This is a genomic window from Cellvibrio sp. (assembly GCF_039207905.1).
In the GTDB taxonomy this organism is placed as follows: Bacteria; Pseudomonadota; Gammaproteobacteria; order Pseudomonadales; family Cellvibrionaceae; genus Cellvibrio.
The window spans coordinates 1-42845 of the sequence record NZ_JBCECX010000041.1; the positions used below are offsets into that span (position 1 = coordinate 1).

A 42845-nucleotide genomic window follows, 5' to 3' on the forward strand; every position below is an offset into this window, starting at 1 on the left:
ATGCTAAAAAAATCACGCGTGGTCATGCGCGTATGGTAAGCCGACGGAATCTCCGTAGATTCAGGATGCTGGATAGTCGCTCCAGCCTTACGCATCACGACAACTTCGTCTGCTACATGTGCATCATAAAGCGCCTTGGCATCTTGATAAGTCACCTGAGGCGGAATGGCGTTGAGGGCGAAATATTCGCGCTCGGGATCCCACGCATTGAGTTGCACGGCAAAGATTTGATCATTTTTATGCGCCATCGGATTACTGGACACCACTGAATGCATGGTGAGAATAGTCAGATTGGCAGCGATGCCGGTTGCTATGGCAAGCACCATCAACAGCGACAAGGCTGGTGTTTTACGCAGGCTATGCAACGACAATCGAAAATAATATTTCCACATGTTTTCGCTCCGGGCTAAATAGTGTTAGCAGCCATTTTTTTTGCAATGCCATCCGAATGATTTGTGGATTCGCCATAAGATTCATAGATTTTAAAATCAGTGACTTGCCCGTCGACGATTTGTATATTGCGGTGTGCGCGCCGTGCCAAATCCGGATCGTGAGTCACCATCACAATAGTCATGCCATTTTTATTGATGTCTTCGAGCATATCCATTACCTGCTTTGCCATCAGTGAATCGAGATTACCTGTTGGCTCATCTGCCAATAAAAATTTGGGTTCGCCGGCAAGTGCACGTGCGATGGCAACACGTTGCTGTTGGCCGCCGGATAATTGTGAAGGGAGATGACGCGCACGCGCAGCCAGACCCACCATATCCAGCGCGTTGTTAATGCGCTTTTTTCTTTCTGCTCCAGAAAACCCTAGGTAACGCAGAGGAACATCAACATTGTCAAAAATATTGAGATCAGAAATCAGGTTGAATCCCTGAAAAATGAATCCAATTTTTTCGTTGCGTAATTTTGAGCGAATGTTATCGCTTAATCGGCTAACATCTTTTCCGTCCAGCCAATACTGCCCTTCTTCAAAGGTTTCCAATAATCCGGCGATGTTGAGGAAAGTGGTTTTCCCGGAACCGGATGGCCCGGTAACAGCGACAAACTCCCCCTCCTTAACCTCAAGGTTAAAATCACGCAAGGCATGGGTTTCAATCATGTCAGTTCGATATATTTTTTTTACGGATTGCATTTTCAACATGGAGTAGTCCCCTGAAACTAATCAGTTATCAAAATTTGTTCGTCAGTGGTTGACGTAGTGAGTGAAGAAATAATGATGCTGTCGCCTTCTTGTAGGCCATCCATAATTTCAATGTGTTTTAAGCTTGAGCCACCGAGTACTACAGGTACACGTAGCGCTTTATTATTTTGCAACCTATAGACATGGCCACGAAAACTATCGAAGAATGGACCGCGATTAACAATTAGCGCATTCGGTTTATTTTCTAAAAAAATCTTCGCGGTCAAGCGCTGGCTCTGGCGAAGATTTTCAGGCAGCACATCAGCGAAACGAATGCGCGCACTAACACCACCGTTGACAACCTCGGGGGATATGGCGGTGACCACGCCGGGATAACTTGAACCACCCAAGGTAATTTCTGCCTCCATGAGTGGCGCCATGTCATCCGCAAACCCTTCTGGCACTACCGCTTCCACTTCGAACGCACTCAAATCAACCACTGTAATCAACGCCTGGTTAGCAGCAACAGCCTGCTTATTTACCACCTGAACATTGCCAACCATTCCGGCAACAGGTGACCGAATCGTTAATTCATGCACGCGCCTTTGCAAAGCATCAACCAGAAGCTGCTGGCTTTTGAGTTGTAATGTCAGCGATTCAACATCAAAGCCCAAGGACTCTTTAGCGAGTTCGCCATTTTGTTTGGCTTGCGTTAACTCAAGTGCAGCGCGCTCCAGATCATCCTCGGCTTTTTCGTAATCCAGTTGCCTAATCAGTTTTTTACTGATGGCTTCATCCGCACGTAGCTTTTCTCGCACCATGGCTTTTTCGCTGACTTGTGCCATGGCGATGATTTGTTCCAGCTCTAGCTTGCGTCGCTTTGATTCAATTTTCTGCCGCCCAAGATCGGCTCCAATACGTGTGAGGTTGGCCGTTTCACGCGCTAGCAACTCATTTAAATCCGGACTAACAATAGTGGCAAGAACCTGATCACGCCCCACCGTATCACCCGCTTTAACCGCTATATCAATATATCCCTGCTCGGGGCTAAACAACGTAGGGCTATTGGCGGTAACAATTCGACCTTGGGAAATTACTTCACGTACCAGCGTGCCGCGTTCCACTGTCGCAACGCGAATTGCAGATCGCTTCATTACCAGCCCAGACATAGACACATCGGCCACGTAAATAAAAGCTGCTACAGCAACACCGACTAGCAACGCCACTGCGCCCACAATAATAATGCGCCTGTTCTTGCGACTCGTTTGACCCAGCACTAAATCCTGGGCAGAGGTATCGGCAATTTTCATATTCATACAACGAAACTCGGGGACTTTTGCTTTAACATTTCAAAGCTCGTACCAAGTGCGCAGAAAATTTTTAACCCGATGTTTTTTAAGAAATTATTAATTTGTGCAACAGTTTTACGTTATTGAAAAGTGTCCGAAAAAAGTGTCCGGTGCGGCCGCTTTGGACTGAGCGGACAGCCTGAATCTTTTTATAGTTATACCGGCAAACACATGTAGTTACGCTGCCCGCCATTCGGTGGGCAGTGCTTCAACCAAATAATCCATAAGCGCGCGCACTTTTGGTGTTAATTGATGGCGGTCGCGCACGCAAGCGTAAATATCCAGCGGTTCAATTTCCGCATCAAATCCGGTGCACTCATCGCAGGTAAATAATTCTTTCAACTCACCTCGACGCAAATAATCGTTGGCGACAAAAGCAGCCAAACGCGTAATACCGCCGCCCGCAACGGCAAGCCGCGCGAGCACATCAATATCATCGCTAACAATTGCTGCACGCACATCGGCATCAAAACGCAAACCATTTTCGACAAAACCCCAGCGCAAAAAGCGCCCGTCGGCCGCGAGGCGAAATACCAGACAATCGTGTTCGCGCAAATCCGCCGGTGTGGTTGGCCGACCAGCGCGCGCGAGGTAATCCGGTGATGCGCAAAAAATGGTGGGCACTGTGGCGATTTTGCGGGCGATCATGCCGTCGTCCAGCTGCTGCTTGATGCGGATGCTGACATCGACCGATTCCTGCACATGATCCACTCGCCGGTCAGTGGAGGTCAGTTCAATATTCAAGCGCGGGTGGCGCCGGTTAAACTCCGGGATCATCGGCGCCAATACGTGGCGACTAAATGCCGCCGTGGAAGCGATGCACAATCGCCCCTGCAATTCCTCCTGCGCATCCGTTACCGCCGAGCGCGCCAGCTCCAGCTCGTGGATCAGCAGCGCGACCTTGTCGTAATAGACTTTGCCAGCATCGGTCATCGCCAAACTGCGGGTGGTGCGGGTGAGCAGGCGCACACCCAGATAGGACTCAAGGCGGGCGATATTCTGGCTGGTCGCCGCCGCACTAATGCCCAAGCGCCGGGCAGCGGCGGCAATACTGCCGCCCTCCACCGCCCGCACAAAACTCTCTATACCGCGCAATGTATCCATTGACTTAGCTTCCGAATCAATAAACCAATTACCAAGTTTTACTTAATACAGCAAAAGCCAGCGCGTATCTACTGCGGTTCGGTCGATATCCGTAAAGTGCCTCCCATCAGCTGATGTTTATCACTGCAACTACTCAAGAGGTATCGAAAATGCAAGAAGCCAGTATTCAATCAAGCAGAAAACTGCACGCGAAATACACCCCGCTGGTATTCGCGTTTTATATGTCGGCCATCATGGCGTTTTTAATGTCGCTGATTATTGTGGCGGCCAATAGCGGCATTTCTGATCACTATCTAAATCAGGTGCTGCACGCTTACCGCATCGCTATGCCCGCTGCCTTTTTCTGCATTTTGGTGGTGCGCCCGCTGGTGATGTTGCTGGTTAAAAACACGGTAAAAAATTAACCCCAAGGGCTTCATATCGGCTACTCTCTTGCGCAATTTACCCCGTGTGCAACAGGAGATATGAAGATGAAAACAGCACTGATTACCGGCGCAAACCGCGGCATTGGCCTGGCCCTGACGAAAACCTACCTCGCCCAGGGCTGGAATGTGATTGGCCTGTGCCGCACCGCATCGCCCGAGCTGACCGAGTCTGGCGCGCGGGTGATTGCCGGGGTTGATGTAACTGACGCTAACGCACTTGCCCAATTGGCCTCCACTTTGGCAGGCAAACCTATCGATTTGCTGATCAATAATGCCGGCATATTCCTGCACGAAAATTTGGGCAACATTGATTACAACTCCATCCAGCAACAATTCCTGATCAACGCCGAAGCACCGCTGCGCGTGACCGAGGCGCTGCTCGGCAATCTAGCCAGCGGAGCCAAAATTGCGTTTATCACCAGCCGCATGGGTTCAATTGCCGATAACACCTCCGGCAGCTACTACGGGTACCGCATGTCCAAGGCTGCACTCAATGCTGCGGCTATGTCGCTCACGCGCGATTTAAAACCGCGCGGCATTGCCGTTGCGATACTGCATCCGGGCTATGTGCAAACCGCGATGGTGAACTTTGGCGGTGATATTTCTGCCGATGAATCGGCCCAGCGCCTAAGCCAACGCATCGCCGGTTTAACCCTGGAAAACAGCGGTAGTTTCTGGCATTCCAATGGCGATCAGCTACCTTGGTAAAACTGTACAAAAACCTGCAATAAAGGTCCTGCGCGGCTCACCCCACGAGCCGCGCTTGCGCTACACTGGTCCCACTATAATCAGCTCTGGTTTCGGGACATCCTATGACAAAAATTCGTTGGGGCGTGCTCAGCACCGCCAAGATCGGCCGCACTAAAGTTATTCCCGCCTTACAAACCTCCGCCCACAATGAAGTGATCGCCATCTGCTCGCGCGATACCGACAGCGCACGCAAAGCAGCCGATGAGTTGGGAATCGAGCGCGCTTACGGCAGTTACAACGAATTGCTTGCCGACCCGGACATAGATGCGATCTACAACCCACTGCCCAACCACCTGCATGTGGAGTGGTCAATCAAAGCTCTTGAAGCTGGCAAACACGTACTCTGCGAAAAACCCATCGGCCTGAGCACTGAAGATGCGCAGCGTTTACTCGCTGCCAGCCAGGCTCATCCGCAATTAAAAGTGATGGAAGCGTTTATGTATCGCTTCCATCCGCAATGGCAAAAAGCCAAAGCCTTAATCGACGCGGGCGATATCGGCCAGCTGCGCACCATCCACTCGCATTTTGCGTACAACAATCGCGAGGCGGACAATATCCGCAACAAAATTGATATGGGCGGTGGCGCCTTGATGGATATCGGCTGCTACAGCATTTCGCTGTCGCGCTGGTTATTTAATGCTGAGCCATTGCAAGTGATGGGGCATATCACTCCCTACGAAGATTCTGAAGTGGATTGTTTAACTTCCGGCATTCTGGAATTTGATTTCGGTACCGCGACTTTTACTGCATCCACCAAAATTGAATGGCAGCAGTACATGAAAGCGAGCGGCGATAAAGGCAGCATTTATATTCCGCTGCCGTTCAGCCCCGAAGGCGATAGCGCAACCGAATTTGAAGTGCGCCATGACCAGCAAAGTGAAACTATGGCACTCGCGCCCAGCAATCACTACCGCGAAATGGGCGATGCCTTTGCATTAAGCATTTTGAATAATCAACCAGCGCCAACACCGCTGGAAGATGCCATCGCCAATATGCGTGTGATTGATGCCATTTTTGAAAGTGCAGCCGAAGGCAAATGGATCGAGCTATAACGGCAGCGCGAATGCACGATAGAAATTGCAATAAATAAAACTACAGCTCAATAGCAATAAGAACTCGATAGTAAAAAAGTTCACGTCAAAAGAACTGCTATATATTTTTTTGGAGAGAGTGCGTGTCAGATTTTTTAGTGAAGAAGTTGTGCCTGCGCGCGTTGCTGGCACTAAGCCTTATGGTCAGCGGTGGGCAAGCACTCGCGGCAGATGTGCAGAAAGCCGAACGCATCGCCCCGCCACTAAAAGCCCTGGCACGTAGCATTGATAGCAACAGCACCAGTGAAGCGCAGGTGCTGTTGCGCAAAACCCAGGTGCATATCGATGATAAATTAATGAGTCACGCCACGTCTTACATCGCGGTTTATATCAACAGCGATGAAGCGGTGCGCGACTACAGCCAGATCAGCGTGACCTTCAATAGTTTTTACGAAGACATCGCGCTCGAATTTGCCAATGTACGTACACCTGACGGCAAAATGGATAGCATTAAAGCCGACGCCACCCAAATCCAAAGCCCCACCGACGAAAACTTTTATCACGATCGCAAGGAATTATTATTTTCGCTGCCGAACGTGCGCAAAGGTTCGATCATTGAATTCCAGTATCGCTACACCGATACCAAAAAAATGGTACCCAACCAATGGTTTGATAGTTTCAGTTTCCACTGGTGGGAAGACCGCGCCGCCGGGCAAGGCACCCGCGCCGACAGTATTATTACCAGCGAACTGCAAATCACTGCGCCGAAAAGCATCGCACTGGTCAGCACCGACACCAAAAAATTTAACATCAGCGAAAAACGTAGCCAGAAAGGTGATCAACAACAAATTACCTGGGTAGGAAAAAATCTGCCCAAAATCGAACTGCAAAGTGCAATGCCGCGCGAGCATGACTATGCGCCCTACTTGCGCGTAGCCACTACCGCACAGTGGAATGATGTTGCGCTCTGGGCCAACCAATTAATTACGCCGCATCTGGTCAGCGATGCAAAACTCAATCAGCTCATTGCCGATATTAAAAAAACGGCGCTCACACCCGATGAAAAAGTAAAAGCGGTCTACCGTGCAATTCAGGATCGCGTGCGCTACGTATTCGCCCACGTTGGTCGCGGTGGTTATGAACCACACGACGCAGCAGAAGTGCTGAAAAATGGTTACGGTGATTGCAAAGACCAAACGGTTTTGGCCGTTATGCTGTTGCGCCAATTAGGGATAGCGGCTGATCCGGCATTGATTGTCACGCGTGGTCGCGGCATTCCTGATATGACCGTACCCGGCGTGAGCTTCGATCACATGATCGTGCATATCCCGGCGCAAAACGGCATTGAAGAAATGTGGATGGATACCACCGGTGAAACCAGTTTGTATCCAGGATTTTCTGTTGGGATCGAAGGGCAACCGGCGCTGATCGTCAATGCCAACACCAAACAAATCAGCGTGTTGCCCACACTGGCAGCCAGCGAACATTTTGCCGACCTAGAATTGGTATTCGATAAATTTGATGGCCGCAATGCACAGGCGAGCTTTAAATTACACTTTGGCGGGCTTTACGAACAGCGCCTGCGCAGCATGTGGCAATATTCCCACGAGCGCGATAAATATTTTCGCGAGCTGATTGGGCAAATCTACAACTCCGCCGACGTTATCGAACTCACTGCGAGCAATGCTGACAACCTGTGGCAGCCCTTCACCATTAGCGGCCGATTTGCCTTTACCAATGTATGGGGCGGAGACAAAGAACCAATCAATTACGCGTTCAGCATCACCCAGCTAACCAATTTATTTGCCGATTTACGCAACCTGCACAAACCGCAGGACCGCAAACAAATTTATGCCACTGATCCGGGTTACACCTTGCGCTCACGTATTGTATTTACCAGCCCCGATGGCGATCACCAGTTGCATGTAAAAACCCAGGGCGAAAAAATCGACAACGCTTACTACTCACTCAATCAAAGTGGCAAACAAGAAAACAATCGCTATGTAGTAACGCAATCGCTCACCGTAAAAACAGCGAAAGTTGGCCTGAATGACTATGCCGATTTTTATCAAAAAACCAACGAGCTGCTAGAGTCGAGCGATTGGACACTGAGCTATGAATACAACAAAACTGCCGCCGAACTTGCTGCGCTGGAAAAAAGTGGAAAATCCGATGCGGCCAGTTTAATTACCTTGACCTTGCTGCACATTAAAAATGGCGCTTACGAAAAATCATTACAAACTGCACAGCAAGCAGTTAAAGCCGCACCTAAAAATGCAGAGGCACACTACGCATTAGGCTTGGCACAGGGTTACAACCAATTGCTGAATGAATCCGATGCATCCTTTAAAAAAGCTGAAGCATTGGGCTACAAACTCTGAGGCCGCTATGTATTTGCATCAACGTGTAGCACAGAATTTTTCCAAGCATGTACCGCGACTGGCACTAACTGCCGGGCTATCGCTAATGTTAGCGATGACCAGTGGCTGCAGCCAACAACTGCGTACTGATACATCAGCAACGCAGTTCGATGCCAGTGCAGCGACAGAAATTGCAGAGCTGGAAGCACAAAGCCAGCAAGATCCCAACAATGCCGAGTTGCTGTATAAATTAAGCCTCGCCTACATTGTCGATGCCGAAAAAACCAAATCAACGGCCAGCCGCGATGCGGGAATAAAAAATTTGCACAAAGTGCTGAAGCAGGTTCCCGGCAACACCGCAACACTGAAGCTGCTGTACAACCTGTATTATGAAGATGTTGCCGCCGGTAAAGATAAAGCCTTTACCAAAGCGGCGGATATTTTTAATCAATTACCAGCGAAGACTCGCAGCCAGGTCAACGCACCGTCGCTCGGGGTATTTTTAAATCGTTATCTCGCACAACAAAAAAGCGGTGAAAAAAATCTTCCCGAGCTTTACCAACTATTGCTGAATGCCATTAATGAACAACCTGACAGCGATAAAGCCTATATCCAACTCGCTAAAATGTACCGTGAGGAAAATTATTTTCCGCTCGCACTGGCCACACTAAAGCTGGGTGAAGAACAAATCACTTCATCCAAGGGTTTGTATGAAGCCATTGCCAATACCTACGAAGCCAGAGCACAAGCCAACGGCTGCAGTTATGAAAAATCGTCCTATCTAAGCGATGCCATTCATTACTATCAACAAGCCGTTCCGCTCGCACCTAAAGATGCCAGCATCCACTTTGCACTTTCGCGCTTGTATCTGGACCAAAATCTTTTCCAATTGGCATTGCACGAATCCAGTATCCTGATCGAGCTTGATCCATCTGCAGAAAACATTGCCTTTAACGCGCAAAATTATTCCGTCATCGGCAACGAGCAAAAAGCGCACACACTATTGGAGCAAGCAAAAGAAAAAGGGCTGCCTGGCAGTGACTCTGCCTATCACGAAATTTACATGAACTCCGGCGATTGGATGAAAGCCGCAGTGAGCTTTACCGAGTATCTGCAAGCAAAGAAAAATATCAGCGTGTATGACATCATCAAAGCAGATATCATTAGCCAACAGGCTGATATGGATTTTCTTGCATCAATCCCGGAAAAAGAATTGACATTCAACAGTGACTGGGAGATGGCGGTTTACGCCTATTGGACCGATAAGATGACACGCGCCCAATTTGAACAGCAAGTCAAAAACCGCTGTGAGCGCACTGAATACTTTTTTTATTCCGGCTATCGCGATTATCGCGCCGGCAAAATCCCTGCCGCAAAAGCCAATTTTTCTGCCGCTCTTGAACAAAACACTTATCGTTTTATCGAGCGGCCCTTAGCGCGACACTTTTTACATGGACTTGATTCCCAGTGATCGCGTTATTTGCATACCGATTTATCAACTTACCATGCAGGTATATCAATGCAAAACCCAAGTAGTAAACCCCGGATTGTTGTTGTAGGCGGTGGTGCAGGCGGACTTGAATTAGCCACCAAATTGGGAGAGAGACTAGGCCGCAAAAAACAAGCAGAAGTAACCCTGATCGACCGCAACACCACACATTTATGGAAACCGCTATTGCATGAAATTGCCGTAGGCACTATGGATGAAGATGTGGATGCAGTGAGTTATCGCGGCCACGCCAATGCGCACCACTTTTTCTTTCGCGTCGGCACCATGATCGATATCGACCGGGAGAGCTGTGAAGTTGTACTCGCCCCCATGCACGACGATGAAGGCGTTGAATTCCTACCCTCCACCCGCATTCCTTACGACTATCTGGTTATCGCATTGGGCTCAATCTCCAATGACTTTAACACCACCGGCGTAAAAGATAATTGCCTTTTCCTCGATAGCCCAACGCAAGCGCATAAATTCCACAACAAATTATTAAACAAATTTCTGCGCATCCAGCGTGTGCCTGGTGCAGAAGATCGCGTGCGCATTGCAATTGTCGGTGCAGGTGCAACCGGCGTAGAACTCTCTGCTGAATTGCATCACGCAGTGCAGGAAATTAATAACTACGGATTTAATGCAGTATCCAAAGAGCACTTACAAGTAACGCTAATTGAAGCTGGCCCGCGTATTTTACCCGCATTGCCCGAGCGTATTTCCGGTGCTGCACATGGCGAGTTGGTGAAAATCGGGGTTGATGTAAAACTCAACACCATGATTACCTCGGCCACCAAAGAAGGCCTGCACACCAAAGATGAGCAATTAATTGAAGCAGATTTGATGGTGTGGGCAGCGGGAATTAAAGTGCCGGAATTTATGGCCAATATTGCCGGGCTGGAAACCAATCGCATCAACCAATTGCACGTGAATGAATTTTTGCAAACCACACGCGATGCAAATATTTTTGCTATAGGCGACTGCGCACAATTCACCAACCCCGATGGCTCAAGAGTTCCACCGCGCGCGCAATCGGCACACCAAATGGCAAGCACTTGCTACAAAAATCTCATCGCATTACTGAACAACAAACCACTGCACGCCTACAAATACACCGACCACGGCTCGCTCATTTCCTTGGCAAGCTATTCAACCGTCGGCAACCTAATGGGCAACCTCAGCAAAGGTAGCATGTTTATCGAAGGACGCCTTGCGCGCATTGTTTATGTATCCCTCTACCGCATGCACCAATTAGCCATCCACGGATTAATCCGCACTGGTTTGATTATGCTGGGTGGTAAATTAAATAAATGGCTGCGTCCGCGCTTGAAGTTGCATTGATTTAAATCCCCCCAGCCCCTTTGAAAAAGGGGCTGGGGGGATTAGCTTTTACTCAACATAACCTTTATTCCCAAGCTCCACTGGGAAATTCATTCATAGGGAAATTCTAATGTCCTACCCCGACCTAAGCGATCTAATTAATCATCTTTTCGGTACCAACATTCAACTTCCGATTGCGATGTTCGGTACTTTTGTTGCGCTAGCAATTGTTGTGGCCGCATGGATTGGTAAAAAAGAGGTTATGCGCTTTGAACAATTGGGTAAACTCCCATCCACAGCAAGCTCGGGCAACAAGAATATAGCTCCCCATTTGCTGATCTCTGATCTTGCGATGATATGCGCAATATTTGGCGTAATAGGTGCGCGCCTTTTTCATTTACTCGAATATCCACACGAATTTGTTCAAGACCCAATTGCGAAGATTTTTTCGCGCGATGGTTTCTCTATCTATGGCGGGCTTATTGTAGGCGCTATTGCCGGAGCAGTTTTTTTAAGAAAGCGTGCGGTGCCGCTAATTCCAATGCTGGATGCCTTAGCACCGTCAATCATTTTAGGCTACGGAATTGGTCGGATAGGTTGCCAAGTCTCTGGTGATGGTGACTGGGGCACAGCTGCAAATGTAGCAGCTAAACCCAATTGGCTTCCCGACTGGCTGTGGGCGCAAACCTACGAGAATAATGTTGTCGGTGTGGTTATTCCCGCACCAGGCGTTTACCCAACACCACTTTATGAAGCTGCTGCAGCATTTCTTATTTTTGCGTTTCTATGGAGCATCCGTAAAACTAACTATAGAACCGGCTTTCTTTTCTCAGCTTATCTTTTGCTAAGCGGTTTCGAACGCTTACTGATAGAGAAAATTCGCATCAATAGCGACTATCATTTGTGGGGAATGAGCTTTACACAGGCGGAGTTTATTTCTACCGCATTCATTACTGCTGGAGTTGTAGGTATCATAAAAACAACAAACTCCAACCAATTAACGAAAATCGTTTTCTCGATCGCGATTGCGGGAGCCTTATCAGCCTGCACGCAATTGTAGGCAGCGCAACAACGGAGCCCAGCATGGGCTCCGTTCTCATATCACAATATTACCCGCATCACATTAACCTGCCGCCCACCCAACCGGGTGCGACGCACAATTTCCCAGCCGCGTTTTTGGTAGTAGTCGGTGTAGTCAGTGGCGGACAGCCAAAGTTCTTCCAAGCCTAGATCCTGTGCGTAATTTTTTGCGGCATCGATTAGTGAATTGCCGAAACCTTGATTACGAAATTCTTCCAGCACAAATAAATTCGTCAGCCATACCGGACTGGGGCTGGCGACTTTGGGCATGCGTTCGCTGCTGCGATAGGTGTAGTTGACGAGGCTCGCGCAGCCGACTAATTGTTTACCGCGCAGTGCGATCAGTGTTTTGGGAATAGGATTTTCTTGTACGTGCAAAACCAACCGCTGTTGGCGCAGCGCGATGGAGGATTTTAATCCTTGGCGCTCGCATTCCTGATGATGCCATTGCGCGACCTGCGCAAAAAATTCCGGTTTTTTTTCCAAGACAAAAATATCAGGGGCAAGCATGAGTGTGGAGCTGGGTAGATTCACAATAATTAAACGCAACAAAGAGGTGAATTAACTATAGCCGCAATTTTATAAGTTGCAGAATGGCGCGCCAGTTAAATAAGTGACATCAGCAGAGACAAAAAACTCCCGACTAGCGGGAGTTTTTGCGACGCAGTACAGAAAACGTTTAGGCTTTTTTCGTTTCACCAAACCATTTAACGTCTTCGCCATGCGCTTGTTTATCGGCGTGATAAGACGAGCGGACCAATGGACCACAGGCGGCGTGTTTGAAACCCAGTTCTTCGGCGAGTCTGGTGTACTCGGCAAATTCATCGGGATGCACGTAACGCGCAACGGGAATGTGATCTTTGGATGGCTGCAAATATTGGCCGATGGTGAGCATATCGATGTCGTGATCGCGCATGTGCTGCATCACTTCGATAATTTCTTCTTTGGTTTCACCAAGGCCAACCATCAATCCGGATTTGGTCAACACATCCGGGCGGCGCGCTTTGTATTGCTTGAGCAATTCCAGCGACCAATTGTAGTTAGCACCCGGGCGCGCCTGGCGATACAAACGCGAAACGGTTTCCATATTGTGGTTGAACACATCGGGCGCTTCTTTTTCAAGAATATCCAATGCGATATCCATACGACCGCGGAAATCCGGCACCAATACTTCCACTTGCAATTTCGGACTCAGCTCACGCGCTTCGCGGATACAGTCAGCAAAATGCTGAGCGCCGCCATCGCGCAGGTCATCGCGATCTACTGAAGTAATTACCACGTATTTCAAACGCATCTCGGCGATGGCTTCGGCGAGTTTGCGCGGTTCGTGTTCATCGAGTGGATTGGGTTTGCCGTGGCCTACATCGCAGAAGGGGCAGCGACGGGTACAGATATCGCCCATGATCATAAAGGTGGCGGTGCCGCCGCTGAAGCACTCGCCCAGGTTCGGGCAGTTGGCTTCTTCGCACACGGACGATAATTTGTTTTTGCGCAGGATGGTTTTAATGCGCTCAACTTCCGGCGAGGCGGGGATGCGCACACGAATCCAATCCGGCTTGCGCGGCATGTCGTCGCGGTCACTGGCAATCACTTTTACCGGAATACGTTCGACTTTGTCGGCATCGCGCAGCTTCTCGCCCTGCTTGTGACGTTCGGTACGCTTGACCGGTTGCAGTTCGGGAACAAAAGTAGAGACGGGAGGAAAGTCAGACATAAGAATCTCGTGACGTTAATCTATGGCGCGCATTGTACAGGTTTCATAACCCAATTTCCGCGCGAATTCCGTAACAAGTTGGTCTTGAACCTGCGCTAATGCGGGAGGTTCAGGAATAAGGTCGCGCATTTGGGCCATGGCGAGGCCTTGGTAGCCACAGGGATTGATGCGCAAAAAGGGCCCGAGATCCATATCCACGTTGAGCGCCAGCCCATGGAAACTGCAGCCGCGCCGAACGCGTAGACCGAGCGAGGCAATCTTGTCACCATTGACATAAACCCCCGGCGCATCTGGTTTGGCGGCCGATTCGATGCCGTAATGGGCAAGGGTCGCGACTATGGTTTGCTCAATCGAAGTGACCAACTCCCGCACTCCGATCTTCAAACGGCGCAGGTCGAGCAGCGGATAAGCCACCAGCTGGCCGGGGCCGTGATAAGTCACCTGCCCGCCGCGATCACTTTGCACCACCGGAATATCACCGGGGAACAACAGATGTTCCGCTTTGCCCGCCTGCCCTTGGGTAAATACGGGCGGATGCTCAACCAGCCACAGCTGATCGATAGTATCCGGCGTGCGCTGGTTGGTGAAGTCGGTCATCGCCTGCCAACAGCTTTGGTAATCCTGCCGACCGAGGTTGATGACCTCTAAAACGCGGGATGACGACAACTTACATCACCATTTTGATATTGCGATTAACACGTAAATCTTCGTGGATCGCGGTCAACTGCTCGACGCCAGTGGCAGTGATCCACACAGTTACCGAGTGATAGCGGCCTTTGCTGCTCTCACGCACGGTGATGCGCTCCTGATCAAAACCCGGTGCATGGCGCTCCATGATCTCAACCACATAGCTGTGCAGCTCAGGGCCAGCCTCACCTAGGACTTTGATCGGGTAGTTTTCACAGGGAAATTCAATTTTTGGAGGTTCTTGCTGGGACATATGGGTAAACCTATGGCTCTGTAAATCTGACGCGAGGCGCGAATTATAACGCCTAGATGGGGGCAAATGCCCGTTTCGCAAGCGACAAAGAAGCAGTCGTTGTCAGTTCAGTAGCGCGAGAATCCACGAATGTTAATGGATATGAACGTTGACCGCATGCATAGACGCGGTCAACAAACATGAGGTTAGTGCCCAACCGGAATCGGATTTTCAACCAGCGATTCGTTAAATGCGTTAAATAAAGCATGCTCACCAGAGCCCGGATTATCACGCAACGGTTTTATCGCATCCACATAAACTTCGTCCACATCAGTTGCTAGAATACGTATAGTTTCACTGACAAAAAGATCCAATGGCATAGCGCGCGGATCGCCACTTTTATGAATCAAGTCGGTATCCACCCAAGGTGGAGAGACTTCAAGCACGCGGACACTGGAGTGACGCAATGCAAAACGTTGTGACATAGCGTAAGAGTGAATAGCTGCTTTGGTTGCCGAATACAATGCATTGGTTGCCAGAGGCAAAAATGCGAGCACCGATGAATTGTGAATCACTACTGCATCTTGTTGCTGTTTCAGATGCGGCAATAACGCCGCCGTCATCCGCACAGGGCCAAGCAAATTCGTACTCACGGTAGCGAGTGCCGTTTCTTCATCCAACCCACCCGCCGCATCATCAAACGGCATAATCCCGGCGTTATTAAATAGCACATTTAGCGCGGGAAATTTACTGATCAGTTGCTCTGCTGCAGCGTTGATTTGTGCCGGGTTTTGAATATCCAACTGAATTCCGTGCATACCCGGATTAGCTTGGGTAACTTCATCCAACAGCGCTTTACGACGACCACTGATAATCACTTGATTTCCCAGCCTATGAAACTCCTCAGCAATAGCGCGACCAATACCTGAAGTCCCACCGGTAATAAAAATTGTGTTTCCTGTCATTTTCATAATGCAATCCTCTTAGTTGACTTAATGTGTTGCTTGACGGGATCATTGTGGCAGAAGACAAAAAACACAAAATGACACAAAAAGCGCATTTAAGGACAAGAAGCACATGAAGAGCAAAGCAAAAAAAGCAGATTTTATATTTTAAAAAAAGGTTAAACTAAGGAATAAAATGAAAATACGGCACCATGCAAATTTTCACATTACCCTCATTTAAGGACACACAATGGATAAACGTATCGGGCTGATTGTGTACGATGACTTTCAGATTCTGGATTTGGCGGCACTGACGGTCTTTGAGTTTGCAAACTCCCTGCAACAAAAAATCCGCTATCAATTTGCCTCATTATCGGTAGCCGGTGGGATGGTTAAAAGCTCAATGGGTGTGGCGGTAGACACCCAACCCATCGGCTTTGGCACCTATGACACCTTGATGATTTCAGGTGCACTGTTAATACCGAAAGCCATGCCCGCATTGGAGGCAATTTTAAAAGAGTCAGCCTCTGGTAAAACCCGCATAGCCAGTATTTGTACCGGCGCTTTTGTGCTGGCCAACGCAGGCTTATTGGATGGAAAAAAGGCGACAACACATTGGGTATGGGGTCGACATCTGCAGGAGCAGCACCCAGCAGTTCAGGTGGATGAAGATAAAATCTATGTCAAAGATGGATCTGTGTGGACATCCGCCGGGGTAACCGCCTGCATAGATCTAGCCTTGGCGTTAGTCGAAGCCGATTTGGGCTCTGAAGTTGCAAAAAGCATAGCCCGACTGATGGTCGTACACCATCGCCGCACAGGTGGGCAATCACAGTTTTCTGTGATGGCGGAACTTGAACCCAGCTCGGATCGGGTAAGGGACGCACTTAAGTTTGCCAAAGAGAACTTGCACAAAGATTTAACGGTGGAAGATTTGGCTGAACATGTTCATTGGAGCCCACGTCACTTTAGTCGGGTATTTCACAGCCAAACAGGTATGGCACCCGCCAAAGCGATTGAAAAACTGCGCCTGGAAGAGGCACAAGCGTTAATTGAGCAAGGCCACTCCTCGATCAGCCGCATTGCATCGTTAACTGGCTTTGGCGACGAAGAAAGAATGCGGCGCGCCTTTTTGCGCACTTACGGTCATTCACCAAAAGCATTTGTGCATTTGTCGCGGCTACAGAAAGACAACGTCTATTTATCCTGAGCATGAAAAAACAAAAATACCAAGGTTGATGGCATATGCACTGTATTTATTAATAGCAAAACAACGCTATCCATTCGCCCCCAATAATCGCCCCATCCGCTGCAGTTGTTCTCCACCGCCCAACATTTACTCACTTACCGCCGCGATACCTGTTCATTAAATGCCTTATCCGCTATCCTCCCGCACGCTTATCCCGCTCAAAACATAATTTACACGACATCACCTGCTGTAGTGCGATAGCCATCGCTGTATAAAAGGACAATTGGATTTGTTACTCGATACCCGCCAATCACTTGAAACCCCGGAAGGCGCCCTGCTCCCGTTGACTCCAGCAGGTTTCGGCGTGCGCATACTGGCGCAGTTGCTGGATATCCTGATCCGCTTCGGCATCACCGCCGTGATCTTTATCATTCTCTCCCTGCTGGGCGGAATGGGCGTTGGTATAGCGCTGATCCTCACCTTCTTGCTCGAATGGTTTTATCCCGTCTTTTTTGAAGTCACCCGCCAAGGGCGCACGCCCGGTAAAAAATGGATGGGCATCCGCGTAGTCAATGACGACGGTACACCTATTACCTTTGGCCCATCGCTGCTGCGCAATTTGTTACGCGTGGTAGATTTCCTGCCGATGCTCTACCTCACCGGCATTATCGCCAGCCTGTGCAACCGCCAGTTCAAACGCTTGGGCGATTTAGCCGCCGGCAGCATGGTGATTTACGAGGCACCGCCTGCACGCGAACCCAATTTTGAAGTGCGCGGCCAATTGCCGGTGCCCGCCGATTTCTCCACCGATGAACAACGCGCACTGCTCGCTTTTGCCGAGCGCAGCAAATATTTGTCGGCCGAACGCCAAAGTGAATTGGCGACTATTCTGCAACCGCTGCTCGCCAGCAAAGACCCGGTAATCGCCATCAAACAAATGGCGAACACCATGGTCGGCAAACACTAGGAGCGGCAGCGATGAAACAAGGACAATTTGAACAACTTTACCAACCGCTCTGGCAAGTGATTGAACTGCAGATCATTGAGCTGGAAAAGCCCGAGGGCAAACTCAAAGGCGAAGAGTTGGCGAGCTTTGCCAGCCGCTATCGTCGCCTGTGCCATTTCCATGCACTGGCGAAAGATCGCCATTACTCCAGCCACTTGGTCGATAAATTGGGCGATCTGGTGGTACGCGGCCATCAACAACTCTATCGCCGCAAGCAGCCGTTTATGCAGCAATTCACCAGCTTTATTGTGGCGGGATTTCCACGGCTGGTGCGCGAGCAGCAATCCTATATCTGGTGGGCGACGGCGCTGCTGTATATTCCCGGGCTGCTGATGTTTTTAGCAATCCTCTGGCAACCGGATTTGGTCTACACCATCAGCCCACCTGAACAAGTCAGTCAATACGAGAGCATGTACGATCCGCAAAACCGTGTGCTCGGCAGCGCGCGCGATTCAGAAACCAACGTGCAAATGTTTGGGTTTTATATCAGCAACAATATCGGCGTTTCCTTCCGCACGTTTGCGTCGGGAATTTTATTTGGCGTCGGCTCGATTTTCTTTCTCGTCTTTAACGGTTTATTGATGGGTGCCGTTGCAGGCCATCTGACCAACGCCGGATTCACCGAAACCTTTTTTACCTTCGTGGTTGGCCATGGCAGTTTTGAATTGACTGCGATTGCCATCTCCGGCGCCGCCGGATTAAAACTCGGCTACAGTTTGCTCGCACCGGGCAATCTCACGCGCAAAGAATCGCTCAAGCGCGCCAGCAAAATTGCGATCCAATTAGTGTACGGTGTAATCGTCATGTTGGTGATTGCCGCCTTTATCGAAGCCTTCTGGTCATCCAATAATATTCTCGATCCCTGGCAAAAATATTTAGTCGGCGGATTTCTATGGGCAATCGTGATCGGCTATTTAGTGTTTAGCGGGCGTGGCCTGCGCGGTGAAACTGCAACACCTGCGACGAAAGACGAAAGCGGGAGCGCGCGCGGATGAATCTGGATCAAGTCACACTGGAGATTCGCCCACGCAGCGCATGGGAAGCAGTTGATCTCGGCATACTCATGGCAAAACGCTGGTGGGTGCCGATGATGAAAGTCTGGCTGCTCGCGAGCCTGCCTATTTTTATTCTAGCGCTGATAATTCCATGGAAATGGTATTGGCTGGGCGGTGCTTTGATCTGGTGGCTCAAACCTATTTACGAGCGACCACTGCTGCATATTCTCAGCCACGCTGTATTTAATGATCTGCCCGATACGCGCAGCACCTTCAAATTATTTCCATCACTCGCGCTTAAACAAATTATCGCGAGCCTCACTTGGCGCCGCTTCAGCCCGAGCCGCTCAATGGATTTACCCGTATTGCAACTCGAAGGATTATCCGGTTCAAGAAGGCAAGAGCGTCTAGGCGTATTGCATCGCGAAGACTCTTCGCCCGCTGGTTGGATCAGCTTTATGGGATTGGGCATGGAATTTTTCTTGTGGATGGGCATTCTCAGTTTTATCTGGGCATTGCTGCCACAGGAATTGGATATCGAATGGGCGGGATTATTTTTCACCCAGGACTCCATCGAATTACACAACCTGCAATTATTGCTCTGGTATCTGGCACTCGGCCTCACCGCACCCTTTTATGTCGCTTGCGGTTTTGCCCTTTATTTAAATCGCCGCATTAAATTAGAAGCCTGGGATATCGACATCGCCTTCCGCCGTATCGCCAATAAACGTCGCACCAGCAATTCAACGCTCGCGTCATGGCTGCTTACATTTGCGCTTGGCTTCGGCATTTTTTCTATTGATGCACAGCGCACTGCTTATGCCGACGATCAATTACCGCAAGTTGAATCATCTGCGGAAGAATTGCCCAGCGAAGAATATAAAGGCGAGCCCTTCATTGACAAACCTGTCGGCGAATTTACCGAACTTGATCGCACCCAAACGCAAACTTCGATAAAAGAAGTGATGCAGCAAGAAGAATTTAGCCGCAAAGAAATCAAACGCACTATTAAATTTGACGATCCGGAAGATGACGAACCCGCAGAATTTTGGGAACACCTCATCGACTTTTTGCGCAACTTCGAGGGTTTTCTCGCAGCGGCCAGTTTGCTTGAAATACTCTTGTGGATAGGCGTTGCTGCGCTGATTGCTTTTGTAATCTATCGCTACCGCAATTGGTTGGCGGCGCAATTTGTACGCATCAGCCCGACACCTGAACCAAAAGCAAAACCCATCACCCTTTTTGGGATGGATCTTACGCGCGAATCGCTGCCGGAAGACATCAACACTAGCGCACTCAATTTACTGCAAACCGGCAACACCCGCGCGGCACTCGCCCTGCTCTATCGCGCCAGCCTGTTTCATTTAATTCACAGCGGTGTTGATATTCATGATGGCCACACAGAGCAAGAGTGCGTGGAATTAATGCGCGCACATTTTATAAAAAATACTAACGCCAAAATCCGTATTGATTATTTCGCGCGTTTGACCCGCGTATGGCAGCATTTGGCTTATGGTCACCTGATGCCTACCGGCGCCACAGCGCAAGAACTCTGCTCAACCTGGAATCAAAGCTGGCTGCAATCCTCCGCCACTTCTGCACAAGGAGCGGCACAATGAGCAGCAGTAAAAATCTAAGCGTAAGGCAGCGCTGGTTGTTGCTCGGTGCTATAGCACTGATCTTAATCGGCGCGGGTTACTGGTGGTATACGCAATTAGAGTGGGAAGAAAAAGAAGTTGATCTCGGCTACTCCAAAGAGGCAATCCAGAATGATTTTCTTGCGGCCGAAATTTTCTTGCGCAAACACGGGATACAAGCCACTACCGTTAAAAACCTGAGCCTGCTCGACAAACACTCATGGCGCAACATCCAGTTGGGTGCGCAGGACACTATTGTAATCGTCAACGGCTACAAAACCCTGAGCGAAGACCGCTACGACTCGCTTTACGAGTGGGTGGAAGGTGGTGGAACACTCATCACCTCAACACAAAACCCGTTTGTCGGCACACACACCAGCGAAGAAGATGTGCTGCTGAGTGATTTCAATATCGAACTGGCGCCAGAAGAAAAAGACGAAGATGATCGCGACGCGCTCGAAAGACTCGCCGACGATCTCGAAGAGGCAGTCGATGGAAAATCAAAACCAGACGATGAAGAAGATTCGGACGATGAAACAACTGATTCAAACGATAATCGTGATGAAACAAAAGAATCATCAGCAAATAAAACCAACAGCGATTCCGCTGATAAAGTAGAGAAGACTACCGATACCACAAAAAGCAAAAATAAGAAGAATAAGAAAAAGGCCGAGGAAGAAAAACCAGAAAATTACTATCGCTGCTCAATGGCTGAGCCACCGGTAGAAATTACCTTTGCTGGCGAAGAAAAACCCCTCGCGTTTGATTTCAGCAACTCGCGCCAATTTATTTACTACGACTACGCCGAACCTGATGAAGAGCAGGACAGCGATACACCTGAGGACGAAACAAGCAGCGAGCAAGATGAGAATCCCGCGACTGAAACGCCGGAAGAAGATGGCTCTTTCAGGGAAAGTTTGGAAGCGGCAGTTGCCTCTGGAGAAAGCAGCGATAATGAAAATTATCAATATCGCGGCAAACACGAGAACCTGCTCTACTTCGATATAGGTGATGGCTCAATCACTATCACCAGTGACAACCATATTTGGGCGAACCATCGTATCGACTGCCATGACCACGCTTATGGTTTGTGGCGTCTGGTGAACCCTGAAGGTCGCGTTTGGTTTTTAGTGAATCAGGATGCACCTTCGCTTGCGACCATTATCTGGCGCAATGCCAGTTACGGTGTGCTCGCTGCACTGCTCGCATTAGTGTTGTGGCTCTGGGCAAAAAGTCTGCGCTTTGGCCCGGTATTGGTTATCGAGCAAACTGGTCGCCGCAGCTTGGCGGAACATATTTATGCCAGTGCAATGTTGCTTTGGCGCAAGCAAGAGCATCCGCAATTACTCGGACTATTGCGCAAGGAAATTCTGGATCGCCTCGATGATCAACATCCAAATCTCGCTCAAGCAACGCAAGATGAACGCGCACTATTTTTACAGGAATTAGCTGGTATTAACGCGGCTGATATTCAAAAAGCACTTTACTCAATTGCGTTGCGCCACCCACAGGATTTCGCTGCAGCGATTGCCCATTTGCAAACCATCCGTAAGCAGCTGCATGGCAGCAAGCTGTAACCGGAAAACTTTTAGGACAATACTATGACTGATTCAAACATTAACAATGACAGCATTGAAAATAACAAAGCAGCGGATGCCGACGAGAGTTTGCAAAATCGCCTGCAACAAGCCAGCACTGTTGCCAACAATTTACTGAACGAAATCAAAAAAGTATTGATCGGACAAGACGCCGTGATCGAGCAAGTGTTGATTGCACTGATCGCACGCGGTCATGTATTGATTGAAGGCGTGCCCGGTTTAGGTAAAACCTTATTAGTACGCAGCCTCGCCAAGTGTTTTGGTGGACAATTTTCGCGCGTGCAATTCACACCGGATTTAATGCCCAGCGATGTGACCGGCCATGCGATGTTTAATATGGCAAAACAGGAATTTGAAATTCGTCGCGGCCCGGCATTTACCAATTTACTACTCGCCGACGAGATCAACCGCGCGCCCGCTAAAACCCAAGCGGCATTGTTGGAAGTAATGCAGGAAGGGCAAATCACTATTGAAGGTGAATCATTCAAAACCGGCGAGCCTTTTATGGTGCTGGCGACACAAAACCCGATTGAACAGGAAGGTACTTATCCGCTGCCAGAAGCAGAACTTGATCGCTTTATGTTGAAGGTGATTATTGATTATCCCAGCGAGAGCGACGAGCAATTTATGCTGCGCCAGGTAACTTCACAGGCACAAGGTGGTTTTGGTTTGGAACACATTCGCACCTTGTTAAAACCAGCCCATGTATTGAGCCTGCAAAAAATCGCCGAGCAAATTACTGTGGATGAACAAATCCTGCAGTACGTAGTGAAACTGGTGCGCGCCACACGCAGTTGGTCCGGCATTTCACGTGGTGCGGGCCCGCGCGCCTGTATCGCATTGCTATCCGCTGCACGCGCTTACGCCCTGCTCAGCAACAATTCGTTTGTAACACCGGACGATGTGAAAAAAATGTTTATCCCCGCACTGCGCCACCGGATTTTGTTATCGCCGGAATTGGCGATTGAAGGTGTTGCTGCTGAACGCATCCTGCACAATATTCTGCTGCAAGTTGAAGCTCCGAGACACTGATTCATTTATTGAAACAATATTATGCGCAGAACATGGATTCCCAGCTTACGATTGATTATTGCCTTTGCGCTTTTGGGCGCACTGGTTTTTATCAATGCATTTAGCGCCCATTATTTTAAATGGAGTGCTGCAGCATATTTACCGCAGACGATATTTTTTGGTATTGCCCTTATCGCCCTGCTCGACTGGTTGCTATCGCGCCGCTTACCGCCGGTGGAAATCACCCGCGAATTGCCCGGCAACCTTGCGGTTGATAAATGGACTGAAGTAAAACTGCGCATCCGCCATCAATTTACTGAACCTACTGACATCCAGATTTTTGATGGTGTGCCCGCCAATGCCAACCACGATAATTTGCCGCTGCAAATTGCGCTGCAACCCAATAACACCAGCACCAGCCAATATCAATTGCGTCCACTGGTGCGTGGCTCGCTGGAATTAAATAAAACCCACGTGCAATTTAAAAGCCCGCTAGGTTTTTGGCATATTCGTTACTGGGCCGGTGAAACCACTAGCCTCAAGGTGTATCCGGATTTTGTTGCCATCGCTAACTACGCAATTCTCGCCACGGAAAATCACACCAGCCAAATTGGTATTAAAAAGAAACAACGTCGCGGTGCGGGAATGGAATTTCATCAGCTACGCGAATATCGTCAAGGCGACAGCTTGCGTCAATTAGATTGGAAAGCGACATCGCGTCGGCAAAAATTAATCGCACGCGATTATCAAGATGAACGCGACCAACAAATTGTATTGATGATCGACAGCGGCCGCCGCATGCGCGCGAAGGACGATGAACTCAGCCATTTCGATCACGCACTAAACTCAATGCTACTGGTCAGTTATATCGCATTGCGCCAAGGCGATAACGTAAGCTTGATGAGCTTCGGTAACCAACACCGCTGGATTCCGCCGCAAAAAGGTGTTGAGCGAGTGAAAGTTTTGCTCAACGGCATTTACGATCTGCACGCAAATCAATCTACTGCAGACTACATCACCGCCGCAGAAAAACTCGCCATCCTACAACCAAAACGCTCGCTGGTTATTTTAGTCACCAACTCGCGTGACGAAGACAATAGCGAATTATTGCTTGCAGTAAACCTGCTAAAAAAACGTCATTTGGTAATGGTCGCCAACATCCGCGAACAAGTACTCGACCAAATAAACGACCTCCCCGTCCGCACCTTCGACGATTCCCTAAACTACGCCGGCGTCCGCCGCTTCCTCCACGAACGCAGCGAATCTCACAAAAAACTCACCGCCGCCGGAGTCTATGCAGTTGATTGCACAGCCGATCAATTAGCAGTGCGCGTAGCGAATGCGTATTTGGAAATTAAGAGTGCGGGCGTTTTGTAGCAATTCAGAATTTAAATTTTAAAAACACAATGAAAACGGAGAAAAAATGAAAAATTTAACTATTTTAGCATCACTAATAATAATGGTTTCTGGATGTGCACAGATGGTTCCTGCTCGATCAACAGAAATTGGAACTGGCAAATACAAACTGGAAGCATCCGGAAATGCATTTGCATCCATTCCATCCCTAATTGAAAAGATTGACCAAAAAGCTATTAAGCTCTGCGGAGAGGGGAAATATGAGTATCAGGATAACGGGGATTTTTCCACGCCACACTCTCCAGCTTATGCAAACGGTGTAGATATTGGCAGCTCATATAAAGTGCTAACTCGCGTAGTGACTTGCAAATAATTAACAACATAATAAGAAAGTTAAATATCTGAAAAGTGCGCAGCCTGATTCCACTAATCTCAACTTTCTTATTTCGAGAAATAACGCAGCAACTATCCAGTAATAAGACAAGGATAGTTGCTATTTAATTCGGTCTACCGCAAGAAACCCGTCACTCCTCCCGAACTATTCCCATATCTTCCCCAATTCAAACCAAATGCCTTGGAGATATCGAGATACAAATTCGACATACCAGTATTATTTGCATCTATGCCGGTGCCAGAACGAATCATGTTGTTTGCACCACCTGCAACATAAATGCCGGGATTTTCTTGTTGGTGGTTGCCGCCACCGACTTCGGACATTACTAGAATTAATGTGTTATCCAGCAAAGTCCCGCCGTAGGTTACATCCGGACGACCGGCGAGTTCATCCATCAAATACGCGACCATGATGTTGTACCAGCGGGTTTGTGCATCGAATAAAGATGACTCATTGTGCGAGCTGACGTGGCTGCGGGTTTCGTTGTAATTTAATTTTTCGCCAGAACCATAGTCGCCCATGTAAGCGCGGATACTGGGGAAATTAATTTTCAACGATTCATCTTGTGCGCCCATAAATTGGAATGTGGCGGTGCGCGTGATATTTGCCTGAAATGCCATAGCGATATTGCGCATTTGTGCTTTGGCAATTGCATCTGCATCATCATCAATTCCAGTCATACCGATAGCGGGACGAGAAAAACCGGTGCCGCCAATATCCAGAGTACCGCTGAGGGTATTTTGATAATAATTCAGCGCTTCTTCATGGGTTAATAATTTCCCCTGCTGCTTTACATTGAGGGTATTAGCCTGCAATAAATCCAGATTTTCATGTAGGGTTTCCAATACTTTTTTGCGACGCGCCGCGTCTGGATCAGGTGTGCCGCTACTGCTGCCCACCACATCGGCGAGCAGCGCGTCGTACACTTGTTGCGGATTATCCGACACCTGGATTTTGTTGCGATTCTTATCCGTAAAGGGCATGTATTCCGTGCCCTTTGCTTTGCTCGACCAAACACCCACGTGCATATTTTTAGTCAAACGCCCACCAAGGGCCTCACCGATGGCGACATCGAATGTCGTGGCGTATTCCTGCCCGCCAGAAAATACCGCGCGACAAGCTTCCGGGTGGCCGGAGCTGCCGCCATGGCCGTTATAGGTGAGGTTTTTTATCGGCACAATTTTAGTGAGGTGCGCGTTTAAATGTTGCAACGGGCTGGTTGCAAAACTATTGCTGCCCAATGCACCTGCATTGTAGGAATGCCATTTATCGCGCACGCATCCATTCGGGTAATAGACCATGATGAAACGTTTAGCGCCCGCTGTTTGTGCAAACACATTGGCTGACAACATAAATTGACTAGTAAATGCGGTAGTCAAACCCAACTTGGCAATACTGCGCAGGAAATCGCGACGCTGCATTTTATTTTTTAATACATTCATCTTAATGCCCTCCTCAGTTATTTACGCAAGATGTAATTTTTGGTTTGGGTAAATTGGATCATCAGATCCAACATACTTGCGTTAGACGATTCTTTAAAAGTTTTACCAAACACTTGCAGCGTGCAACTGTCAGTCACTTCTTCCAGTTGACCGCGTGTATAGCGATACCACTGCCGCACATAACAGGCTTTGGCATTGGAGCTACCGGCAATCAAGCCTGCCAATTCATCCATACCTTGATAATTCACTACAGGCTCTGATTCGGACAAATAGGTTTCCGCCGAATTTAAACTACCGATATAACCGAGCGAGTTAATTGCCTTAACCAAACCGTTATCGGTTTTTTCGGTAGTGACATATAAACCGAGGGCGTTGTAATTCTCCAATCCGAAACCAATACCGTCGATATATTGATGGCAAGATTCACAACCTTCTTTCAAGTGCGCATGTTCAAAACGCTCACGCACTGTGAGGCTCGGATCTTCCTGCGGTTTTAATTCCGCACCCACCGGTGGTGGCGGGAAATCCTGGCAGAGCAAATTGCGACGTACAAACAAACCGCGTTTTACCGGATGTGTTTTTTCTGACGCTGATTGGATCGCAAGAATTCCTGCGTGCCCCAATACTCCACGGCGCTCAGCATTAGCTGCATTGTAATCCACACGCTGTACACCACTGCCACCCGGCCAAGTCAAACCGTAGTGAGTTGCGAGTTGTTGGGTCATGTAGCTGTAATTGGCGTTAAGCAATTCGTTGTAACTGCCACCACCAAATACCGTACGTTTTACCAACTCAACGGTTTCGGTTTTCATATCCGCTTTGAGGCTTGCACTGATCGCGGTGGTTTTTATTTCTTTATCCAAATCCAACCAACCGGTAATAAAACGCTCGAATGCAATTTGCGCTTTTGGATCTTGCAACATCTGCGCAACCTTGGCAGAAATTTGTGCAGGCGTACTTAATTGCCCTGCATCTGCTGCGGCCATCAATGACGCATCCGGCGTCGTTGCCCAATAGGTGTAGGACAACATGGCGGCAACTTCGTAATCAGTGAGTTCGTAATAGGTGCCTTTTAATTCACCCACTTCCGAGCGATACAACATCGAAGGCGATGAGAGAATTGCCGTCAACAATGCGAGATTGCCTTGCGCCGATTGCAGCGCAACTAATTTCGTCACCTCTGTCGTACTCAGCGGACGACGATACGCGCGCTTACCAAAGTTCTGCACAAAACAAGTCGCGTTGCTACAACCGGGAGTAAGGCTATAAATATTACTCACCATTGCCGCAGCCGCTTCCGCTGCTAATACATAACCTTTGGCGTAATCGTTAGTGAAGATTGCATTGGCGTTGGTTTTAAATCCATTCACCGGTAAGTCCGCAGGAATACGTCCGCTGGTGACATCGATATTATTTGTCAGCCCCAATAAATCGCGCACTGAATTGTTGTATTCGAGTGTGGATAACAAACGGAAACTGCGATCTTGTGGAATTAAATCGTCAAGGCTATCTGCGCTACACACTCCCGCCGGTGGAATAAATGCTTCGGCAAAAATCATCGCGGCAATACTGGTTGCACATGTACCCGTACAAGTACCGACATTACCTTTAGGCATATTCGCGGCGATGTAATTTGCGAGGCTGGCTTGTGTGTATCGCGTTTGCAGATCAAGCAATGACGGAGTGCCGTTTCCATCGCTGCCATGACAGCCGACACAGCCCTGGCTTTGATAATGACTGCGCGCCACTTGATGCTGATCGGTAATGCTATCGAACACTGCAAGCAACGTAAGCGAAACTGCATTACCCACCACCATTTTTGTAGTCGCACTATTTGCATCCAACAAATAGGCCGCGCCTGTTCCCTCCCAGTGAACAAATTTCATTCCGGGGCCAGCAGCGTTTGCTTTGATATCCACCAGAGTACCGGGCACAAATAATTTTCCGCTCAGGTTTGCACTGCTTGCGATTGTCGCTGTGCCATTGCCCACCTGAATTTGTGTACCTGCTTCCACTACCGCTAATGCAGGTTCCGCCGTTAACCAAGCGGCGTCATACCAACTTGGATTGGTTTGGCTCACCGTTAAATCAGCAGTTTGGTTTGCCATATTGTTGCTGAAAATAATATTGGTATTGCCAGATGTATTCGCCCATGCCGCTGGAATAAATACACGCAACCAACCAGCACCATATTTAGGCGCTGTTTCTGTTACTGCTGCCCCAGGCCAAGTACCAGAACGCACGGTTAACGCACCATTCTGATTTGTCCAGATGTGCGTATTAACTGTCGTCCATGCAGCTGGTTTTTTCACATAAACATATTGGCCAGCACCTAAACCTGTCACCGTGTAAGTGGTAGAAAGTGTGCCGTAGGTTGCGGTGATAGTTGCAGTGCCTGCAGTAGCGCCCGCAGTAACTAATCCGTTCGCCGATACGCTCGCCACTGCAGCATTACTGCTCGTCCAGGTAACTTGTGCAGTCATTCCCAACAAACCATCGCCTGCGGTAGCAACTGCTGCAAGTTGTTGTGTCTCGCCCGCTTTAATGCGCAGATTTGCAGTGCCTGCAATCGCTAATGCGGTAACAGGATTTGATGCAGCGATAACCTCCAGCGTAACGCTATCGCTGTAGCCATCGCTGCTCGCCGTAATAGTTACTGTGCCTGTTGATAATGCAGTGACATTAATCGCTGCACCGGTTTTGCCTTGAGTGGAAATCACCGCAGGATTGCTGGATGTCCAGGTCACTGTGCCCGCAGCTGTCAGCCTGGTGCCGTTGCTGTAAACCGACTCCACACTTAAACCAACCACTTCATTTACTTCGGGCGATGATTTGGTTGCAGTGATATCAATTCCGATTTGGCTAACATCAACACCCAATTCGTTAATCCAATTGCGGAACAAAGTTTCTGCTTCAGAATTTGTCGCTACCGAACCGTACGGCATACGCATGCCCGCTCCGGTTTGATATTTGTAGACATTACTGTTCGCCGGAATACCGGGCACAATGCGGTTGTGATCATTCACCAGTTTCATTGCTTCCAGTGCGGTACTGAAACGCAAATCCATACCACCCGAAATACCTGAGTGACAGTGCGCGCAATTAGTGTGTAGATAAGATTTTGCGCGCGCAGTCAAATCAACACTCGCGTCAGTTGGCGCAGCAAATTTTTCGTAACTGCTGCCGTTACTAATGCCGGCAGTAAATAAACCGATGGTGTTGAAAACCTCCAACTGATTTTTAGTTACACCTTGATAATTAAAATTACCATTCAATTGATGTGTGCCTGTCGCAAGCGGCGTTAATTTTCCGTCGGCATCTTTATGGCAACCGGCGCAGGTGCTGCCGGTTTCAACTTTGCGCACCACACTCACCAAACCACCATCGGGTTCTACGGAAGATTCAGTCACTAAATTTGCATCGGTACCAGCGGCATTCCAGCGATAATTCGCTGCTTGCCAACCTGTTTCCTGACGGAATAATACTGAAGTGGTAAATGATTTATTAGCATTCGCCGATGTCGCCACTGCAAGATGTTTCACTACCACAGAACCAACCGGTAAATTCCAGAGGACAGTTGGATCAAAGGTGATTTTGCTTGCATTGGGAATCGCTACAAAATGCCGCATCTTGCCACCATCAAACCAACCGGTGGTATTCAATGTGTATTCCACAACGCCGTGCGCGGGAATGACATTGGGCAAATCGGCAAATAACCCGGTTGCCGATAGCGTTAGCGGAATTTGTGCCGATGCAACATCGTCATCCACTACTTTGAAAATACTGGATGGCCCACCGAGTTCGCGGCCGTGACTTGAAATCAGTAAATTCTTTTTAAGGTCTTTACCAATGGATGAAATGTAATGCGGGAAGGCCTCGCTAATTAATTTTTTGGCTTGACCGTCATTCGCAACTGACCAGAGGCGTTTGCTGACGTAATCACCAAAAATAAAACTGCCGTTGAGATTAGGCAAATCAGTGCCGCGATAAACAAACCCACCGATAATGGAAACACCCGAGGTGCGGCCATAACCTTCACGCGGCGGGACAAAATCCGTCAAACAATTTTTTGCTGCATCGCCACCCAGCGCTCCGCGGTTGCGCACGCCTTCGCATACAGGCCAACCGTAGTTCTGGCCTTTGGTAATAATATTAACTTCTTCGTAAGCGAGATCTGTATCCTGCCCGATTTCTGTTTCCCACAGGGTATATGGTGCATCGGTATCAAACGCCCAGCGCCATGGATTGCGATGGCCCATTGACCAGATTTCCGGTAGATATCCATTGCGCCCGACAAACGGATTATCTGCAGGTACGCGATAATATTTTCCATCCACTGCCTGTGCTAATGGTTCGATACGAATAAATTTTCCACGCAGTGTGGTTGGATCTTGCGCGCTGTTATTGGTGCGACGATTGTAAGGATCACTCGGCAATGGATTTTGTGTGAATGCACTATGGCCGTAACCGCCCTCGCCTATGCCCACATACAAATATTGTTCGGTGGGATGAAATTGCATCATGCCGCCTTTGTGATCCTCACCAATTTGCGGAATGCGCAAGACTTCTACTTTAGAACCAGCAGAGGTTGGATTTGCAGGATTATCGACAGTCCAACGTTCGATAATTGCATCGCCGGTTTTACCACCGACCATGCCATCTGTGCGCGGATAAAAATTATCCGTCTCACCAAAAATGTAATAGACATAAATAAAACCATTAGTGGCGAAATGTGGATCAAACGCCATGCTCAACATTCCACTTTCGTTGTTGTTGAGTACGGTAGATTTTATATCCAGCAATTTGCGCACTTCAGTTGCGATCACATTTTCTTTATTGGGGAATACGTAAATCGCACCTTCTTTATCGACGACATACACCAGATCATTAATGCCATCATTAGTTACCATCACCGGCGAGAAGAAAAATTCATTTAAATTCGGATAGGCGTTTACGAAACGGTATTTTCCAGTGCTTACCGTACCGGTGATGGGGAATCCCAGGGCTGCAGCCAATTGCGGACGTTCGGGCAACGCTTGCGTAGCAGCTACAACATTAATCACCATTGTATCGGTTGCAGTGCTGCCATCGGCGGCAGTCAGCGTAAGCGTTACAGTGATATTGCCCGCAGCAGTAAGCAACGGCGTAACCACTTGTTTGCCCGTCAGCGCACCTGACCATGCCGTACTTGTCCAGCTTGCAGTTGCATAATTGCCAGTTGATGCTGCTGCCGATAATGCCTGACGTGTATTGATATTGGCTTTGCGATCCACACCTGCATTTGCAACTAGATTGGTGGGCACACCACAGGCACTTTCGGTTTTCCAACTTGTTGTACCAAAGTCATAGCAGTTATTCGGTGCAACAAAATTTAAATCCAGCGTTTTTGGATTTCCATTAGCACTAAACACTATGCCCGCAGAATTAACACTAGTCGCAAATTCATGACTGAAAAAAGTAGGCGCACTGGTATTTTTAACCATCGCTACACCCGGCCATGTGGAAGCCGTTAGCGCAGGCAGAACATTAAAATAATGAATATTGACCGATGCCCAGTTGGCAGTATTTTTAAAATATATTTTTGTTTTTGCAGCGGCGACTGAACTGCTCGAAGAACTCACTGCAACGGATGACTGACTGGAAGATAGTGCAGCCAAACTTGATGAAGAGGCAACAGATGAGCTGGACTTACTTGACGATACTGCAATGGAGGATTGCGATGAAGATGAAAGAGCCAGAGAAGATGACGATGCAGAAGAAGAAATGCTCGCAGCCGATGAATTAGTCGCAACGCTAAATCCACATTGCGACAAGGCTTTCCAGGTATTAGCGTCATAGCAAGCTGCACCGGTAAATTTCAGGTTCGCCGTTTGGTTTGCACCATTATTGCTAAAAATAACATCAAGCGATGTTGGCATTTGCATACCAGCAGGAATCGAGCTAGTGAAATCGTAACAATAAAAAGTGCCACGCTTGGTCATACTCTTACCGGGCCAAGCGGGCAAAGGGGTCACTGCGCCAGCGGGCAGTGGATTCCAAAAATAAATATAGGGATTGGCAAAGTTTCCCGGATTACTGAAACAAATATTATTGGCAGGAATTGCAATGGGGAGCTTGGTCGCAACCACCGCTTTGGTGGTGTCATTAAAGGTAATTTTATAATCGCCATCACCACCGGTAATTAGATAATCCTGTGCGGGATAGGCCTCATTCCAATTATCGGTATAGCGGCTGATTTTAAAGCGCGGGTTGGTGCCAGAAAATGCTTGCTGTGTTTCCCACAAACCGCTGCTGGTATTTTTAGTTAGCGGTGTAGCGGCCCAATTATTGGGTGTACCGCGAAAATAACTGTTACTCCAGTTTTGTGCTTGTGCACTTGGAGCATTTAATAATGCGGCCGCAACAAGACAACTGAGTAAAAAATAAATTGGCCATTGCCCAACGACATGATGAGCAATAAATCGGGTTGATAGCGTATACATAGCGTCTCCCTATGGGTAAACAGGCAAGGCTTAAACACGGCGCGCCTGGAAATATTATTGTTATGTAAATTGATATTATTTAAGGCAAAGCGAAGCCATAGGTGGCTATGCACCTGTTGTTTGGCAGTTAGTAAATTTGCAATCTGGTTTCAATACGGAAACAAAATTGCGCAGCCTTCCGGGTCGCGACAAGTAGCGACTATTGGCGGTGGATCTACTATGTAAGAGTATTTGCAAGGCGTTGAATCAACGCAGGGTGGAGTTGCCCGAATATCGTCTTTATTATGAAATTATTTAGTTGTTTATCCGTTACCGGATTTTTACAAATTGACTACAACTACAGAATAGATTTTCAGGTGATAGCGGGCAAGATGAATACGTATGCAGACATAAGGCAAAACCCGGACTATTGCGGGATAAATATAAACGACCAAGCACTTAGAAATAAAAGGAAATTAGGGAAAAAGCTACCGATGAAAACAACTAAGGCAGCCGAAGCTGCCTTAGTGGTAAACCAAAATATCGATTGCGGTTTTATCGATTATTGTGGAGTTTCAGCTTCAGTCGATTCGATAACTTCAGCCTCTACCTCATCAACCGACTCGTCCGCTTGCGCATCAACGCTCTCGTCGGCCGACTCATAGGAGCTGCTCTCCTCAACACCTTCCTCGCTATAGGCAGAATCATCTATCGCCCCCTCTTCGGTGTATTCGGACGGATAAGCATCTGAATCTTGAGCATCATATGAGGATTCAAACCCTTGCGCTGCACCCACGTAAGCTTGATAAGCAGGTAGTGCGACAGCAGCAACGATACCCAAAACCATTACAAACGCAGGAATACCCAACGCGGCGATCCAATGCCAGGTTTTGTTGGGTGGGGTTTGCAAACCAAAATTGTTGCGCCCTTCAGTGCCCTTGAAAAATATCAGCAACACAATCAAATAAATATTCGCAAGCGGGATAATAGCCAGCAGCGACATCCAGCCGGTTTTATTTAAATCGTGCAGGCGCTGGATAATTAAAATAAAACTGAACACGATGATGCCGATGTAAGCCACCACTCCAAGAACGATCCCAAGCGTAGTAGAAACAAATACCGAGATCGCGCCAATGATGGCGAGCAGTACTAATGCAGCCAAACTAAAAAGGCCTGAGTGCGCCCAGTAGCGCAAACGGTTAATACGTGAGGATGGAGAGAAGAATTTGACTTCGCCATAAGCGAGATCATCGGTGGTCAACTGACCTTCGGGGGTTTGGTAGGGATTAGTAGACACAAAAGCTCCTTGAGTTGTTTTATCTGAGTGAGTTGATAATAACCACCCAAACCATTCCATCGGCAGCACATCAGCAAAAGCAACACAGGAGCTAGTAAAAGCAACAACAAAACCTGTGTGAGCGGAATTGCTGAAGCCGGAAAGTTCTTATAGAACTAAAGGGGAGAGGTTCAGAGGTTCCGGGTAGTTGCCCGCACATCTATGCACGGCAACTACCAACGGATTGATTTTAGCGATCAACTAAATAAATTGCGAAAAAATAGTTTCAAATTGTCGATCAGGCGTGCAAAAAATCCAGCCTCTTCCACCGCATGCAACGCAACAATCGGGGTATTTACCAACAACTGACCATCCAACTCAACCGTGAGATTACCCAGCTCCTGACCAACAGCGATAGGCGCTTTGATAATTTCATTTACATGCATTTTTGCTTGCAGTGATTGTTCGCGGCCTTTTGGCAAGGTTAATACGATATTGTTAGGAATACCCAGAGTGACTTCTTCAGCCTTACCGGCCCACACACGCGATGTACTTACTTGTTGCCCTGCTTGATAAAGCGGTGTGGTTTGGAAGTAGCGGAAACCGTACGCCAATAATTTTTCAGTCTCGGCTGCACGCGCGTTCTCGCTGGCAGTACCCATCACCACTGCAATAAAGCGCGTGTTTTCACGCTTGGATGATGCAACGAGACAGTAGCCCGCTTCGTCGGTGTGGCCAGTCTTTAAACCATCCACAGTTTCATCGCGGAACAACAACAAATTGCGGTTGGGCTGGCGAATGTTGTTATAGAAAAAATATTTTTCCGCATGAATTGGATAGTGCGTCGGGTGATCATTAATAATCGCACGTGCTAACACCGCCAAATCTTTCGCCGTTGTTAAATGCCCTTCTGCTGGCCAACCAGTTGAGTTCTCAAAATGGGTATTGGTCATGCCCAATTGCGCCGCTTTCTGGTTCATAAGGTCAACGAATGCATCTTCATTGCCCGACACAAACTCAGCCAACGCAACCGTTGAGTCATTGCCCGATTGAATAATCACACCGCGCAACAAATCAATTACCGGTACTTGCGTGCCTTCTTTCACGTACATGCGTGAGCCGCCCATTTTCCAGGCTTTAACGCTGATATTTACCATTGCATCTTCAGTGATGCGGCCTTTTTCAATTTCATCCACCACCAAATAGCTGGACATCATTTTAGTCAGGCTTGCAGGCGGCAAACGCTGTTCTGAATTACTCTCTGCAACGATATTACCGGTAGTTGCATCTACCAGAATAAAACCGGTTGCAGCTAATTGCGGTGCAGCGGGAATAACCGCCGGCTTTTGCTCTACCACCGGTGCAGCACCGGGAGTTGGCAGTGAGTTGGTAGGAACAGGAGCAGCCGGTTGTTGTGCGTAAGCAGTAACGGCGCTCGCGAGAAGAAGTGTGGTAAAGATATTTTTAATCATGACGGGTTAACACTCTGTAAAACAAAAAATAAAAACGGAATACATGAATTGTAACAGTAATACAAAGGCGTGAATCAAACCTGAATCCCAGGCTTATTGATTGCCGATTTACTGATAAACAACATGCGCCTGAAATACTTTGATCTTCGCTAATTGGTCGCGCGCGTCTTGCAAACTTTTTGCGTCTTTAAATGGACCTACACGCACACGATGAACTTGTTTGGGTTGTGTTGCAGAGCTGATTGCAACGGGGTAAGTCAATTTAGTGCCGATGCTTGCTGCAAATTGCTGTGCGGCTTCTTTATTGCCAAATGCACCGACTTGTAAAAATGTGCCCGCAGGTAAAGCTGACTCAATTTGTTTCGGCACAGTGTTGTCGGCGCGACGGGGAATTGGGGCTGCATCACCCGGCAATGCAATTTCTACTTCTACTCTGCCAGTACCGGTTTTATGGATGCCGATACGCTGTGCAGCGGCGTAACTCAAATCAACAATGCGCCCTTGATGAAACGGGCCGCGATCATTAATACGCACCACAACACTTTTACCGTTATCCAGATTGGTCACTCGCACGTAGGAGGGAATGGGTAAAGTTTTATGCGCGCCGGTCATAGCGTACATATCGTAGCGCTCGCCGTTGGAGGTGTTGTAGCCGTTGAATTTTTTGCCGTACCAGGATGCGTAACCGCGCTCTTTGTAAGAACTTTCATCCGAGATCAAATGGTAGGTTTTGCCAAGTACCGTGTAAGGATTTTTATTGCCGGCGCGCGTGCGTGTTTCATAGCGCGGCACTGCATCGGGAACATGGGAGAGATCAACATCTTCATCGGGGCCGAAATCTTTATCGTGCGCGTAACGGCCATCATTGGGATTGTAAGGGCCAGTCGCTGCAGGTTTGGCCGGTTTTGATTTATTGCCCGAACAAGCGGCGACCAGCATGCATAAGATCAACAACACCAGGAAGTTGGTTTTTTGCTTCTCGCCGTAGCCGGACAACATATGCATTATGGTTGTGCTCCTGCCAGTTTTTTATCGGCTGTTACCATGGCTTTTTTTATTTCCAGACTCAAATCATAAACCGCCATTGCATACATCGGGCTGCGGTTATAGCGGGTGATGGTGTAAAAGTTTTGTAATCCAAACCAATACTCCAAACCTTTAGCACCTTCAAATTCGATAGCTATCGCTGGAAAATCTGCAGCGAGTTGCGTGAGCGGTGCAACACCTACTTTTTTCCAATCACTCACATTCAGTTGTGGTGGCACTACTTTATTGAAATCGTTATTGGCAAGCACTTTGTCGCGCGCGCGCGTTAACTTCGCAGGCACTACTACAGATTTGCCAGGTTGCCAGCCGTGCTTTTTAAAATAATTCGCCACGCTACCAATAGCATCAGTCGGGCTTTTCCAGATATCGGTAAAACCGTCGCCATTAAAATCCACGGCAAAATTGCGGTAGCTCGATGGCATAAATTGGCCGTAGCCCATAGCACCGGCGTAGGAGCCTTTGAATTCAAGTGGATCGTGTTTTTGCTCGCGGGTCAGAATGAAATAATTGACCAGTTCCGAGCGGAAAAAAGGTGCGCGCGGTGGGTAATCAAATGCGAGTGTGGAGAGCGCATCAATCACATACCAGCTGCCTGTATTTTTACCGTAATTGGTTTCCACACCGATGATCGACACAATCACTTCCGCCGGTACGCCGTATTCTTTTTCGGCGCGTGCGAGTGCTTCACGATTTTCCTGCCAGAAGCCGACACCGTTGGTGACGCGCATAGGGATGATAAAAATCGGGCGATATTCTTTCCAGGTTTTGGATTTTTCTGCGGGGCGTGCAATTGAATCCAGAATTGGCTGGCGCTTCAGCGCTTTGCTCAGCCAGTGATTAATTTCTTCTGCCGTAAAACCGTGCTGTTTTACCATCTCATCGACAAACGCGGGCGCAAGTGGATGCTTGCTGTAATCTGCGGCGGCTCCGGCACTCAAGGTCAAACCCGCTAGCACGCCCACACATTTTTTAGAAAAATTGTATCCAAACGAAAACATAAAGCCTCTTTTATAACTGGTTACGACTGGGGCGTCATAACGCGTTTTTTCTCGGTGGAGATGGCCATTAAAATGCCAAAACCGGCGAAGAGCGCAACAATTGCGGTACCACCCTGACTGATCAACGGTAAGGGTACTCCCACCACCGGCAACATGCCCGATACCATACCCATATTTACAAATACGTAAACAAAAAATGTGGAGCTGATACTCGCGGCAAGCAAGCGGCCAAAACTGTTTTGCGAATTCATGGCGATCATCAACCCGCGCACAATGACCATTGCGTAAATCGCCAGCAACATCATCACACCCAGCAAACCGAATTCTTCCGACATCACTGCGATAATAAAATCCGTGTGGCCTTCCGGTAAAAAATCCAAGCGCGATTGGGTGCCTTCCATCCAGCCTTTACCCGATAAACCGCCCGAGCCGATAGCGGTTTTCGACTGGATAATATTCCAGCCAGTACCGAGCGGATCTTGCGTTGGATCGAGCATGGTCAGCACGCGCTGGCGCTGGTAGTCGTGCAACATAAAATGCCAGATCGGCCAGAGGCTCGCGCCGAATACCGCCACTGCCGCCATGATGTAGCGCCAGAGCAGACCGGAGAAAAACAACACCATAATTCCCGAGGTCGCCACCAATATCGAGGTGCCCAAATCCGGCTGCTCGATAATCAGTGCCGTAGGCAACCCGATCAATCCGATGACCGCCATCACATGCTTGAAGCGCGGCGGCATAAAACCGCGCCCCAGATAAGCTGCGACCGCAATCGGCATGGCGAGTTTCATAATCTCGGAGGGTTGGAAGCGGAAGCTGCCGAGTTGCAGCCAGCGCTGTGCACCCATGGAGATATCACCAAATATCGTCACCGCCAGCAGCAGGAAAATCCCGCCTACGTAGGCGAACGGCGCCATGCGCCGCATGAAATCCACCGGGATTTGGGCCACTACAAACATAGTGGCGTAGGCGATCATAAAGAAACTGCCCTGCTTTTCCACACTGGGCAAGTTGTGGCCACTCGCGCTGTAGAGCACCGTAAGGCCGATCACGGTCAACAACATCAGAGGCAACAGCAGGTAAAAATCGATATGCAACCGCTCGGCTAAACGTGCGCGGCGGCTGAATGCGCTCGATGCTTCCGGCATGCGCCGTAAAAAGTCTTGTCTACTCATTGGGAAACCTTCGGCGCCGAAGAAGATGAAGCCGATGCTGCGCTACTGGAGGTCGCGCCCTCTACACGCACCGCATTGCGTTCAGCGATATAGGCGTTAGCGCGCTTGATGATGGCGGCGTGGTGGAATCCGGCAGGGGGTACAAATTCGTCTTCGTTGAGATAATAACCAAGCAAATGCGCATCCATTATCCAGCGCGCTACTGGTGCCGCTTGGCTGGAGCCACCTTCAGCATTTTCCAACATCACCGCTACCGCAATTTGCGGGTCTTCCAGCGGGGCGAAAGCCACAAATAAGGCGTGGTCACGATGACGCTCTTTAAGTGCAGCGGAATCGTATTTGGCATTTTGTGCGATGGCGACTACCTGCGCCGTACCCGACTTACCGGCCATACGATATTCGGCGCGCTCTGCCGCACGGCGCGCTGTTCCGCGCGTACCGTGCATTACCTCGGCCATGCCATCCGCAATGGCATTCCAGTATTCCGGTTTAGTCTCGATAGTTTCTTCGATAATCGGCTCGTGCACCTGATCACCAATCTGCTTGATAAATTGCGGCCGGTAACGAATCCCGTGATTGGCGATGGTTGTGGTCATCACCGCCAACTGCAGCGGAGTTGCCAATACAAATCCCTGACCAATCGACATGTTGACGGTATCACCCGGATACCAAGCCTGACCTTTACTCGCCCGCTTCCATTCGCGCGATGGCCAAATACCTTTGCGTTCGCTCGGGATATCAATGCCAGTGAGCTGGCCCAGCCCAAAATGTTTGCCAAACTCGCTCATATTGTCGATGCCCATGCGCACTCCCAGATCCCAGAAATAGGTATCACAGGATTGTGAGATAGCACCTTTAAGATCCACCTGACCGTGACCGCCGCCAGTGGTTTTCAAAATCCAGTCGCGCCACATTCTCGAACTACCGGGAAGAGTGAACACACCACGGTCAGCGATAGTACGGTTGACATCGGTAAAACCGGTATGCAAACCAGCAAGGCCAACAACGGGCTTGATGGTGGAACCAGGCGGATATTGCGCCTGTAAAAAGCGGTTAAACAGCGGAGTGTCTATGTCTTCGTTCAGGCGTTTGTAATCGGCAAAACTAATTCCGGTCACAAACAAATTCGGATCAAAACCTGGGTAACTTACTGCGGCAAGAACACCGCCCGTTTTTACGTCAATCGCCACCACAGCACCGCGGCGACCGCGCATTACCGCCACCGCCGTTTCTTGTAGGCGAACATCCAAATGCAGACGCAAATCGCTGCCCTGCTTGGGGTCGATGCGATCCAGTACGCGCATAACGCGGCCGCGCGCATTGGTCTCTACGTTTTGGCTACCGACGGTGCCGAGCAATACATCTTCATAACTCGCTTCAATTCCGCTTTTACCAATCGCATGGGTACCTGAGTAGCGCTGCACTTGTTCGGGCGTAAACGCATCTACATCGCGCTCACTGATGCGGCCGGTGTAGCCGATCACGTGGGCAAACGTATCGGCATGCGGATAGTTGCGCACCAACTCTGCATTTACCTCAACACCTTCGAGCAAATGCTGGTTAACTGCGAGCCGCGCGATTTCATCTTCGGTAAGGCGATAGCGCAGCGGAACCTGATCGAGCTTATGACGACGCTGCTTTTGTGCTTTGTAAAATTTTTCCAAATCAGAGGGAGTAATTTCGATCAGCGGCTTAAGCAGTTCGATGGTGTTATTTAATTCTTCAGCACTGGAGCTGACCACTGACAAGGTAAAGCTGGGTTTGTTATCGGCGAGCAAAATACCGTTGCGATCAAAAATCAAACCGCGCGTGGGCGGGATGGGTTGCACATGCACACGGTTGCGATCTGATTGGGTCGCGTACTCTTCGTAATTGACGATTTGCAAATCGTAATAGCGATAGAGAAGTGTGGATACCAACGCGAGCATAAACACGGCCATCACCACCACGCGGGCACGAAATATTTTTGCTTCGCGCTGGTGATCCTTGAACTGTTGGGTTTCTTGCATGCTCGGGCCGGAAATTCTTCGTCAATCAGGGTTGATGTTGTTGTGTATTTTTATGGCGATAAATTATTTGTGGTACGGATGGTTTTGCAAAATCGTGCAGGCGCGATACAACTGTTCAATCACCAAAATCCGCACCAGCGGATGAGGCAATGTCAGCGGCGATAACGACCATTTCACTGATGCCAACGCAAGACACGCCGGCGCCAAACCATCGGGACCACCAATCAGCAATGAGTAATTAGAACCACTCATTTTCCAACCCGCGAGATTTTCCGCGAGCTGCTCGGTGCTCCAAGGTTTGCCTTTGACATCAAGGGCGATGACTTGTTCGTCTTTTCCGCCCTTTTCAATCATCGCGAGCATCGCCTCGCCTTCTTTTTCCATCGCTTTGGCGATATCACTGTTTTTGCTGCGCTGGGCGAGCGGCAATTCAATCATTTCGACACTGACATCGCGCGGAATACGCTTGGCGTATTCCGCGTATCCAGCTTCAACCCAGTCGGGCATTTTGGTGCCCACCGCAATAATGCGAATACGCATAAGCAATAATTATCCGCGGCTGGCAGGTTTCATCGACCAGAGTTTTTCCAACTCGTAATAATCGCGCGTTTCCTGTTGCATCACGTGCACAACAGTATCGCCGTAGTCGACCAACACCCAATCACCGGCATCCAGACCTTCAACACCTAAAGCACGGAAGCCAGCTTTTTTGGTTTCTTCAACCAGGTTTTCAGCGAGTGAGCGCGAGTGACGGCTGGAAGTACCGCTGGCGATAATCAGGGTATCCATTACGTCGGTGAGTTCATGCACATCAAGCGTTACGATATTTTTGCCTTTGAGATTCTCAAGGGCGTCGATGATGGCTTTGTTTAAATCAGACATTCAATTACCTATTACAATTAATAAATCAACAATAAAATTTGATCGCTGCGTATTCAATAGCCATATAAAACCTGCGCGCGAAGGTATTCCAACACAGCATCAGGCAGTAAAAATTGTGGCGATTCACCCGCGCCAATTTGCGCACGAATTTCCGTAGCGGAAATCGGCAACAGGCGCTGCTCCAGTATCACCAACTTACCAGCCGCTGACGTATGGATTTCATCGGCATTAGCGCGATGCTGTGCAACCAAATCCGCTATCGGCCCGGTGGTCGGCTGTTCCCAACCGGGGCGCGCTACAACAACCAGATGTGCAAGCCCGATTAATTCCTGCCAGCGATGCCAGCTATCCAACCCGGCAAAACTGTCCATTCCCATACACCAACTCAAACTAACATCGGCGCCGAGTTCAGCGCGCAACTCGCTCAAAGTATCGAAGGTGTAGGAAGGCTTTTCCCGCTGCAGTTCACGTGCATCCCAGCGCAACTCAGTGCAATCCGCGAGTGCCAACTGCAACATCGCCAACCGCTGCTGTGCATCCACACTGGGCGATGCACGATGTGGTGGTATGTAGCAGGGCAAGAGATGCATTTCATCCAAAGCCAGCTGCTGTTTTAATTCCAGCGCAAGACGCAGATGCCCAAGATGGATCGGATCAAAAGTACCGCCGAAAAATCCTATGCTGCGCATACGGAGTTAGACACGAATATGTCCATCACCAAACACAACCCATTTTTGCGAGGTCAGGCCTTCAAGGCCAACCGGGCCGCGCGCGTGGATTTTATCGGTGGAGATACCAATCTCAGCGCCCAAACCGTATTCAAAACCATCAGCAAAACGGGTCGATGCATTCACTATCACTGACGCGGAATCAACTTCAGTGATAAAACGGCGCGCGCGGGTATAGTCTTCGCTCACGATGGCATCGGTGTGCTGCGAACTGTATTGGTTGATGTGCGCGATAGCTTCATCCAAACCAGAAACAATTTTGATCGACAAAATCGGCGCGAGGTATTCAGTCGCCCAATCTTCTTCGGTTGCTACATTGGCACTGATCAGATCGCGGGTTTTTTCATCGCCACGCAGCTCTACACCTTTTTCGGTGTAAGCAGCAGCAAGAAGCGGCAGAATTTGCGCCGCGACTTGCTCGTGAACAAGCAAAGTTTCCATTGCGTTGCACACACCGTAGCGATGGGTTTTGGCGTTCATGGAAATGGTGAATGCCTTGTCGAGATCGGCTTTATCGTCGATGTACACATGGCAAATACCGTCGAGGTGTTTGATCAC

35 protein-coding genes and 1 pseudogene are annotated in these 42845 nt (G+C 48.9%); 15 read left to right on the forward strand and 21 right to left on the reverse strand.

From position 1 onward, the window contains the following. From AAGC78_RS18665 to AAGC78_RS18680, 4 genes and pseudogenes are all read right to left on the reverse strand, one after another. Window positions 1-392 (reverse strand): annotated as a pseudogene (locus AAGC78_RS18665) (ABC transporter permease); the annotation flags it as partial. A 14-nt stretch (window positions 393-406) separates the two neighbouring features. Further along, entirely contained in the window at window positions 407-1105 is a 699-nt protein-coding gene (locus AAGC78_RS18670; RefSeq protein WP_435785619.1) for an ABC transporter ATP-binding protein, read from the reverse strand. Between the two features lie 59 nt (window positions 1106-1164). Continuing rightward, window positions 1165-2442 carry an efflux RND transporter periplasmic adaptor subunit gene (locus tag AAGC78_RS18675; protein ID WP_435785620.1) on the reverse strand — a complete coding sequence of 426 codons (1278 nt, stop codon included), beginning with the start codon at window positions 2440-2442 and terminating at the stop codon, window positions 1165-1167. A 210-nt stretch (window positions 2443-2652) separates the two neighbouring features. Then, the gene (locus AAGC78_RS18680) at window positions 2653-3579 is read right to left on the reverse strand and encodes a LysR substrate-binding domain-containing protein (protein ID WP_435785621.1); all 927 of its coding nucleotides are present in this window, start codon (window positions 3577-3579) and stop codon (window positions 2653-2655) included. A gap of 149 nt (window positions 3580-3728) precedes the next feature. Between AAGC78_RS18680 and AAGC78_RS18685 the strand changes: the two genes are divergently transcribed. The 7 genes from AAGC78_RS18685 (at window position 3729) to AAGC78_RS18715 (ending at window position 12014) form a co-directional block, all read left to right on the forward strand. Continuing rightward, the gene (locus tag AAGC78_RS18685; protein ID WP_435785622.1) at window positions 3729-3983 is read left to right on the forward strand and encodes a DUF2798 domain-containing protein; all 255 of its coding nucleotides are present in this window, start codon (window positions 3729-3731) and stop codon (window positions 3981-3983) included. A 66-nt stretch (window positions 3984-4049) separates the two neighbouring features. Next, window positions 4050-4712: an SDR family oxidoreductase gene (locus AAGC78_RS18690; protein WP_435785623.1), complete on the forward strand. Its 663-nt coding sequence runs from the start codon at window positions 4050-4052 to the stop codon at window positions 4710-4712. 104 nt (window positions 4713-4816) lie between these two features. Then, window positions 4817-5806, forward strand: coding sequence for a Gfo/Idh/MocA family protein (locus AAGC78_RS18695; protein WP_435785624.1), 990 nt, complete (start codon window positions 4817-4819; stop codon window positions 5804-5806). A gap of 122 nt (window positions 5807-5928) precedes the next feature. Next, the gene (locus AAGC78_RS18700; protein WP_435785625.1) at window positions 5929-8166 is read left to right on the forward strand and encodes a DUF3857 domain-containing protein; all 2238 of its coding nucleotides are present in this window, start codon (window positions 5929-5931) and stop codon (window positions 8164-8166) included. A gap of 7 nt (window positions 8167-8173) precedes the next feature. Then, window positions 8174-9616, forward strand: coding sequence for a hypothetical protein (locus tag AAGC78_RS18705; RefSeq protein WP_435785626.1), 1443 nt, complete (start codon window positions 8174-8176; stop codon window positions 9614-9616). A gap of 48 nt (window positions 9617-9664) precedes the next feature. After that, window positions 9665-10975 (forward strand): NAD(P)/FAD-dependent oxidoreductase, encoded by a 1311-nt coding sequence (locus AAGC78_RS18710; RefSeq protein ID WP_435785627.1) that lies wholly within the window; start codon window positions 9665-9667, stop codon window positions 10973-10975. A gap of 109 nt (window positions 10976-11084) precedes the next feature. After that, the gene (locus AAGC78_RS18715; RefSeq protein ID WP_435785628.1) at window positions 11085-12014 is read left to right on the forward strand and encodes a prolipoprotein diacylglyceryl transferase; all 930 of its coding nucleotides are present in this window, start codon (window positions 11085-11087) and stop codon (window positions 12012-12014) included. A gap of 41 nt (window positions 12015-12055) precedes the next feature. Here AAGC78_RS18715 and AAGC78_RS18720 read toward each other — a convergent pair whose 3' ends face one another. The 5 genes from AAGC78_RS18720 to AAGC78_RS18740 form a co-directional block, all read right to left on the reverse strand. Then, a complete protein-coding gene (locus AAGC78_RS18720) occupies window positions 12056-12544 on the reverse strand; it encodes a GNAT family N-acetyltransferase (RefSeq protein WP_435785629.1) in 489 nt (162 codons plus the stop codon). Window positions 12545-12713: 169 nt separating this feature from the next. After that, entirely contained in the window at window positions 12714-13748 is a 1035-nt protein-coding gene (lipA, locus tag AAGC78_RS18725) for a lipoyl synthase (RefSeq protein ID WP_435785630.1), read from the reverse strand. A 15-nt stretch (window positions 13749-13763) separates the two neighbouring features. Continuing rightward, window positions 13764-14414: a lipoyl(octanoyl) transferase LipB gene (gene lipB / locus AAGC78_RS18730; protein ID WP_435785631.1), complete on the reverse strand. Its 651-nt coding sequence runs from the start codon at window positions 14412-14414 to the stop codon at window positions 13764-13766. Window position 14415: 1 nt separating this feature from the next. Then, window positions 14416-14688, reverse strand: coding sequence for a YbeD family protein (locus AAGC78_RS18735; RefSeq protein ID WP_435785632.1), 273 nt, complete (start codon window positions 14686-14688; stop codon window positions 14416-14418). A gap of 185 nt (window positions 14689-14873) precedes the next feature. Further along, window positions 14874-15638, reverse strand: coding sequence for an SDR family oxidoreductase (locus AAGC78_RS18740; RefSeq protein ID WP_435785633.1), 765 nt, complete (start codon window positions 15636-15638; stop codon window positions 14874-14876). A 223-nt stretch (window positions 15639-15861) separates the two neighbouring features. On the opposite strand from AAGC78_RS18740, the gene AAGC78_RS18745 reads away from it, so the two are divergent. The 8 genes from AAGC78_RS18745 to AAGC78_RS18780 all read left to right on the forward strand — a co-directional run bounded on the left by AAGC78_RS18745 (window position 15862) and on the right by AAGC78_RS18780 (window position 24776). Further along, a complete protein-coding gene (locus tag AAGC78_RS18745) occupies window positions 15862-16821 on the forward strand; it encodes a GlxA family transcriptional regulator (RefSeq protein WP_435785634.1) in 960 nt (319 codons plus the stop codon). A gap of 268 nt (window positions 16822-17089) precedes the next feature. Beyond that, window positions 17090-17767 (forward strand): RDD family protein, encoded by a 678-nt coding sequence (locus AAGC78_RS18750; RefSeq protein ID WP_435785635.1) that lies wholly within the window; start codon window positions 17090-17092, stop codon window positions 17765-17767. A gap of 11 nt (window positions 17768-17778) precedes the next feature. Beyond that, a complete protein-coding gene (locus tag AAGC78_RS18755; protein WP_435785636.1) occupies window positions 17779-18801 on the forward strand; it encodes a stage II sporulation protein M in 1023 nt (340 codons plus the stop codon). Beyond that, on the forward strand, window positions 18798-20420 hold the full coding sequence (locus AAGC78_RS18760) for a DUF4129 domain-containing protein (RefSeq protein WP_435785637.1): 1623 nt from the start codon (window positions 18798-18800) through the stop codon (window positions 20418-20420). The genes AAGC78_RS18755 and AAGC78_RS18760 overlap by 4 nt, the downstream gene beginning before the upstream one ends. After that, window positions 20417-22015, forward strand: coding sequence for a DUF4350 domain-containing protein (locus tag AAGC78_RS18765; protein ID WP_435785638.1), 1599 nt, complete (start codon window positions 20417-20419; stop codon window positions 22013-22015). Before AAGC78_RS18760 ends, AAGC78_RS18765 begins: the two co-directional genes overlap by 4 nt. A 24-nt stretch (window positions 22016-22039) precedes the next feature. Continuing rightward, complete coding sequence (locus AAGC78_RS18770; RefSeq protein ID WP_435785639.1) at window positions 22040-23068, forward strand: AAA family ATPase; 1029 nt, start codon at window positions 22040-22042, stop codon at window positions 23066-23068. A 21-nt stretch (window positions 23069-23089) separates the two neighbouring features. After that, window positions 23090-24424 (forward strand): DUF58 domain-containing protein, encoded by a 1335-nt coding sequence (locus AAGC78_RS18775; protein WP_435785640.1) that lies wholly within the window; start codon window positions 23090-23092, stop codon window positions 24422-24424. Window positions 24425-24470: 46 nt separating this feature from the next. After that, complete coding sequence (locus AAGC78_RS18780) at window positions 24471-24776, forward strand: hypothetical protein (RefSeq protein ID WP_435785641.1); 306 nt, start codon at window positions 24471-24473, stop codon at window positions 24774-24776. 134 nt (window positions 24777-24910) lie between these two features. On the opposite strand, the gene AAGC78_RS18785 is transcribed toward AAGC78_RS18780, so the two are convergent. The 12 genes from AAGC78_RS18785 to AAGC78_RS18840 all read right to left on the reverse strand — a co-directional run. Beyond that, entirely contained in the window at window positions 24911-26239 is a 1329-nt protein-coding gene (locus tag AAGC78_RS18785; RefSeq protein ID WP_435785642.1) for a DUF1552 domain-containing protein, read from the reverse strand. Window positions 26240-26256: 17 nt separating this feature from the next. Further along, window positions 26257-32721, reverse strand: a complete 6465-nt coding sequence (locus AAGC78_RS18790) for a starch-binding protein (RefSeq protein WP_435785643.1) — start codon at window positions 32719-32721, stop codon at window positions 26257-26259. A 541-nt stretch (window positions 32722-33262) separates the two neighbouring features. After that, window positions 33263-33997 carry a DUF805 domain-containing protein gene (locus AAGC78_RS18795; RefSeq protein ID WP_435785644.1) on the reverse strand — a complete coding sequence of 245 codons (735 nt, stop codon included), beginning with the start codon at window positions 33995-33997 and terminating at the stop codon, window positions 33263-33265. A 236-nt stretch (window positions 33998-34233) separates the two neighbouring features. After that, on the reverse strand, window positions 34234-35448 hold the full coding sequence (locus AAGC78_RS18800; RefSeq protein WP_435785645.1) for a D-alanyl-D-alanine carboxypeptidase family protein: 1215 nt from the start codon (window positions 35446-35448) through the stop codon (window positions 34234-34236). 108 nt (window positions 35449-35556) lie between these two features. Continuing rightward, window positions 35557-36453, reverse strand: coding sequence for a septal ring lytic transglycosylase RlpA family protein (locus tag AAGC78_RS18805; protein ID WP_435785646.1), 897 nt, complete (start codon window positions 36451-36453; stop codon window positions 35557-35559). Beyond that, window positions 36453-37493 carry a lytic murein transglycosylase B gene (gene mltB / locus AAGC78_RS18810; protein WP_435785647.1) on the reverse strand — a complete coding sequence of 347 codons (1041 nt, stop codon included), beginning with the start codon at window positions 37491-37493 and terminating at the stop codon, window positions 36453-36455. Before mltB ends, AAGC78_RS18805 begins: the two co-directional genes overlap by 1 nt. Before the next feature lie 20 nt (window positions 37494-37513). After that, entirely contained in the window at window positions 37514-38668 is a 1155-nt protein-coding gene (rodA, locus tag AAGC78_RS18815; RefSeq protein WP_435785648.1) for a rod shape-determining protein RodA, read from the reverse strand. Next, a complete protein-coding gene (mrdA, locus tag AAGC78_RS18820; RefSeq protein ID WP_435785649.1) occupies window positions 38665-40677 on the reverse strand; it encodes a penicillin-binding protein 2 in 2013 nt (670 codons plus the stop codon). Before mrdA ends, rodA begins: the two co-directional genes overlap by 4 nt. A gap of 63 nt (window positions 40678-40740) precedes the next feature. Next, window positions 40741-41217 carry a 23S rRNA (pseudouridine(1915)-N(3))-methyltransferase RlmH gene (gene rlmH / locus AAGC78_RS18825; RefSeq protein ID WP_435785650.1) on the reverse strand — a complete coding sequence of 159 codons (477 nt, stop codon included), beginning with the start codon at window positions 41215-41217 and terminating at the stop codon, window positions 40741-40743. A 9-nt stretch (window positions 41218-41226) separates the two neighbouring features. Further along, window positions 41227-41559 carry a ribosome silencing factor gene (gene rsfS / locus AAGC78_RS18830; protein WP_435785651.1) on the reverse strand — a complete coding sequence of 111 codons (333 nt, stop codon included), beginning with the start codon at window positions 41557-41559 and terminating at the stop codon, window positions 41227-41229. Window positions 41560-41612: 53 nt separating this feature from the next. Further along, window positions 41613-42248 carry a nicotinate-nucleotide adenylyltransferase gene (gene nadD, locus AAGC78_RS18835; RefSeq protein ID WP_435785652.1) on the reverse strand — a complete coding sequence of 212 codons (636 nt, stop codon included), beginning with the start codon at window positions 42246-42248 and terminating at the stop codon, window positions 41613-41615. Window positions 42249-42254: 6 nt separating this feature from the next. Continuing rightward, a partial coding sequence (locus AAGC78_RS18840) for a glutamate-5-semialdehyde dehydrogenase (protein ID WP_435785653.1) occupies window positions 42255-42845 on the reverse strand: 591 nt, incomplete at its 5' end.

Bases quoted from the DNA above. Each gene is read 5' to 3' on its own strand.
- AAGC78_RS18670 (WP_435785619.1), bottom strand. From the start codon at position 1,105: ATGATTGAAACCCATGCCTTGCGTGATTTTAACCTTGAGGTTAAGGAG.
- AAGC78_RS18675 (WP_435785620.1), bottom strand. From the start codon at position 2,442: ATGAATATGAAAATTGCCGATACCTCTGCCCAGGATTTAGTGCTGGGT.
- AAGC78_RS18680 (WP_435785621.1), bottom strand. From the start codon at position 3,579: ATGGATACATTGCGCGGTATAGAGAGTTTTGTGCGGGCGGTGGAGGGC.
- AAGC78_RS18685 (WP_435785622.1), top strand. From the start codon at position 3,729: ATGCAAGAAGCCAGTATTCAATCAAGCAGAAAACTGCACGCGAAATAC.
- AAGC78_RS18690 (WP_435785623.1), top strand. From the start codon at position 4,050: ATGAAAACAGCACTGATTACCGGCGCAAACCGCGGCATTGGCCTGGCC.
- AAGC78_RS18695 (WP_435785624.1), top strand. From the start codon at position 4,817: ATGACAAAAATTCGTTGGGGCGTGCTCAGCACCGCCAAGATCGGCCGC.
- AAGC78_RS18705 (WP_435785626.1), top strand. From the start codon at position 8,174: ATGTATTTGCATCAACGTGTAGCACAGAATTTTTCCAAGCATGTACCG.
- AAGC78_RS18710 (WP_435785627.1), top strand. From the start codon at position 9,665: ATGCAAAACCCAAGTAGTAAACCCCGGATTGTTGTTGTAGGCGGTGGT.
- AAGC78_RS18715 (WP_435785628.1), top strand. From the start codon at position 11,085: ATGTCCTACCCCGACCTAAGCGATCTAATTAATCATCTTTTCGGTACC.
- AAGC78_RS18720 (WP_435785629.1), bottom strand. From the start codon at position 12,544: ATGCTTGCCCCTGATATTTTTGTCTTGGAAAAAAAACCGGAATTTTTT.
- lipA (WP_435785630.1), bottom strand. From the start codon at position 13,748: ATGTCTGACTTTCCTCCCGTCTCTACTTTTGTTCCCGAACTGCAACCG.
- AAGC78_RS18735 (WP_435785632.1), bottom strand. From the start codon at position 14,688: ATGTCCCAGCAAGAACCTCCAAAAATTGAATTTCCCTGTGAAAACTAC.
- AAGC78_RS18740 (WP_435785633.1), bottom strand. From the start codon at position 15,638: ATGAAAATGACAGGAAACACAATTTTTATTACCGGTGGGACTTCAGGT.
- AAGC78_RS18745 (WP_435785634.1), top strand. From the start codon at position 15,862: ATGGATAAACGTATCGGGCTGATTGTGTACGATGACTTTCAGATTCTG.
- AAGC78_RS18755 (WP_435785636.1), top strand. From the start codon at position 17,779: ATGAAACAAGGACAATTTGAACAACTTTACCAACCGCTCTGGCAAGTG.
- AAGC78_RS18760 (WP_435785637.1), top strand. From the start codon at position 18,798: ATGAATCTGGATCAAGTCACACTGGAGATTCGCCCACGCAGCGCATGG.
- AAGC78_RS18765 (WP_435785638.1), top strand. From the start codon at position 20,417: ATGAGCAGCAGTAAAAATCTAAGCGTAAGGCAGCGCTGGTTGTTGCTC.
- AAGC78_RS18770 (WP_435785639.1), top strand. From the start codon at position 22,040: ATGACTGATTCAAACATTAACAATGACAGCATTGAAAATAACAAAGCA.
- AAGC78_RS18775 (WP_435785640.1), top strand. From the start codon at position 23,090: ATGCGCAGAACATGGATTCCCAGCTTACGATTGATTATTGCCTTTGCG.
- AAGC78_RS18780 (WP_435785641.1), top strand. From the start codon at position 24,471: ATGAAAAATTTAACTATTTTAGCATCACTAATAATAATGGTTTCTGGA.
- AAGC78_RS18785 (WP_435785642.1), bottom strand. From the start codon at position 26,239: ATGAATGTATTAAAAAATAAAATGCAGCGTCGCGATTTCCTGCGCAGT.
- AAGC78_RS18790 (WP_435785643.1), bottom strand. From the start codon at position 32,721: ATGTATACGCTATCAACCCGATTTATTGCTCATCATGTCGTTGGGCAA.
- AAGC78_RS18800 (WP_435785645.1), bottom strand. From the start codon at position 35,448: ATGATTAAAAATATCTTTACCACACTTCTTCTCGCGAGCGCCGTTACT.
- AAGC78_RS18805 (WP_435785646.1), bottom strand. From the start codon at position 36,453: ATGCATATGTTGTCCGGCTACGGCGAGAAGCAAAAAACCAACTTCCTG.
- mltB (WP_435785647.1), bottom strand. From the start codon at position 37,493: ATGTTTTCGTTTGGATACAATTTTTCTAAAAAATGTGTGGGCGTGCTA.
- rodA (WP_435785648.1), bottom strand. From the start codon at position 38,668: ATGAGTAGACAAGACTTTTTACGGCGCATGCCGGAAGCATCGAGCGCA.
- mrdA (WP_435785649.1), bottom strand. From the start codon at position 40,677: ATGCAAGAAACCCAACAGTTCAAGGATCACCAGCGCGAAGCAAAAATA.
- rlmH (WP_435785650.1), bottom strand. From the start codon at position 41,217: ATGCGTATTCGCATTATTGCGGTGGGCACCAAAATGCCCGACTGGGTT.
- rsfS (WP_435785651.1), bottom strand. From the start codon at position 41,559: ATGTCTGATTTAAACAAAGCCATCATCGACGCCCTTGAGAATCTCAAA.
- nadD (WP_435785652.1), bottom strand. From the start codon at position 42,248: ATGCGCAGCATAGGATTTTTCGGCGGTACTTTTGATCCGATCCATCTT.